This is a genomic window from Stenotrophomonas rhizophila, from assembly GCF_000661955.1.
Taxonomy (GTDB): Bacteria; Pseudomonadota; Gammaproteobacteria; order Xanthomonadales; family Xanthomonadaceae; genus Stenotrophomonas; species Stenotrophomonas rhizophila.
This window is the reverse complement of the sequence record NZ_CP007597.1, coordinates 518,255-575,010: the sequence shown is the minus strand read 5'-3', so window position 1 is coordinate 575,010 and position 56,756 is coordinate 518,255. Positions and strand designations below refer to the sequence as shown.

Here is a 56,756-nt window from a genome sequence, read left to right as displayed (position 1 = left end):
CAACACCCCGGCGCTGGCCGGCCGCATCCACGACGCCCAGCGCAACTGGAATGGCGAACTGCGCTTCAGCTCGCTCGATGACCAGCCGTTGACCTGGATCGGCGGCGTGTCCACCTACCGGGTGAACAAGGATTCGGTGCTGGGCACGCGGGTCGGGCCCCCGCCGCGCGGGCTGGAAAGCTACGTGCTGGCGCCGCTGCAGGGGTCGGACGGGCAGGACTACAGCGTGTTCGGCACGCTCAGCTATACCCCGCCGGCCCTGCCAAAACTTACCGCCAGTCTTGGCCTGCGCTACGAACAAGCCAGACGTTCCACCCGCCAAAGCGCGGGCGAACTGGACCTGGGCCCGGGCGGATTGGTGTTCTACCGCGACGCCGAACTGTCGCATACCTTCACCGCCACCCTGCCCCGCGTGTCGCTGCGCTATGACGCCTCGGACACGCTGTCGTTCTACGCGGCCTCGGCCAAGGGCTACATCCCCGGCGGCTTCAACCTGGCCGCCGCGCAGAACGACGTGGTCAACGACAAGGTGCTGCGCTACGAATCGGAAATGATGTGGAGCCATGAGGCAGGCTTCAAGATGAACGTGCTGGGCGGGCGCGGGCACATCGGCGGTGCGGTGTTCCAGATCGCGTCCAACAACTGGCAGGAAATCCAGTTGGCCACCGATGCCAACGGTCGCCCGATCTCGTCGGACTACGTGGGCTCGGATGCGTCCATCCGCTCGCGCGGGGTGGAACTGGAAGGCGTGCTGCAGCCCCTGCGCGGGCTGACGCTGACCGCCAACGCCGGCTACGTGGATGCGCAGTACCGCAAACTGCTGGTGGGCGACAACCAGAGCCTGGCCGGCAACAAGGTCAAGCTCACCCCGCAGTACACCGCTTACCTCGCCGCGCGTTACCAGCACCGCTCCGGCGTGTTCGCGCGGGTGGAATCGGCGTTCAACGGGCGCATGGCGCTGGACGAGCGCAACCGCGCGTTCCAACCGGCCGTGGCCATCATCGGGGTGCAACTGGGCTACGAGACCGGACCGTGGACCACGCGCGTGTACGTCGACAACCTCACCAACAAGCGCCGCATCAACGGACTCATCTTCGACAACCTGGCCTTCGGCCGCGACGGCAATGTCTACGGACCGGTGGACCGGCCGCGGATCATCGGTGCAGAGGTGGGCTATCGGTTCTGAATGCACCACGCGGAGAAGCGGCGGCCCGCGTGGCAGCAGCGCGGGAATTCACCGCACCTTGATCGGCTCCGGCAGTACCCTCAAGGTGCATCGTCGAGGAACCAAGTGGATGCCCAACACAGGCCTGTTCTACCTGCTGGACGTGATCGGTGATGCCAGCCAGGAGGATCCGCAGGCGCTGAACCGATTGGCGTTCGTGCGTGCGCAATGTCTGCACTGCCACGCCATCCTCAGCCTGTCCGGCCCGCCGGGCCTGGTCAACGTGGCCCATGGTGCGGCCGTGCTCACCTGCGACCGGTGCACCAACCGCCAAGCCATTTCCGGCGCGCGCTTCGCCGACTTTGTGCGGCGCGTGCAACATGGCCTGATACCCGCCGCAGCGGAGATCGCCCAGGCGTTGGACACGGGCGTGGATGCCGCGCACCTGCAGCGCCCCACCTAGGCGCCTACGTACCGCTGGCACCATGCACACCACGGGGCGCTCACGGCGGCCCGGATCTCACGCGCGCAGCGCCCGCGGGAACCCCAGGGTGAAGCGGGCACCCTCGCCCGGTACCGAGTCGATCTCGACGAATCCGTCGGCCTGGCGCACCGCGCCGCGAATCTGGGCCAACCCCAGGCCGGTGCCCGTGCCGGCCGGCTTGGTCGTGAAGTAGGCTTCGAACAGGCGCTTGCGCACCTCCGGCGCGATGCCCGGCCCGTCGTCCTGCACGCTCAACACGATGTACGCGCCCGGCGCATGCGGCTCGTCCACGGGCACCTCATCCACCTGCCGCTCGCCCAGTATCAGGGTGACCTCGCCGCGCTCGCCACAGGCATCGCGCGCGTTGATGACCAGGTTCATCACCGCCCGTTCCAGGCTGTGCGGGTCTGCCTGGACCAGTGCATGTGAGACCTGCGGGTGGTAGGCCAGCGCAATGTGGGCGCCGGCGGCCTGCTGCAGCAGCGGCAACAGCTCCTCCATCATCCGCGCCACGTCCACCAATTGCGGCCGATAAGGGTGGTGGCGGGCGAACCCCAGCAACCGCTGCGACATCGCCGCGCCCTGCTGCACCGCCCGGTCGGCCATCTGCAGCAGGCTGGCATCACGCTCCACCAGCTCCCCGTGCGTGCGCACCATCTCGATAGCCGTACCGGCCACGTGCAGCACGTTGTTGAGGTCGTGCACCGTGCCGGCCAGCAACTGCCCGACCGCGTCGCCCTTCTGTGCCTGCGCGGCCACGGTCTCGGCCACGCGCTGGGCAACCCGTGCGATGTCCAGCTCCCCCTGCAGCTCACTGCTGCGCTGCTGGGCGGTGGCCAACTGTTCGTTGAGCTCCTCGGTGAACACCGTCCCCACCATCGACGGGGCGTGGTCGCGCAACGCGGCGGTGAGGGTGCGCAGCGCGGCCTCGGCGCGATGCCGGGCGGTGACATCGCGGTTGACCGCGAGCAGCCCGCGCACCGCGCCCTGCGCGTCGCGCAGCGGGCTGGTGGACACCAGCCAGAACCGGTGCTCGCCGGCGGGCGTCAGGCATTGGGCCTCGAACTGGCGGCGCTCGCCGCGCGCGGCAGCGGCCAGGGCATCGGCCACCTTGTGACCCTCCTCGGGCGGCCACAGCGACGCCCACGGCGCGCCGATCACATGCTCGGCATTCTCCGCCGCCACCCGGGCCAGCCCGTGGGCGTTGACGAACCTGACCGTGCCGTCCAGTGAGACTTCCTTGATGGAGTCCAGGGACAGTTCGACGATCTGGTGAAAAACATCATCCATCTGGGGGATGGTCATGGACGCGGCGCTCGACGATAGGGGGCCATTCTGCACCCATCCGGGGCGCGCCGCGCTGGGCCGTCGGTGGCCGGGGCACGGGTGCCGCCCCACCGGGCCCCAACGGCCCGCCACGGGAACGCACGTGGGCGCCACCAGATGTGCCATGCTCCGCCCCACAACCACCGGAGAACACTGCAATGGCCAAGGGTATGGACAAGCAGAAAGAGCAGAAGAAGAAGCCTGCCAAGACTGCCAAGGAAAAGAAGGCAGAGAAGAATGAAAAGAAGAGCGCACGCGGTTTCGCGCCGACCTGATTCTTTGGGAAAACAGCGGGCGCCATGGGTGGGGCAGTGCGTCTGCAACGTGCACTGACCGGCCCTGGCGCCCGCTTCCGTCTGGTCGCCTGGACGGGCGCAGTGCCCCCGGCAGGCGGTGCTTACGGCAACAGCGCAACGATCAGCTTCGGCAGGTAGAGCATCGCGGCTACCACGGCCGCCAGGATCAGGAACGTCTTCAGGGTCAATGGCCGGCGCCGCGGGTTCGCGAAATGCAGCTGCAGGTCAAGCAGCTCCGCGTCCAGCGTGCGTTGCTCGTCTGCAGTCCGCGCAGATGTATCTCCGGCCTGCTTTTCAAGCAAGCGGTAGCGCGCCATCAATGCACGGGCCGGTGTTCTGCGCAGGATCTGCGCCCGTATCGCGACCAGACGCTCCGCCTGGGGCATCAGTGCCGGCGCGAACTGCTCGGCCGGTGCCTGCCGGGCCGCAAGGCGTGCAGCATGGGCCGCCATCTCCGCCTGAAGGACGTCGTGCTCGATGCGAAGCTCGGCCAGGGATTTCCTGCGCAGGTTCATTGCCTGTTCCCGTTATCGGCGCTGCAGCCCACTTGCCTCACCACTGACGTGCGTCGCCTGATCTTCTATTGAAGAAGCATCGCCATGGCAGGGACCGCGACAAATTCATGCGCGCGCCCCACCCGGTGCCGCTCCAGAAGACCTGCTTCCACGAGTGCAGTCAGATCGGACAGGGCCGTCGGATAGGAGATCTGATGCGCGCCTTGATGCGTTGCCACGGTATAGGCCCTGTCGGGGTCCCGGATTGCATTGGCAAGAAGCGCCCGTTGGCGATGGTTGAGCTCGATGCCCGCAACCTGTGCCTCACGCAGCACACGCCTTGCCCGACGATCCTGTTCGTTCTTTCGAATGATGTAGGCGTGCAGCGCCGCGATCGACTCCAGAATCACATCCAGCTGTTGAGCAATGAAGTACGTCATATCCGCATCATCGTGCTCGGCGTAGAGGTAGGCGCGCATGTACTTGCCGGGTGATTTCTTGAGAACGCTCGAGATCGACAGGTACTCGGTCAGCCAGTACCCGGCATTCATCATTGCCCAGTAGAACAGCACGCGCGCAGTTCGTCCGTTGCCGTCGCAGAACGGATGGTCGTACCCGAGCTGAAAGTGGATGGCGATTGCCTTGATCACCGGGTGAACGAAGGACTCTTCATCTTTGCCGTTGGCAAAATCACACAGCGCCTGGAGCCTGTCGCGCACCTCGATTGCCGGCGGCGGCGTATGTAGAACCCTGTCTGTACTCCGATCAAAGATCAGCACGTTGTCTTCGGCAGTTCTGAGCTTCCCACAATCATCTTCCGACTCCAGCGTCCCTGCGGTAAGCATGGCGTGCAGCTCAAGAATCTCGTCAACGGTGAACGCCCGCTTTCCTCGCTCCCGAATGACCTTCATCGTGACGTGGTTGTTGTAGATCATCCTCTCGCTTTGATCGCGAGGCTGCCTGCCCGTGCTCAGCATCTCTTTAGCAACCACGCGTGTGGTCGCCGCACCTTCCAGCTGGGAGGACGTCATCGACTCTTCGATCAACGAGCGGATCAGGAAGCGGCCCTGCCCCCCTGAACGCTCCATTCCCTGGATCGCGCCGGCGGCCTCTCGATCGATGTAGTGCAGGCTCTTCTGCAGACTGTCGGTGACTGAAACACTGAACGGCACGCCGTACTTGTCCCGCAAGGGCAACGGCCGCCTCAGGCCAAGGCGAGCGAACTTGATGGAGGCCCACCACGTCCGGGAAGTGAGACCCTCTGGAGGCGTTTTGTGCCGGAGTGTGTCCCAGTGGATGTACTCACCCTTCAAATCTGGCTGGGAGGCACCCGTGGCCAACCACTGCAGAAGGCTGGGCGCATCCTGCTCCATGATTTCATTCAGCTTGGGTGGATCGACAGGGATCTTCATGGCAAGGAACTATAAAGTCTAGTGAAGTTTTATAGCAAATTTGGTCGTGGACCGGGTGCACTGGGCGCCTGAGCAGATCCGAAGCTTGCACCTGCGGTCCGCGCGGGCGGCCCCTTCCGGTGAGGAGCATAAATTTACCCGGGTGTTATTGACGGCAGCGTTTTACCCGGGCAATATTCCGGCATGGACCACGCCACGCCCACCACCTATACCGCCTTCGTAGAGACGCGCCGCCTCATCTGCGGCCCTTTGCACGAGGTAGCTGCGGCCGTACTGCGCGCGCAGCAGACGCAGCCCGACACGCACCCGCTGGTCTTGAACGATGCCACCGGCCAGACGGTGGATCTGGATCTGCGCGGCGGCGAGGATGGGGTTGCAGCACGCTACACCGTGGTGGTGCCGCCCCAACCTCCCAAAGGACGTGGCCGGCCCAAACTCGGTGTCGTAGCGCGGGAAGTGACGCTTCTGCCGGAGCACTGGGACTGGCTCGCTTCGCAACCGGGCGGCGCGTCGGTGGCCTTGCGCAAACTCGTGCACGACGCGCGGCGCCAGGGCGGTTCTCACGACCGCGCGCGCCAGGCGCGCGACCGTGCCTACAACGCAATGTCCACGCTGGCCGGCGACCTGGCCGGTTTCGAGGAAGCATCGCGGGCACTGTTCGCCGGCGACCACGAGCGGCTGACGGCGCAGATGCTCGGCTGGCCGCACGACGTGCGGGCGTACGTCATGCAGCTCGCTGAGCCTGCACCCGCCTAAGCCGGGCCTTTTTCCTTTTCTTTCCAACCCGCGCGCGGCCTCGGGCCGCTGCGCTGTGGGACCCCGCATGCCCCGTTTGCCAGGAAGGCCGCATGAACGTGTCTGACGCACCACCCACCACAGCACCGGCGCCCACGCTGCGTGCGCGCTATCTCGCATTGCTGGCGCCGTTGATCCTGACCCACGCGATGCAAAGCGCGGGCGGGCTGCTTGATGGCTTCTGGCTCGGACGACTGCTGGGCGTGCGCGGCATCGCGACGGCGGCATCGTTCTTTCCGGTGTTCTTCCTGCTGCTGTCGCTGATCATCGGGCTGGGTGCCGGTGCCACCGTTCTGGCGGGCCAGGCAATGGGGGCGGGCGATGCTACGCAACTGCGGCGCGTGGCAGCGACGGCCTGGGCGGCAGCGCTTGGTGTCGGGCTTGCGGTCGCACTGGCTGGCGCGTGGTGTGCGCCGTGGTTGATGCAAGCGCTGGGCACCCCGCCGGACATCCTGCCCGCCGCGATCGACTATGCGCGCGCCATGCTGTTGGTGATGCCCTGCGTGTTTGTCACGTGGGCTGGCATGTCGCTGAGTCGCGGCACCGGCGATGCGACCTCGCCGATGTGGTCTCTGTTGGCGGCTACGTTGGTGGGTGCGGTGTGCACGCCGCTGCTGGTGGCCTACTCATCGCTGGGCGCGACCGGCGTCGCCGTATCCGCACTCTTCGCACAGGGTGCTGCGCTGGCCGTGTTGATGCATCGCTGGCGGCGCAACGGCCATCCGCTTGCCCCTCGCGCGGGCTGGCAGCACTGCAGGCCCAGTGCAGCCGTTGCCAAACGCATGCTGCAGATCGGACTGCCTGCCGCCCTGCAGATGCTGGCAATGGCGCTTGCCGAAATAGTGCTGCTGAGCCTGGTGAACCGTCACGGCTCAACCGCGACCGCCGCCTACGGCGCAGCGACGCAGGTGCTGAGCTGGGTGCAGTTTCCCGCGATGAGCCTGGGCATTGCCGCCGCCATCTTCAGCGCGCATGCCGTCGGCGCGGGACGACGGGAACGTCTGCCGGCCATCGTGGCTACGGGACTGCGCGTGAACGCCACGGTCACCCCTCTGTTCGTGGTTGCCGCGCATCTGCTCGCGCCGTTGGCGCTGCGCGCATTCCTGGAACCCGGACCCGTACTGGAACTGTCGGTCACCATCGTGCGCACGTTGGCCTGGAGCGTGCTGCTGCTCGGATGGAGCAACGTCCTGGTGGGCGCGATGCGCGCGAACGGTGCGGCGCTGATCCCGGCGCTCCTGAGCATGGCCGCGATCCTTTGCGTCGAGTTGCCGGTCGCTGCGGCGCTGGAAGAGCGCTTCGGCCTGGCAGGCCTGTTCTGGGCCGTTCCTGCCGCATTCCTGACCATGCTGGTGCTGCATGGCCTCTACTACCGTCACAAGGAAAGAAGCGATGGACGCTGACAACACACCGGTATCGCGCGCGGCGCGTCGCGCGGCCGCACGCCAAGCGCGCGACGCCTTCCCGCCCATGGGCATCTATGCCATCCGTGATCGCGAAAGTGGCCACCTCCTGCTGGGCGCAAGCCGCAACGTTCACGCCTCGCTGAATCGCGCTCGCTTTGAACTGCTGATGGGCAAGCACACGGACCGTGTGCTGCAAGCCGCGTGGAATCGTGGCGGCGCGGATGGACTTCACTTCGACGTGCTGGAACTGTTGAAGGAGCGGGAGAATGCAGACGTCGACTACGAGGGCGAGTTGAAGGCGCTGGAGGAGTTCTATCGCGAACTGCATGGGCTGACGCCATGAGTCTGGGCGGTTTGCGCGTGTATGGGCATTCATTGGAGCGCACCGACCAGGTGCGCGCGCCCCTCAACGAATGCAGCCCCACCACCGTGCGCAACCGCTCGCACCAATGCGTGCAGTGGTCTGATAGAGAATCGGATACAGCGAGCCACCGGTGACCGTAACCGTGGCACCCGCATTGACCACGTCCGGCGCAATCGCATCGATACGGGGTTGCTGCGCATTCTGGTCGACGACGAAATCGGTGCTGCTGGCCACGCTTTGGCTACCGACCGTTACCGATATCGGGCCCGTGACGGCACCGGCGGGCACCAGCACCAGGAGCTCGCCGACGCTGCCGCTCACTACTGTGGCGGGGATGCCGGCAAAGCGCCAGTAACACGAAGAGTCAGATCGCAACGCGTTGCAGAATGGAAGAACGCGTGGCATCGCCGACGCTTCGACCCTGGACAGCGCCAACGCCACGCTCCACCTGTGCTTCCATCACAGCTCACTCCTATGTGTCAGGCCTCGCGACCGCTCCTTTGACCAGCAGACTCTGCATGCCGCGGCCGGACAATTGCGGACCTACGGCTCGACCTCCATTTGCCGCCTTACCTCACGAATGAGCTGCTGTGCAGCTGCATTGGCTTTACTTGCATCGGATCGCTTGGCCGCCTCCAAGGCATCAAGCAGCATTGCATGTCGCTTCGCTGCATCGCTCTCCCGCCTTGCCGCCAAGACAGTACTTGATGCGTAGAAGTACAGCTCGTTCGAATCACCAAGCTCGCGAGCGGTGGCCTTCCACTTCTCGGCAAGTTCGTCGCTTCCCGAGAGCGCCTCATAGTGCGCGATCAATCGCCTCACGGATTCGAGATCGCCCTTCTTCGCGGCCGCCTCCACCAATGCACGCTCCTTTTCCGGAATCACGGCCCTCCGTGCACGCGTTAAGCGTACGGTAGGCCGCCGTGGCGCAGCGTAACCAAGATTGCAGCGAGCTATGGTGCGCCGCTCCGGCGCGTGCGGCCCAAGCAAGCCATGAGTCAAGGCCTTCGATCGACTGCATCGCAGTCATAGTTGCGACTCGATCGGCAACCAGCCGGCCACGCGCGCCAGCGCACGGCGCCATGGTCCGGCATCAGGCTCCTGTTCCAGCATGACGGCCGGTTGTCGTGTTCCGTCGCGCCAACGTAAGTCGCCATTCCGGCTGCACGACAGCTGGTAGCTAAGGTCGGGCGTGGCCAAGCGAAGGAATTCGGTGCGAAGCGCACGACCCATGTCGGGGTCATCGAACAGTACCCCCATCTCCGTATTCAGGTTCTTCGACCGGGGGTCGATGTTGAAGGACCCAACGAAACCACGGGTCCCGTCCAAGACAAAAGCCTTTGTGTGCAGGCTGGCTCGCTTGCCGAAGTACGCCGGTGCCGCCTGCGCATGCGCCTGAGCCTCGCCACGCAGCTCGTAAAGGTGAACGCCGAGTTGCAGGAGACGTTTACGGTAGACTGCATAGCCGCTGTGCACTGCAGAGACATCGTTCGCCGCAAGTGAGTTGGTAACTACGCTGACTTGCGCGCCACGGCTACCCACGGCGGCGAGAAGCGTGGTGCCGTCCTCGCCAGGCACAAAGTAGGGCGAGATCACCATCACTTCGCTGCCAGCGCCGGAGATCATCGGCGCAAGCCGCGCCACCAGCCACTGGGCGTGGTTGTCGCCCGACAGCTTCAGCGGCGGGTCGGCGACGACTTGGATGCTGGGGCTCCAATGAGGCTGCAGGCCTCTGTCATGGAGCGCACTCATCAGATGGGAATCTGCCACGCGCGCGAGATAGCGCATTGCGCCCGCACTTCCGGCATCGCGATACACCCCTTCGAGCAGCGTACGCACGGCCTCCGGTCCACGACTGCCGAGCGTACCGACCGGAATCGCTGCGGAGCTGTTCCAGTAGTCGTCGAAGATCAAGCTCGCCTGCGATACCGCCGGTCCTAGCAGTAGCAGGTCAAGGTCCCGGAAGTTCATCTCGGAATCCGCACTAAAGTACTGCTCGCCGATGTTGCGACCACCGATGATCGCCACGCGACCGTCCGCGATCCATGCCTTGTTGTGCATTCGATGAGTCATCGTCATCGCGCGGCGCACCAGTTCCAGAGCACGCCAACCACTTTTTCGATTGCGAAGCGGGTTATACAGTCGGAGCTCTATGTTCGGGTGTGCGTCCATGGCGAGCAGGTATGGGTCCAGCCCGGAGGCATTCATGTCATCGAGCAGAATCCGCACGCGGACACCGCGCTGCGCTGCATCGTATGCCTTGCGCGCCAGCAGCCGGCCCGCGATGTCGTCGCGCCAGATGAAATACTGCAGATCGAGGCTGCGGCCGGCGTTCAGCGCGGTTATCGCGCGCGCAGCAAAGGCATCCAGTCCGTCGGCCAGAAAGATTGCGCCAGTCTCACCTGGATGGGCCGCAAGCAAGGGCGCCAGATCGCGGTCGATAGCTGTGTCGGCAGACTGCACTGGAAGCGCGTAGCCGGGCATGCCGGTCGCTGCCGGTGCGACCTCGTCAATGAGCAGAAGACCGCCGAGCATCACAGCCAGTGCTGCCGCCAAAACCACGGAAGTCCAGATCAACATGCGCTTCATCGACGGCCGCGCTCTTCGGCGGTCCCAGCTCGGAAGAGTGCGGACAGCCAAGTGTCCACCACAAACATGAAAAGTAGCGTGGTGCCTAGCGCCACCGCTACCGACGAGAACCGATACAGCGACGTTCCAATAATGTCTCCGTCGGGAGTAAGTTGGCCGGCCAATACAGCAAGCGCAGTCGCCGCGGCCAAGCCAACGGCCGGTCCGGCGCGTTCACGCGCATGCATAAGTCCGAAGTAGAGTAGGCCGGGAACGTACAGGCTCAACAGCAGCAGGAGGTTTCCAGGGTGCGCGTGCAGCAGCAGCTCCGATGCAAGGGCACAGGCAGAGCCGGCAAGCGTGCCTAGGGCGCGCTGCCACGACGCCCTGCGCCCTGCGCTGAGCGTCATGGGGAACAGTACGAGTACCGTCGCAGCTTGGGCAGACAGCGAATCGGGAAGGTCGAGCAGCTGAAACGCGATGTACGACGCAGTCGCGCAGAGTGCTCCCAGCGCGATCCGCTGCGGCCGCTCGGCAGGTGCCGGCGTCGGGGGGGCAGGTGCTGCCCTACGCTCGGGAAAAGCGGCGTGGACAAGCAGCGAAGCAATGATCGCGACGAACGTGGCCAACAACTGCGCCGTCTTAAGCATGTCGCCGTCGATCTGTGGGTAGCTTGCCAGGTGGACGAGAATCGAGGTGGAAACAAGCGACAGCGCGCCCACGAGAAACCAGGTTCCTTTGGCCATCAGCGTGAAACACCCTGCTGCAAAGAGCCCGAAGATCAGACTGGCTAGGTAGGGCGAGACGTTCCCTAGTATGGCTAGCATGCCTGACATCATGATCGCTACCGGGCTGGAGACGCCGAACTGGGCAAAGATGCGAAGGTTGCAGACGGGTACCAATCCCAACAGCAGGATTGGGTAAACCGCGAAGAACGCGGCATAGGGCCAGTCCATTACCTTGGCTAGAAAGAGGCAGGCCGCGCTGGCCGCCGTCATCCGGCAGGCTTGGCGCCATCCGGCCACATCGACGGCACCGGCTGCAGCAGGTGGCATCGCGTCAGTAGACATAGTGCAGGTAGCTGACGAACTGAATCTGGGCGTGGCCAAGCCATAGCCTCACGCCTCCAGTCCCGGTATGAAGCTGGACGGTTGCACGGGCGCCCGACATCAGCTGGACAGGGGGAGATTGGAGCAACCTGAGGTTGACACGGACCCGCTCAGCATCACGCAGCCAGCGATCACTATGGTCAGGACTGGCAAGGCGGCCATCTGCAACGATGTGGCCGTCGGCGATGCCTGGCTCCAGCGACGTAACCTCGGACTTGAATACCAAGCCCGGTAATGCGTCAAACGCAACCTCCGCCAAAGTGCCTGCGGCAACCCCTCGCAGGGACTTTTCACGGAAATCCGCATGGAGCTGTGGGGAGGTGCTGACCAATGCCAACCTGGGCACACCGGCCTGCGCGTAGGTGCCAGCCTCCAGTTGGAGGTTGCTGACGACACCCGGTTCGAGCGCGGTCACTTTTGAGCGGGTCAGGTCGATACGACTGTTGGCCAAGGCGTTGTGGGCAAGCCGCAACCGCAGGCTCTGCTCCCCGGCGCTACCGCGACGAACCTTTGCGGCCTGCAGGGCGGCCCGTGCGGCCTCCAGCTCGGCGCTTGCGGTCACGCTTTGGGCTTCGGCCTTGTCTAAGGCCGCGCGTGAGACAAAGCCCTCCTTGGACAGAAGCCGGAAGCGGCCGTGCTCACGTTCGGCGTCCTGGTACTGCGCCTGGGCCCGATTGACCTGCGAGGCCGCGCTTGCGATTGCGGCATCCAGTTCCGCATTGCTCTGGACGGCCTGCTCAAGCTGTAGCTCCGCATTCTGAACGGCATTGCGGTATACGAGCGGATCAATCTCGAAGAGCAGATCACCCCGCTGCACACGCTGGTTATTCGCGACCGCGACCCTGACCACCCGACCATTAACTTCGGGAGAAACCTGGGTGACGCGATAGATCAGGCGTGCGTCTGCCGATATAGGCATGTGGATGTCAGCGATCAAGAAGTAGGCAAAGGCGGCCACGGCGGCTGCCAGGCATGTGGACATCCACAAACGGAAACGCTTCTCGGGGTTCATCATGACATCGACTCGGCGCTGAAAGGCCGTCCTTGTAAGGTGCGTAGGCACATGTGCGTAGTCTCGCGCCACCGGCCTTCGTGGATAAGGCCACTAGAGGGACGCGCCCTGTTGAGCGGCACGCAACAATCCACACCTCCAGGCACAGTTGTGATTCCTACGATGAAACAACGTACTGAGGAATAAGCACCTAGTGGATGCGCCGGCGGATATATAGCATTCGTCGTATAGGAAGCCACGGTGATGACCCACGTGGCCCGTGCCATTCAACAGGAACTCAACCATGTACAAGCCATCTCCATCGCCGGCGGTAGCTATCTCGGGCTACCAGAAAGCTATTCTGGAACGGCTGACAGAAGCGCTGCAGACAGGTGACGCATCACTCAGCGACCCCGGCAGCGTCGCCGAAGCGGTCGGGATCTCACGAAAAGAGATATCTGCTGCTTTTGGATGCGAGGGCGGGATGGTGCTTGCCCTTGCCGGGCACTACGCATCTTTCCTCGTTGCACCGCTGCGCGCTTGTGCGACAGCGGCTGACATGAAGGTTGTGCTGCGAGAATTCGCAAGTCGCTTTGTCGCGGCTAACACGGGAGGGGCATTGGCGCAGCTTTATCGCCTGGGTCTCGGCGAGAGCGCGCGCAGCCGCGAATCGGGAAATCTGTTCTTCCAGGCAGGACCAGCGGCGGTCAACGAGGCGCTTGGACGCTTCCTTCGGTTGGCGCAAGATGCAGGTGTGGTGGAGCCGACGGATGAGCGGGAGATGGCCAGCCACCTGCTTGCACTGCTGCGCGGCGGGTGGCACGTGGCTGACATGCTGGGCTGGCCCTGCCCGGAGCGAAGCGACGATGACCGGGTCGACATTCGCAGGATTGTCGATCTGTTCTGTGCAGGAGTCTGTCAGGAGGCGCCGCATGCATATGCTGCCGCCTAGGCCGCAGCGCCGCAGTGCATTGGCAACGCGGGGCGGCCAATACTCCGCGCCGGCGTTGGGAATCAACGTAGACCAGGACGGTGCCCCGATTTCTTCCCCTGCAGTGGAGTGGTTCGTGTGCTTCGTGCCTGGGTTGCGCAAGCAATGGTGGCATAGCTTTGCGCATGCAAGGTACAAGCATGTATATGCAATGCGCCCGCTCGGGGGCGGTGAATGGTTGATCGTTGAGCCATGGTGGACGCGGATGATGATCCGGGTCCTCACCCTCGATCAGGCGATGAGGTACCTGCGCTGGGGTGCGGCCGGCGCCATCATGTGCGCTACCGAGCACGTTCCCGGGAATGCAAGCCAGATGCGTGGCTGGGCCAATTGCAGCGTACTGGTCGCCTTCCTGCTCGGGCGGGGCTACCGGACCTGGACACCGAATGGCCTTCGGGTTCGTCTGGCCGCGGAGCCCGGAACTTCGCGGGTGGAGTTGCCCGAGTTCCTGGCGGGATACACCCGCCAGCTCGCCCAGGAGGAGATGCGCGCGGCCTTAACCGGCATGCATAGGATGCAGGGCGAATCGCTCGAAGAGTCCCTGAAGCGTGCAGGCAGGGATCTAATGGGCTACCTAGTGCATCCTTCCATGATCAGTCTGTGCAGGGCGTTCATCGTGGAGGCGCCACACTTCCCTGCGGCCGCGCATGTGTTCTGGCGGCAGGGTCCAGGGCGCGTCACGGCGGCGTTTGCGGGGATTTTCTTAGGCGCAATCAATGCAGGGGGGCTGGCCGATGGCTCTGCAAGCCAGGCAGCGCGTTCATTTGTTTCGATGCTTTGCGGCGACCTGTACCTCGAGGCATTGTTCGGGGATTCTTCGGCAGTCTCTCCTGAGCGGATTGCTACGCACGTAGATTCGGTCGTTAGGGTATTCATGAATGGGTGGGGCCCTGGGGCCATGGATCTGCCTGGGTAGGCAGGCCGATCGATCAGCTGCAGCATCGACAGCACACCCAAAGGCCAACCTCCCTACGGGTGTACTCTTGCCAGGTCTAGCCCAATCGCGATGGGAGGGTGCGTGGAGACCAACATGGCAGGCCAGCCTTGCGATCACCCGCCGCAGGCTGGTGGTGATGCTTGGCAGTTTGGTTCGCTTGTGATCTCTGAATTGCAGCGTCGGATAGAAGTGCGCGGAAGCCCGGTAAGGATCGGTCCGCGATCCTTTGAACTGCTCATGCTGCTGGTGAAGCACGCCGGGGAGTTCGTGGGCAACCGCCACCTGCTCTCAGCCGTCTGGGCGGGCGTCGTGGTCGAGGACGCAAGCGTCCGCGTCCATATCTCGCTGATACGCAAGGCGCTCGGCGCGCCACTGCCGAGCGACGGATGCCTAGAGTGGATAAGCAACGTACCGCTGCGCGGCTACCGTTTCAACGGCCAGCTGACCAGCAGGAGAAGCAGTACGAGTGTCACCAGTCAAACCGCCAACCACCCAGCACTTACCTTACTGCCGTCAAGGCTGACTACACTGGTGGGCCGGCAGGCTACAGTGGATGAGGTCGCCTCACTGATGCAGGTAAACCGTCTGGTGACCATCGTCGGCCCGGGCGGAATAGGCAAAACCAGCATTGCGGTGTGTGTGGCCGTCCGGCTGCAGGCCGAGTTGGGAATTCCAGCTGCGTTCGCGGACTTTTCTCCACTGGTGTCACCAGAACACGTTCCGGACGCAGTTGCACGGGCACTTGGAGTGCCTGCGGGTGCGTCCGATGCCATTGATGCAATCCACAGCAACCTCGTGGGCCGGCCGGTGCTGTTGGTGGCGGATAACTGTGAGCATGTCCTGGGCCCGCTGGCGGCAACGGTTGATCGGTTGCTGTCCAGGCTTCCCGGATTGCGCGTGCTGGCTACCAGCCGCGAATCCCTGCAGTTGCCCGGTGAACGGCTCATCAGACTTCTGGGGCTAGATCTGCCGGCTGGCAGGTCGACCTCGTTGGAGCAGCTTTCCCGGTCGCCAGCTGCTGAACTTTTGTTGGCCCGTGCCAAGGCTGCAGGTGCAGCAGACTTCAACGAAGGCGATACCGAAGCGCTGGCTGCCATCACACGTCAACTGCAGGGCGTACCACTGGCCATAGAGCTGGTTGCGGCACAATTGGGGAAGCAGCCTGCGCGGGATCTGGCATTGCGCCTCCAGGACCACGCTCGGTTGCTCTCGATAGGGCGTCGCGGTGCGTTTGATCGCCAGCGGAGTCTTGCTGCTGCACTGGACTGGAGCATGGCGCTACTTGATGAAAAGGAGGCGCAGCTGCTGCGCGCCTTGTCGGCGTTCCGGGGGCGCTTCGATATGGAGGCGGCGCTAGCGATCTGCATGGGAAAGATCGAACCTGACGACGCACTGGATGCGCTCTCATCGCTCGTCGACAAATCGCTGGTGATGTTCGATCCCAGCTCTCAGGTGGCGCCGTATCGGCTGCTGGACACTACTCGGGCCTATGCGGCGTCCCATGCTACCCGCGTCGGCGAAGAGCCCATGCTCCTGCAACGTCATGCCGCCCATATGCTTGATGCCATGCGTGCAGCGACGGCTGAACTTCCGCTGATCGAGGAGGCGCAGTGGGGCGAACGTCACGTGCACAGGCTCGACGATGTCCGATTCGCCTTGCGCAACAGCCTAGCCGATTCAGGCGACCTGCAAGTGGCGGCCGCACTGGTGGCTGCGTCTTCGCCCCTCTGGTTTCATGCTTCGCTGCTCGCTGAATACCGCGATGGCGTCGCCGCGACCCTGGCCGCCATGGAGTCACGGCGCGCTGATGACGCCATGGCCACCGCCTCCCTCTCGACCGCGCTGCTGGTCGCAATGCTCCATACCGATGCACTCAGCCCATCGCTGGATGGGCTTTGGCTCAAGGCGATTTCGGCGGCACGCCAGGCCGAGGCCCCTGTGTTCCAGTTGCAGGCGCTGTGGGGCCGGTGTACCTACGAAATGTTCCGCGGCGAATACCCACTCGCGCTCCGGCATGCGGATGAACTGATGCAAGTAATTATGCCTTGGGGGGATGCTGCGGCATTGAACCTTGCGCATCGCACGTGCGCGATGGCCAATCACTTCTCTGGGCGGCTGGCGATTTCTTCGGCACATTCCCACGCCTCATTGCTAATAGGCGAGCACGCGCCGCGCACACCGACGAACATGGTGGGCGTGGATCCGATTGTCGCCGCGAATGCAATGCTGTCGCGGACCCAATGGTTGCAGGGAGACCTCGCTCAAGCCCTAGAAACTGCAATCGGCATGGTGGAACGTGCGCGACAGAGTAAGCATTCCCTTTCATTGTGCGCGGCACTATTTGGAGCATGTCCGGTCGCATTATGGTCCGGCCAGAAGGAATTAGCCGGTGAATGGATCGAGCTGATGCGCAAGGAAGCAACGCGACGCGGACTAGGGGGCTGGCTGCGCTTCCCTGAGTGGTACCACGATGGGTGGCGACTGTTGTTCGAGGATGCTGCAGAGCATAGACGCAAGGTGCGCGAGCTGCTGCCCGGCTTCGAGGTGCCAAGGCAGGAAATGCTTGCCACCTTCAGTGTCGACTGGGTGGCACCGTCGCTGATGGCCAGGGTGCTGGCGGGGGAGTCCGCGTGGTGCGCCGCAGAGGTCTGGCGCGGCGAGGCCAGGCGACACGCACGCGAGGGGAACCTGGGAGAGGCCGAAGCATGTCTGAATCAGGCCATGGCGGTCGCATTGGAACAGGGTGCTGCGGCATGGCACTGGCGCGCTTCCTACGATTTGGCCCGTCTGCTCATCAGGCGGGGCGAGCATCGGCAGGCGTCCAGCGTGGTCCGCAAGGTACTCGCCAACTGGCCCCGGACCGATAGCGCGCCCCTGTTGAAGCGTATTGAAAGACTCGCCAGTGCGCTGTTCCGGCGTATCGAGAGCTAGCGACGAAAGTGCGCTCGGGGTTGTCTGCAGCGTGCCTTTACACACTTTTACACGTCGTGACTGGCGTCACCCACGCAGGTGCCATCAATCTAGCACCCACGCCTGGCGCAGCAGCGTTAGCGGCAGCGCGTCCTGTCCCTAACCAGGCCCCCTTCCATGGAAAACTCTCGTCACCAACAGATGCTAGGCGATCCGCTGGCGGGCTCCTTCGCCACCACCTATTCAGGCATCGTGGCATTCATTGCGGTCGTCACAGATGGCAGCTTTTCGAAGGCAGCCAACCGGCTGGGCATCGGTCGGTCTGCGGTAAGCCGCAGCGTCCAGAAACTGGAGAGCCAGCTCGACGTACGCCTGTTCCATAGAACGACGCGATCAACTACGTTGACGTCCGACGGGAACACCTTCTACGCAAGCTGCCATGAAGGCGTCGAACGTATCGTGCAGGCGCTGGAGGAGATGCGCGACCTCAAAGCGGGCCCTCCTCGTGGGCGCATCCGGATTCAATCGACAGTCGGCTTCGGCCGGCGCATCGTTGCGCCCCTACTCGGGGCTTTCCAGCACGAATATCCTGAAGTGTCGGTCGATCTAATATTGAACGACCAACCGGTCGACTTCACCGTCGACCGGGTCGACGTTGCATTCCTTGAAGGAAGGTTGCTCGATTCGCAGGTGATTGCGCGCAGGATGGTGCCCATGTGCGTTCAGACCTACGCCTCGCCGGGCTACCTCGCACGTCGTGGGACGCCGATGCAGCTGGAAGACCTTGCCCGACATGACTGCGTCACGCTGCGATTGGCCACGGGCAGGATTGACGAATGGGAATTCAACCTTGACGACCGGATCCAGCGCATGCTGCCCAACGCACAGGTAACCTTCAACGACCCTGAGCTGGCACTGCAGGCGGTACTCGACGATCATGGTGTCGCGCAGCTTCCTGCGTACCTGGCGGCGAGGCCACTGGCGTCAGGGTTACTGGTCCCGCTTCTTGATCGGTACGCAGTTCATGACCAAGGCCATTACATCTGTTATCAGAGCAGGCAGCACATGCCATCTAGGACACGGGCGTTCGTAGACTTCATGGCTGATCGAATTGCAGACGGTTGGCTGCTGCCATCGCAGATCGCAACTGGCGCAGGCGTCGCGTTTATGCGACAGGAATGCGATGCAGCCGTGCCTCAATGCGATAAGGCCGCTGTTGCCCTTCCGCCCCGGGCCTGCGCGGATCCGCTGGGCCAGGCCTTCAATTCGCTTTCGAGCGATTGAAAGGCGTTGGCAGCGGATGTGACGTGGTCCGCATCGCCTGGCAAGGCCTTGCATGACCCGAGGCTGTGCAGGGCCAAGAACATTCCTTGGAGCAGCGCCGCGAGTGGAACCACGACCCAGCACGCAACTGTGGCAGTAAATGTATCGTCAAACAGTATCAGCGGACTCATCGCATCGAGCAGGCCGAAGGGCAGAAGCAGGCCGAAGGACCACAGCAGTACGGTGTCGACGATTGAATGCCGTCCGGTAGCCGGATCCTCTCTGAATCGCATCGCATCGACCCGCTGACTTTGCATCTGCTGCAGCAGGCTGTGCAGTGCATTGAAAGACGCTGGATCCAGCGTCTCTTCCACTCTCAGCGACTTGAGCGCCGCACTCTGCAATCGCAACACTCCCTCCGCGCCTTGCTGACCACTGCGAACGTCCACGCCCCGAGTGAGTTCGACCGGCTCCCCTGTATCGTTCCATCGCAGCTCCCGACGCAATGCTGCAAGCCATACCAGATGGCGCTCAACCAGGGTTTGTGCGTTCCCTTGGTCGCCCAGTGCGGCGTGGGCCAGCAGCGCCCAGTTCCGGCTGGTGGCATGGATGGATGCCCAGGTCGCCTCTCCAGAGGCAAGATGGTTGCGACGATGGAAGGCCTTGAACCCAGTGGATACGGCCAGGCTCAGCCCAGGAAACGCCAGCAGGCCCCATGGAAAGCTGATCCACTGTCCATCCGTCCACCGATACAGTGCAACCACCGCCGTGGAATAGAGGGCAACCAGCACTAGGCCCCCGCTTGTCCTGCGTGCGAGACGCAGCAATCGTTGAGTGTTGGATACATGCATGTCTGCGTTCTCCGGAGGGGCGCGGACACGGAGATGGCCATGTCCGCGCTGCATCACGCCTGCGGGCGCTTGCGGTAATTCAGTGTTGCAGCAGGAACGCCAGCAGGTCCTGGTTGACCCTGTCTTGGTGGGTGGCGGTGAGACCGTGCGGTGCACCAGGGTAGACGATCAGCTTGGCACCCTTGATCAGTTGGGCCGACATGCGGCCGCCGACGTTGATGGGTACAACTTGGTCGTCGTCGCCGTGGATGACCAGCGTGGGCACGTCAATTTTCTTCAGGTCCCCGCGAAAATCGGTAGCCGAGAAGGCTGCAACCGAGTCGTAGGTACTCTTGCTTCCACCTAGCATGCCCTGCGCCCACCAAGAATCAATCAATGCCTGATTGGGCTTGGCACCGGGGCGGTTGTAGCCGTAGAACGGGCCGCTAGGGACGTCTTTGAACAACTGCGATCGATTCTCCAGCTGCCCGTTACGCATGCCGTCGAACACTTCAATCGGCACGCCGCCTTCGTTGTCCGCCGTCTTGAGCATGAAGGGCGTTACCGAACTGATCAACACGATCTTCCGCACCCGACCGGTACCATGGCGACCCACGTAGCGCGCTACTTCGCCTCCACCGGTGGAGAATCCCACCATGGTCACATCCTTGAGGTCCAGTGTATTGACGACCGTGGCCAGGTCGTCGGCATAGTGATCCATGTCGTTGCCGTCCCATGGCTGGCTGGAACGGCCATGGCCACGTCGGTCGTGCGCGACCACACGGTATCCGTGGCTGGCCAGGAACATCATTTGCGCATCCCAGCTGTCCGAGTCCAGTGGCCAGCCGTGGCTGAAGGTCACCACGGGGCCGTTCTTTGGGCCCCAATCCTTGTAGTAGAGCTGTACCCCGTCGGAGGTAGTAATGGTGCTGGCGGTGCGGGCCGGGCTGATCGCGGCCACATGCGGCGGCTCGGCTGCCTGGGCTGACGTGCCCGCCTGGACGGCCAGTGCCAGAGTGGTGGCCGCCAGGGTACGGGTAATCATGTTCATGGGTAGACCTCTGCTAACGTCGAGTGGGGGAAAGGTCGCACGCGCTACACTGGACCTCTCGGCCGGACGTTGGATGACCAGACGCCGATGAAAATTGACCGAGGGTCCAAGCGCGCAGCTGGCTCAGAAGTCCCAGAACGCGGGCACCCAACGGAAGGCGCCGCCTTCCGCGGAGACCCGTCCGATCGACGGGAATGGCAAATGCGTTGCCACAAGCATTTCACCGGTCCCTGCCAGGTCGTTGAGCAGGTCCAGACGTACGCGCGCCGCCTCCTCCGGGTCATGCTCGAAGCCGTTGTACCAGTTGGGTTGGTCGAAGCTGACCGCAAACACTGCATCGCCGGCAAAGGTCAGAGCGCTGCCATTGGAGTCCAGTCGCACAATGCTGTGACCAGGGGTATGGCCACCGGTGCGGCGGACGGTCACGCCCGGCGCGACCTCATGATGCTCCTCAAACAACCGCATCGAGCTGCCGTACTCGGCCCAGAAGTGCTTTGCGGTTGCCCGCAGCGCGTCCGGGAAGCCCGGTGGCATGCTGGTGCGGGTGAAATCCGGCGACTTCCAGAACTCTACTTCCGATGCTGCAACGTGGATGCGAAGGTCAGGACGCAGCTGCTCTTTGACACCGTCGACGAGCAGACCGCCGATATGGTCCATGTGCATGTGTGTAATTACTACGTCGGTGATCTCCTCCAAGTTGATCCCGGCAGCGCCCAGGCGGCGGATCAGCTGGCCCGCACGCGGCAACTGCAGATCGGGGTCCATGCCGAGGCCGGCATCGATGAGGATGACCCGGTCCGCACTACGGACCACCATTACGTTCAATGACCAGTCGAACGCATCTTGTGGCAGATACATGTCGTCAAACCAGACGGCGCGTTCGGCTTGGCTGACGTTGTGACCAAGCATCTGGGTAGGAAGAGGAAGCACACCGTCGCTTACAACCAGCACGTCGATGTCACCGACCTTGAGTGCGTAGCGTGATGGCACCAGCTCGTCGAGCGCGGTGGCGGATGGGTTTTCAGTAGTGTCTAGGCTGAACATGAGAGGATTTCCAGGGAAGAGGCTGGCTGGCGGAAATGCGAAGCTGGCGCTGCACGGCCGGGCCGGAGGCCGGCCTGAGCGGACAGGGGGATTGGTCTTCGCGGCAATCACGGCAAGGCGCCGTGCAGATTCAATGTAGGAGATCGAGCGCATGGCCGGTAGACATGCGCGCGGGCTCACAATGTTGTCCATCAGGCAGCAATGGCTTGTTCACTTCTCCGAAGCAGGGCATCGCCGGGTAGGCGTTTTGCAGCATTTACGTTGCGACGAAGCTACTGGCTTGGACCGCGCTACCACGGAATCCGGAGTTTCAGGGCCTTGTATCTACTGCTTGGTCACACGAAGCTGAAGCCACCTAAGTCGCCCAGGGTGCCGATTACAATCGACACCCTGCTTGGCCTCTCTTTATCGTTCACATGCGGATGTCCGTCAGCTAAGCAGAGAGATGGGTGTCGGCGATGGTCCATAATGATTGCCTGACTAGCGGCTGTGAGGCACGGCCGTTGGAGCGTCGACTCTGCGCGCGGCAACTGTCCTAACGTTCTTCATTTGCGTCGAGGGCGGGCCGCGCATCTGGGCTGATCAACGCAACTGCCCGCGACGATTCCGCGCGCTATCGCCGCCCACCGCCAAGAGCTACCTCGCGCAATCGGACCGCGCGAGGTGAAAGCCCTGAAGCAGATTGCCCGACGTTAGATAGCGCCACCCCGCGCACTTCTCTTCAGCCGCTACGGTGGCGAGTGCTGTACAAGGGATGGACGCTGCGCTTCTGTTTAGAGAATGTCGAAGGCGAGCGACGATTTGCCGGAGACAGATATGGCGGAGAACTTCACCAACGCGTCGCGCGGGATTCCACATCGGCGTTCGTGAGGTTTATTTCGCGGCCACTGCAAGCGCGGACGAATGCGCCGCCGATGGTGGGAAAATGACTCTGCTTTCGAGTGCTTCTGCTAGCAGAATCGCGATCCGCGTGCGGTCGCCCAGAGAACCGAGCGAAACGAGCCCGACATTACGGCGCGGGCAGGTGCACGTAGGGGAAGGCGCGGCGCGTGTGCCGGGCCAGCCAATCTGCGAAGCGTGTGCCGCCTAGCAGCGCGCCAGGTTCGGGGGTGAGCGTCGTGTCTTTCAGCAGCGCGCCGTAGTAGCGCGCGTCGGGATCTGCCACCACCGGGCGGTCGTCCTGGTTGAAGTACATTACCCACTCCACCAGCTCGAACAGGCGGTGGCACTCGGGGCCTGCGATCTGCACCATGCGCTGACCCGGCGCTGCGGCCGCAACCTGCGCAACCAGGGCGCCAAGGTCGTCGGCCGCCACAGGCTGCACCTTTGCTGGCGACAGGTGCAGCGCCTGTCGGCCGCCCAGTGGCGCCACCAGCTGGGACATGAACTCATAGCACTGGGTGGCGCGGATGAGCGTGGAGCGCAGTCCCGATTGGTGGACCAGGTCCTCCTGTACCGCTTTAGCGCGGAAGTAGGCGCTGTCCTGCAGGTAAGGCGTGCCCACGATCGACAGGCCCACTAGGTGCTGCACGGAGGCACGCTCACACGCAGCCAGCAACTGCGTGGTGGCGCTCCGGAAGAAATCGCCGACCTGGGGGTCTTCGAAGATCGGCGCGTTGCAGGCGTCCACCACCGCTTGGGCACCTTCAAGCACTCTTGCCAGCCCTTCGCCGGTCAGTACGTCCACGCCACTGCGGCGCGACGCGGCCACCGCATCGTGTCCCAATCTAGCCAGGCCCTCCACGACCCGGCTGCCGATCAGCCCGTGCCCCCCGATGACGACGATCTTCATGCTCAGTGTACTCCCGGGTTACAGCACGATGGGGCTGGCCGGTGCGTGCTGCACCGGAACATCACGCTCGTCCAGCAACTCACGCAGATTGCGCTCGACCGTGTTGCACAGCTGCGAGATTGGAATGTCGTTGGCACCGCCCTCAAACGGATTGGCGCTGCTCTCGCCCACCTGGTCCAGCGCAGAGTAAATCCAGGACACGAGCACGCTGAGTGGAATGGCCAGCCATACCATTTGGCCCCCCATCGCCCCGCCCACCGTGTCGTTCATCGGTGCCAGCAGGTCGATCATGCCCAAGGGCAGCAGCAGGCAGAGAATGCGCACGAAGATCGCGTTGATGACGGCATACTGCCGGGGATACGGATAATCCTTGATCCGTTCGCTGCGCGCCTGTTGTTCGTGCAGTTCACGCAGCACGCGCTGCAGTTCGGCGAAGGTGGCTTGGACTATCACCCCATCGTCGAGAAGCTGGCGCAGTGCGGCACCCTGCAGCGACAATACCTCGGTGGCCTTGCTGGTAGCACCAAGAATGCGCGAACGCTCCTCGGGGCTGACGTACTTGATCAGCTCTGCATCCAGCGTACGCACCTTCTCCGGCACGTCGTAGTGCTTTCGATACTCCACGTTAGGCATCAGCTTCTGGGTTTCCCACGGCTTGCTTTCGCGCATCTGGTAACGCAGCGCGGTCAGCCAGGCAAGGTGCCGGTAAACCAGTCGCCGGTTGTGCTCGGGACGGTTGACGTAGTCGCGGGTCATAGTGCCCCACAGCCGGCTTGCCGCAGTGATCGACGCCCACACCTGCTGCGCCTCCCACAACCGGTTATAGGTCTGGGTGTTCTTGAACCCGGCAATCAACGCCACGCTGGTGCCGAGCATGAGGATCACATTCCACGGCACGGCCAGCCAGTGCAGGCCACCCAGCTGGTACAGCGCCACCAGTGCCACGTCGAGCAGGATCAGCAGGTACAGCGGGCGCCGGGTCCACAGCAGGAATTCGGTGAAGGTATAGGAGCGACCAGCATGCATGGTGTTGTCTCCAGGGGGGCACCGCTCAGGGCGCTGCGGTGGGCACCACGCAGACCACGTGTGTGATGCCGTTGCGGAACATCTTTGCGAAGGGACAAACGCGCTCGGTATTGCGCACCAGCTCGGCGGCAATCCCGCTGTCCAGCCCTGGCAGGTAGGCTTCAACTTCTGCCGAGAGCAGGTAGAGCCCGTCAATCGGATCACGCGAGAAGGTCACCGCTACTTCGATGCACGAATCCACCAGCACCAGCCCGGCACGGCTGGCAAGGAGATTCATCGCGCCGTGGAAGCAGGCCGCGTAACCTGCCGCCAACAATTGCTCAGGGTTGCTGCCACCGCCTGGGCCACCGAGCGACGGTGGCAGCCGCAAGTCCAGCTGCAATGCGCCATCGTCTGACGCCACCTCGCCGGATGCGCGACCGTGTCCCGTCTGCCCTCCCCTTACCCTCACCCGCCCGGTATAAAGGGGACGCACCTCATCACCACGGTACTTATCGAGAACGGCAGGCGATGGCGGCTTCAAATCAGACATGGTGGATCCGCGCAGTGCTGGCGGTCAGTGGGAGTGTTCAAGTCCGGACTGCTGCAGCCATCCGTCAAAACTCTGTCGGCCAAGCCACGCCTGGCCCACCGGCACCAGCGTGTCGTCCTGCAGCTGCGCACCGAAGTACGGCGCCTGCGCATCGCCAACCACCCGCCGTGGATCGCCGGTGCGATCTAGGAAGCGCTGGGCCAATGCGTCCATCGGCGCGCGCTCGGGACCTGCGATCTCCACCACGCCGTTGACCGCCGGCTGCAGTGCCACCTGCACCACTGCATCGGCAACATCCTCCGCGGAAATCGGCTGCACCAGCGCGGTAGGCAGCCGCATCGCATCACCGGCGGACTGGATGATGCCCGGCAGGAACTCGAAGAACTGGGTGGAATGGATGATGGTGTAGGCAACGCCCGCGTTGCGGATCAGTTTTTCCTGTGCGATCTTGCCGCGGAAGTAGCCGCTGGCTGCCAGCTTGTCGGTACCCACCACCGACAGCGCGACATGGTGGGCGACACCAGCTTTCGCCTCGGCGGCCAGGATGTTGTGCCCGGCGGTCTGGAAGAAAGCCAGCACCGCAGCGTCTTCGAACGAGGGCGAATTGGCCAGGTCGATCACCACTTGCGTGTCGGCCATGGCCATATCCAGGCCCTCTCCGCTGATGATGTCGATACCGGTAGACGGGGCAGCGATGACGATGTCATGACCGGCTGCACGCAGGCGGTCGACCACTTTGCTGCCAATGCGGCCGGTGCCGCCGATGACCAGGATCTTCATGGAAATGCTCCAGTGCTGGAAGGGGACAGCCCGTGTTGGCTTGGGCATGCAGCGATGCTATGCGGGGCGCCACAGCGGCGGTAGACCCGCGCGTGGACGCGCACTGTTGCCTGTTGGGCACCAATGCAGCTCATCGCCACGCCCCGGCGTCGATGTCCCGTGCCGGCGCACCCGCCTGCTGCACGCTTTCCCAGTGCGTCACCACGTCTAGGTCGAGCGCGCGGACCTCGCTGGTGATGAAATCGATGAATGCGCGGATTCGTTTTGGCAGCTGGCGTCGGCTCAGGTAGCACAGGTAATGGCCGCGGTCGTCGGCAGCGTATTGGCCCAGGCAGCTCACGGCCAGGCCCGCGTCCAGTGCCGCGCGCACCTGGTAGTTGGACAGCTGGGCCAGCCCCTGGCCCTGCAGCACCGCCTGCAGCGCCAAGTCGGCGTCGTTGAATACCAGTGCCGACACCGGCTCCACGCTCAACGGCCGGCCATCCACGCGGAATTCCCACGGCTGCAAGCGCCCGTTGGACTGGCGCTGACTGATACAGGCGTGCGCGGCCAGGTCCGCCACGCTGGTGGGAAGGCCATGTTGCTCCACGTACTCCGGTGCGGCGCACACCAGTAGCTGCATCGGGATAAGGTGTTTTGCGATCACCTCGCTGTCTTCCAGCACGCCATCGCGGAACGCTACGTCGATGCGGTCGGCAGCCAGGTCCAGCGTGCGTTCCTCCAGCTGCAGCTCCAACGTAACTTCGGGAAACAGTACGCGGAACTGTGAAAGCAGCGGCGCTATCACCTTACGGCCAAAGCCGTGGTTCGCGCTGACCCGCAGGTGCCCGCGCGGTGGACCATCGCGCAGGTCGCGCATTTCCTCCAGCGCCTGCAGGATGCGGTCCACGCCCGGCCGGCAACCGTCGTGGAACAGCTCGCCTTCGCGGGTAAGCGATGTTGACCGCGTGGTGCGCAGGAACAGGCGGACGCCCAGTTGTCCTTCCAGCTTCTGCACGCTGCGGCTCACCGCCGAGCGGCCAATGCCAAGCCGGTCCGCCGCGCGCGAGAAGCTGCCCTCGTGGGCCACCGCGATGAAGGCCATTACCCCGGCATAGCTAGCCGAAAAGCCTGTGGTAAGCGGATCGGCAACGTCCTCGACGGTACCTAGTTCGGTCAGGGACATGTGGGTGGCACTCCAAGTCGGCGCGCGTGGGCGCGCAGACAGGCATGGGCAGCGTCCAGACGCTGGCAGCAATCGGCTGCAGACAGTCCGAACAGGGGCATGAGCGCTTCGATGGGTTTTCCGGCCACGTCATGCAGCAACAGCAGCAGGCGCGCGTCGGCCGGCAGGGCTTCCAGCGCCGACAGGAACGTCGTCCACACCTGTTCTACGGGTCGCGGCGGGCCTGCGGCATCGGTGGAATTCAGGGTTCTCATACCTGGCAGACGGACCAGCGCGATGCGCTGTGACAGCCCGACCCCCATCTGGATTGGTGCATTGCGCTCAACACCGTGGGTCCGCCGCGCCGGCTACCGTGCCTGCGGCGCGGCGCTTAGCCTGCAGCCTCGTATTTCCCCCTCCGCTGCCAGGATCACGACCATGACCGAACGCCTCGACTACCAGAAGCAAGCTCCCGCCCTGTTCAAGAAGTTGCTGGACTACAGCATGGCCGCGCACGCCGGCGCGATTGAAGAGCCGATCCAGGACCTGATAGCCATCCGCGCGTCGCAGCTCAATGGCTGTGGCTTCTGCGTGGACATGCATGTCAAGCAGGCCACGCTGCACGGCGAGCGCCCGCTGCGCCTGCACCACCTAACGGTGTGGCGCGAATCCCCCCTGTTCAGTCCGCGCGAGCGCGCAGCGCTGGCCTGGACCGAAGTGCTGACCCAGTTGCCGCCGCAGGGCGTACCGGACGAACTGTACGAGCGGGTGCGGGGCCAGCTGTCCGAGCAGGATGTGCTGGACCTCACCCATGCGGTGATGGGCATCAACGCCTGGAACCGCATCAACATCGCCTTCCGCAGCGAGCCGGGCTCGCGCGACAAGGCCTGGGGCTTGGACAAGGCCGACCTTAACTGACGGAGACACCCATGCGCACTCTGCTCTGCTTCCTGCTGCTGGCCGTGGCCAGCCCTGCCGTCCATGCCGCCACGCCTCCCCTTGCAGCACCCGAACCGGTGGTGACTGCTGTGATGAGCAAGCCCCTGCCCGAGTACCCGGGCAAGGAGGCCTTGATCCTCACCGTGGAGTATCCGCCTGGCGGCGCCGACCCGGTGCACCGGCACGACGCGCATGGGTTTGTCTACGTATTGGAAGGCCATATCGTGATGGGTGTGGCCGGTGGACGCGAAGTTTCCCTTGGCCCTGGCGAAGCTTTCCACGAAGGTCCAAAGGATCTGCATACCGTAGGCCGCAACGCCAGCAGTACCGAACCGGCGCGATTCGTGGTGTTCCTGATCAAGGACGCCGGCAAACCCGCCGTACTTGCCCCGCACTGAGCGCAGTGCGGGACGCCACCGCAGCCGTGCCACTCTCCCGGCACTGTTGCGGTGGCCCCTGCTCGTGTTGAATGCCGCAATGGACACCTTCCCCGACCTGTTCACATCATTACGTCCGCGCGTGCTCGGCGTGGCCTACCGCATGCTCGGCTCCATGGCCGAGGCCGAAGATGTCGCGCAGGAGGTGTGGCTGCGCTGGAACGGGACCGACCGCGCCGCAATCGAGAATGCCGAGGCCTGGCTGGTGGCCACCGCCACCCGCATCGCGATCGACGAACTGCGCATGGCACGGCGCAGCCGCGAGCACTACGTCGGCATCTGGCTTCCCGAGCCGGTACCCACCGAACATTCGGACACGCCCGAACGCTTGCATGAGGCCGCGAGTGATCTTTCGGTTGCATTCCTAGCGGTGCTGGAACGGCTGGCACCGGAAGCGCGTGCCGCCTTCCTACTGCACGATGTTTTTGACTGCGGCTACCCTGAAATCGCCCGGATCCTGGAAAAGAGCGAAGCGGCCTGCCGTCAGACCGTGCATCGCGCGCGTATCCGCCTGCGCGATGCACGCCCGTTGTATGTGGTGCCACACCATACCCACCAGCAACTGCTGCGGGCTTTCGCCGACGCGCTGGACAAAGCCGACCTGAAGTCGATGATGGCGCTGATGCACAGCTCAGCCGAGCTGATCGGTGACGGGGGCGGCATTGTCAGCAGTTTCCCCAAGCCGATGGTGGGCGGTGCCCGCATCGCCCAGCTGTTGCTCGCACCCACCCTCCGGCGGCGCGCCGAGCTACGCATGGTGCCGGCGCTATTCAACGGCCGCTTGGGGCTGCTGCGCTTTTTCGACGAACACCTGGAATCGGCGATGTCATTCGACACCGACGGCGAGCGCATCACCCAGATCCTGGTGCAGCGCAACCCGGAAAAGCTTGCGCGGATGGCGGCGAATCAGCCGCTGGCGCTGCGTTGAGCAGCGCCAGCTCGGGTCGATGCAGCGACGATTTTCGCGGTCATGCGCACGTGTCCGGGTCTGCAAGCAAGGGGGTAGCGCAAGCTGGACCGCGTGCTCGATCTGCGCGAAGGGAGGCCGCACGCGCTGGCTCACGACCCGGTCTGAACTGTTCGCTGAACTGGTTGGCAGGGCGTGGCGGTGGCCACGTCCCTGCGGAAACCGGACCCACACACGGTGGGGCACCTACCGTGGCGCAGTAGCCCAGCACACTGCCTTCGCTGACCGCCTCGCCCTCGGCCAGGCCTTCGCGCCAGTCTTCAAGATGCGCGTAGTAGTAGCGTTCGTGCGCTGGGCCCACCACGCCGAACCTGCCGGCCACCCAGCCCCCTGTCACGAGCGGCAGCGACCGCGCGCGGACCAATGCTGCGTACCGGCGTGTCGCGCTTGGCACAGATATCGATCCGGCCTGGAAACGGTCGCGGCCACGCGGAGCACTGAACGCGTCGGCAATGCCGCGCGCCGCCACGCCTTCCACCGGAAGCAGCGCACCCTGTACACGTCATCGGCGATTTCCGCGTGCGGCCATGAGCCGCCTCTTCATAAGGGGCGCGTCAGGTGAATCGCCCAGGGTTTTGCAGACCATCGTCAGCCGTGTAGTGCGTACTGCCTATCGAACTCTACCGGGGACAGCCCGTCGTTTGGTGCACATTGTTAGGCCTGTCATCGTAGGCCGGCCAACAGGCAGCACCATCATCACTTGGATCCCCTTGAACCCAACTCTCGCATAGCCGGTACTCGGGCACTCCAGCATAAGTTGGCCGCACCTGGAAAAATCATCACTTGCGGCACATAAGCCCTTGAATCGCTTAGGTGGGCCTGCTTAGAGAGGCCTCAAACCGGCCAAGTTGTGCTTTACGCTCCAGTAAAAGTTGGCCAAAACGGCCAACTTATGCTTTCGCCCACACATGTGGCAACACGGGATGTTGAAGTGGTGGGCCCACCAGGATTCGAACCTGGAACCAAAGGATTATGAGTCCTCTGCTCTAACCGTTGAGCTATAGGCCCCCGCGGCTGCACAGTGTAGTGGAGCCCCCTGCACGCTTTCCACTACACACCCAAGCGTCATCCGAAACGCAGCCCCATCGCCTGCACCCGGCGGGCATTCTCCGCCGCCAGCTCGCGCAGTTCGGCCGAACGCAGCAGCGCCGAGCCCGCCACGCGCTGCCAGTAGTCCACCGCCAGCGGTGCCGCCCAGTGCAGGTGCGCAAGCTGGCCACTGCGCTCCGGGGCGACGGATGCCAGCGGCGTGGGCGCGCGCACGACCCCGGTGCGCGAAGGCGCCAGTGACATCGGCAGCATGTCGTAGACCGGTGCCAGCGCCAGCGGGCCGCGATCCACCAGGTGGAAACCCAGATTGCCCTGGTGCATGTCGCTGTTGCCGATGAGCCGGCCGAACGCGTGCAGCCTGCCCATGGTGGCCTGCGCGTCGCGATCGACCCAGCCCTGCGCCCGCAACGCGTCGCCGGCCGCTCCCCAGTCCAGGGTCACATCGCCGACGAAAGCCGATGACAACGCCAGCAACGAGACGAAACCGCGCCGACCGAGCACGTCAATGGTGCGGTCGAAGCGCTGCACCTCCAGGAAGGTGTGCGTGTCGGTCTGGAGGACCTCTGAAGCGGCTGCCTGCATACCGGCGTCGCGCAGGCACTGCAGGGCCAGGTGTTCGCAGACCAGCAGATCGGCCCAGCGCTCTGCGGCTTGTCCTGCGGTGGGCTGCGCGAACTTGACCAGCGCTGCGTAGCGGCCGCCGTCATGCTCGACCGTGGCGGTGAACTTCGGTTGCTCGCCACCGGGCGACGAGCCGACGTCTTCGCCTTCCAGTGCTGCCGCGGCACGCTCGGGATAGCGGCGTGCACGCTCCCCTGCTGGAACCCGGTCACCGGGCGCGTCCAGCCCGCGCAGCGCCATCTGCACCGCATCGCCGCCGAGCAGGAGATCACCGATTTCAGTTCCGCCTGCACGGACGAGTGCCTGCAGGGTATCGGCCAGCTGCCATCGATTGAGGTCGTCGGGAACGCCCAGATCCCGGCCGCGACGATGCGCGAAGGTGCGACCGAGGAAGCCCTGCGGGCGCAGGTCGTCCAGGTACCACGGCAGCCCCGGGAAGTGGCCGTCGACGGTCTCGTCTGGCGAACGGGTCAGATTGGGGCGTGCGGCGGTGGTCGCCACGTGGAAGGTCTCGCCCGTGAGTGCCACGACCGTGCCCAGTTCTTCCAGGGTGGCGTCCGGCCCCAGCCGGAACAGCGGCCACTCGCTGCCCGCGGCGGTCTGCTGGCGGACGGCATAGGCCGTGGTGCGGGTGCGGCCAAGTCGCACCATGCGGTCCCCGGCCTCGGCGACAAGACGACTCAACGTTGTCCGGGTAACCCCCAGGCGATCGACGAGATCGGCAGCTGGTACGACCTCGCCGGCAGGCAGGTTGTCGAACAGCGTCTGGAGCTGGACGGTACGGGGACGGGCCATGGCCTGAGTTTCGGGACGAATTAAGTTACGAATCTATACGCCAATCTTCGGCGAATCGCAACCTCACGCCACCCATAATCCATTGATTAAAATAGCATCGCGCCGAATAGCATTGAGAGAACACCCGCAATTAAGTTACGAAACGCGCAACGAAATCACGCGTTCCGTCTAGCGATTCCCCAGGCCCTCGAACATTCGCTCCATCCGCTGCGCCGCCGCCCGGCTCGAGTACACACCCCCCGGGCTGGCGCTGCCGATCGCGCACTGTCCGTTGTCGGTGACCACCAGCTTCGCCCCCTGCAGCGAGGCCCGCGTTGCGCATGGTTCCTCGCCCAGGAACAGCTCATCGCCCGTCGGCTCGGCGCTGCCGATCAGCGTGCCCTCGCCTTTGCCGCTCGATGGCAGCATGCGCAGATGCAGCGTGTCGCCCTTGGCTAGGATCTCCAGCACGCGCCCGGCGCTGCCGTCCCACTGACCCAGCCAGCTGCTGAAGTCGGTGTCGGCCATGTGGCCGGTCTTCATGACGCGCTGTTCCGGCGCCCAGCCCACCACCGCTTTGCCAGGTGGCAGGACCTGCACGCAGTAGTAGTTGTTCCAGCGGCTGCCGATCACCAGGCTGCTGCCCGGTTCGACCTCATCACCGCTGTGGCATCCGTCCTGCGGCGTGTCCAGGCAGCCGGCGCGCTCACCCATCAGCTCAACGTTGCCGGCATCCACGACGCGGCCGACCGTGAGGTCGGGCTGGGTCTGGAAGAAATCAGCTGCGTTGCAGGCAGGCTGCTGCGGCTCCGTAGCCAGCGCGGCGAAGGGGCACAGAGCAAGGACAAGCAAGGCTTTTTTCATCGTCATTCCATTGATCCACAGGTGTAAAGCGACGCGCATCCTACCGTATCTGCATTCGCGCCCGCTGCACACGCAGGGACACCTGCCGCCCCAAAAAACAAACCCCGCTTGCGCGGGGTCTGTTGGTGCTTCAACGCGGACTGCCGGACTCGATCAATCGATATCCAGGAAGCTGCGCAGCTGCTCGGACCGGCTCGGGTGACGCAGCTTGCGCAGCGCCTTGGCTTCGATCTGGCGGATACGCTCGCGAGTGACGTCGAACTGCTTGCCCACTTCCTCAAGGGTGTGGTCGGTGTTCATGTCGATGCCGAAGCGCATGCGCAGCACCTTGGCTTCCCTCGGGGTGAGGCCGGCCAGCACGTCGCGCACGGTTTCAGACAAGTTGATGTTGGTGGTGTTCTCGATCGGGGACTCCACGTTGGTGTCCTCGATGAAGTCGCCCAGATGGGAATCCTCGTCGTCGCCGATCGGGGTTTCCATCGAGATCGGCTCCTTGGCGATCTTCATCACCTTGCGGATCTTGTCTTCCGGCATGTCCATTTCCTTGGCCAGCTCCTCCGGCGTGGCCTCGCGGCCGTACTGCTGGAGCATCTGGCGGGAAATGCGGTTCAACTTGTTGATCGTTTCGATCATGTGCACCGGGATACGGATGGTGCGCGCCTGATCGGCGATCGAACGGGTGATGGCCTGGCGGATCCACCAGGTGGCATACGTGGAGAACTTGTAACCACGGCGGTATTCGAACTTGTCCACGGCCTTCATCAGGCCGATGTTGCCTTCCTGGATGAGGTCGAGGAACTGCAGGCCGCGGTTGGTGTACTTCTTGGCGATGGAGATCACCAGGCGCAGGTTGGCTTCGACCATTTCCTTCTTGGCCTTGCGCGCGCGCGCCTCACCGTAGGCCATGGCACGGCTGATTTCCTTCAGCTCGTCCAGTTCCAGCCAGGTGGTCTTTTCGATGTCGAGCGTGGCCTGCTGCTCGGCGATGATCTGGTCCTTCACGTCACGCAGCGCCGAGGACCACTTCTGCTTGCGCTTCAGTGCGTCTTCCACCCACTCCAGGTTGGTCTGGTTGCCTTCCCAGGAACGGATGAAGTCCTTGCGCGGCATGCGCGCGGTCACGGTGGCCAGGTTCAGCACGCGGCGCTCGTGGGACTTGATCTCGGCCATGACGTCGCGCAGCTGCTTGACCAGCACGTCGGTCAGTGGCAGCGGCAGCTTCAGGGTCACGAACACGGCGGCCATGTCGTCGCGCAGCTTGGCCAGCGGCTTGCGGTCGCCCTTGGCGGCAGCCTTCTTGAACGCGCTGTACGCATCGCTCAGGGCCTGCATGCGGCGGGCAACTTCTTCCGGGTCCGGACCGGTCGGGCCGGCTTCTTCTTCAACGTCGTCGCCGTCGTCTTCGTCGTCGGCGTCGTCTTCAGCGTCGTCGCTGGTGTCTTCGGCCACGGCCGGGGCCGGCACTTCTTCGACCAGGTCGTTGAAGCCGACGATCACTTCGGCCAGGCGCTTCTTGCCTTCCTTGTGCGCGTCGTAGTCGGCCAGCAGCGATTCCACCGACACCGGGAAGGTGCCGAGTGCGGCCTGGACCTGGCCCAGGCCTTCTTCGATGCGCTTGGCGATGGCGATTTCGCCTTCGCGGGTCAGCAGCTCGACGGTACCCATTTCGCGCATGTACATGCGCACCGGGTCGGTGGTGCGACCACCTTCGGTGTCGAGCGCGCTCAGCGCGGCGGCAGCTTCTTCGGCCGCGGTGTCATCGACTTCGCGGTTGCCGGTGTTGCCATCGTTGAGCAACAGGGTTTCTGCATCGGGAGCAACTTCATGGACATCGATGCCCATGCCGTTGATCATGCCGATGATGTCTTCAATCTGCTCCGGGTCGACGATGTCGTCGGGCAGGTGATCATTGACTTCGGCGTAGGTCAGGTAGCCCTGTTCCAGGCCCTTGCTGATCAGAAGCTTGATGTCGTTTTGCTGGGCAGGACGTTCGTTGGCCATGTAGTGCTCGCGCCACCGGCAGGGAGAGGAATAGGACCTAGCATTATACCAGCCTGGCGCCCCACCGCCCGGGCGGTGGTCCCAGGGGTCAGGGTCTGAGCAGGAAGGTCACCGGACCATCGTTGACCAGGCTGACAACCATATGGGCACCAAACTGGCCTGTTTCCACCCCTGGGGCGTGTTTTTGCCTGCAGATGTCCACCAACCGGTTGAATCCACGTTCAGCCTCGGCCGGCGCGGCGGCCGTGCTGAAGCCCGGGCGCATGCCACTGCCGGTGTCGGCAGCCAGGGTGAACTGGCTCACCAGCAGCAGCCCGCCGCCGGTGTCGGCCAGCGACCGGTTCATCTTTCCCCCTTCATCGGCAAACACACGGTAACCGAGCAGGCGATCGGCCATCCGCACGATCTGCGCCTCGCTGTCGCCGGGTTCCATGCCCACCAGCGCCAGCAATCCCGGGCCGATCCGGCCCACCGCCACGTCATCGACATGCACGCTGGCCTGGGTGACGCGCTGGATGAGAACAAGCATGGGCGGGGCTTCCGGGGTGGGGGCCGCCTACCTTAACGCGCCCGCCGGTCCACGCCGATTGTCCCAGCGGCTAGACTTCCCCGTGATGAAACCGCATACCACCGCCCGCCTGGCCTACCGCGCCGCCGCCCTGTTCACCCGCCTGCCCTGGTCCTGGCTGCGCGGCTTCGCCAACCTGCTGGCGTGGCTGTGGATCCGTCTCAATGCGCGCGAGAGCCGGGTGACCCGGCGCAACCTGGAACTGGCCTTCCCCGAACTGACCGACGCCCAGCGGGTGCAGATGCACCGCCAGGTGCTGCGCTCCACCGCGCTGCAGGCGCTGGAAACCCTGCGCCTGTGGACCCGCCCGCGCGAGCAGAACCTGGCCTGCCTGGTCGAGCGCCATGGCGAGGCGCTGTATGACGCGGCGCTGGCCGCAGGCAAGGGTGTGATCGTGGCCGCCCCCCACCATGGCAACTGGGAGCTGCTGAACCAGTGGCTGGCCTCGCGTGGTCCGATCGCCATCGTCTACAAGGCCCCCGACGAAGCCGTCGGCGATGCCTTCCTGCAGCTGGTGCGTGGCGGCGACAACGTGCAGCAGGTGCGGGCCGAGGGCCCGGCGGTGCGCCAGCTGTTCAAGGTGCTCAAGGACGGCGGCGCCACCGGCATCCTGCCCGACCAGCAGCCCAAGGCCGGCGACGGCGTGTTCGCCCCGTTCTTCGGGGTGGAGGCGCTGACCATGACCCTGGTCAACCGGCTGGCTGAACGGACCGGGGCCACCGTGCTGTACGGCTGGTGCGAGCGCGTGGGCCCGGGCATGCAGTTCGCCCTGCATGTCGAGCCGGCCGACCCGGCCGTGGCCGACCCGGATCCGCGCACGGCGGCAACCGCGCTCAACGCCGGGCTGGAGCGGATCGCCCGGCGCGACCCCACCCAGTACCAGTGGACTTACAAGCGTTATACGTTGCGCCCACCGGGCAGCGACGAGGTGGACCCCTATGCCACCGAAGAACACCCCCACTGACTGCGACGCAGCGTCGCGCCCCCGGCGCGATTGGAAATGGCGCCTTCCGTCCCCACTGTGGAATCCACGATGTCCCCCACGGCCCCTGCCATGTCTGATGCTGCTTCTTCTCTGTTCGGCGACCCGGCCGCGATCCGCTGCGAACGGGCGGTGGCCGAACTGCGCGCGGGCCGCCCGGTGGTGATCGACGACGGCCACGGCCAGCGGCTGGCCTTCATCGCCCTGGACAGCAGCACCCGCAGCAGCTTCAGCGCGTTCGCCCAGGCCGCCGCCGACCGCCACTATCTGTTCCTCACCGCCACCCGTGCGCGGGTGCTGGGGGTGGCCGCCGAGCACGGCGCCCGCGTGCCGCTGGCCGGCATCGACTTCGACGCCCTGCCCTCGCTGAGCTACCGCCGCGAACCGGAAGTGATGCCGGCGGGCTGGTCGGCCGGACAGGCGCTGGACGATGGCGCGGTGGAAATCGCCCGCCTGGGCCTGCTGCTGCCGGCCATGGTGGGCGTGCTGCTGGAGCCGGCGGACCACCGCTTCGATGATTGCGCGCAGGTGTCGCTGTGCGACCTGCACCAGGGCGCCGAGCAGGCCGCCCACGCCTACGAACTGGTCACCCGCTCGCCGGTGCCGCTGCGCGAGGTGGGCATGACCGAATTTGCCGTGTTCCGCGGTGGCGTGGCCCAGCGTGACCAGGTGGCCATCATCGTCGGCAGCCCGGACCTGTCCGGGGTGGTGCCGGTGCGCGTGCATTCGTCCTGCCTCACCGGCGACCTGTTCGGCTCGCTCAAGTGCGACTGCGGCGACCAGCTGCGGCGCGGCCTGCGCAAGCTCAAGGAACTGGGCGGTGGCGTGCTGCTGTACCTGGACCAGGAAGGCCGCGGCACCGGCATCGCCGCCAAGATGCGCGCCTACGGCTACCAGCACGACGGCCTGGACACCATCGACGCCGATGCGCAGCTGGGCTTCGGCGCCGATGAGCGCCGCTACGGCAGCGCAGTGGCGATGCTGCAGGGGCTGGGCGTGCACCGCGTGCAGCTGCTCAGCAACAATCCCACCAAGGCACAGCGGCTGCGCAACGCCGGCATCGACGTGGTGGACTGCGTGCCGGTCACCGGCGATATCACCGCCGAGAACGAACAGTACCTGCGCACCAAGGCCGAACGGGCCGGCCACCTGCTCGACGTCGACGCGCTGATCCAGGCCGCGCAATAGCGCGCGGCAACCTGCTACCGTCTGCGCGACGGGCGCACCGCCAGCAGCAGCACGCCCGGCATCTCCCTTGCCGAGCGCCCTGCCTTGTCCGACGCCATCGACACCCCTGCCATTCCCTCTCCGCCGCCGCTGCCGCCGCTGCCGTCCAGCCCTGACTGGCAGGCGTTGCCCCGGCGTGCCGCCGCCATCGCGGCGGTGGCCGGGGCCATCACCGGCACCGTCCTGATTGGCGGCGGGCTCGGCACGGCCTGGGTGCTGCTGGACCTGCCGCTGCGCTGGCTGGGCGTGGCCGGCATGCTGGTGCTGGGTGCGGCCATCGGCGCGGCCATTGGTTACCGCCGCCAGCGCCGCACGTTCTGGCGGCTCGACGCGCAAGGCCTGGGCGTGCGCCGCGACCTGATGTGGCAGCAGGAGACCCGCGTGCCGATCTCGCGCGTGCAGCACCTGGACCTGCGCCGGGGGCCGATCGAACGCAGCGCACGGCTGGCCACGCTGGTGGTGCACACCGCCGGCAGCCGCTTCAGCGCGGTGAGCCTGAGCGGGCTGGATGGCGAGGATGCCGAACGCCTGCGCGACACCCTGGCCCACCAGCTCGACCGCGACGACGACGCCCTGTGAGCCGCCCGTCCCCGACAGAGGCCGCGTTGAACGAGGCGCCGCCAGAGCAGCGCCTGCATCGGTGGTCATGGCTGTTCGTGCTGCTGATGCAGCTGCGCCAGTTCCTGCTGCCGCTGGTGGCGCTGCTGGTGTTCGGCAACCGCGGCGATCGCGATCAGATGTGGTCCTACCTGGCCGCATTGGTGGTGATCGTGGTGCTGGTGGGCACCTCGGTGCTGCAGTACCTGACCTACCGTTACCGGATCGGCCGCGACGCCATCAGCGTGCGCAGCGGGGTGGTGTCGCGCAACCGGCGCGAGATTCCGTTCGCGCGCATCCACAACGTGGTGGTGCACCAGAACCCGCTGCATCGCCTGTTCGGGGTGGCCGAACTGCGCCTGGAATCGGCCGGCGGCGCCCGGCCCGAGGCGGAAATGCGCGTGCTCAAGCTGTCCCAGGCATTGGCGCTGGAACAGCTGGTGCGGCACCGCGGCCAGGCGGTCGTGGCGCCCCCGGCGACCACGGATGCCGATCTGGATGCAGACGAGGTCACGCCGCCGGTGGACGATGGCGTGCTGCTGCAGCTGAGCACGCCGGAGGTGGTGCGCATCGGCCTGCTGTCCAACCGCGGCTGGGTGGTGGTGCTCGCCGCCGTGGGCGCCTCGTTCCAGCTGTTCCCCGATGGCACCGTGACCGACGCGATTGAAGAAGGCGGGCGTCAGGCGCTGGGCTACGCCAATGGTCTGCATCCGGCCACCTGGGTGTGGGCGGTGGCGGCGCTGGTCGCCGCGGCCGCGTTCTGGGTGCTGCTGCGCGTATTTTCGGTGGTGCTGGCGCTGTTGCGTTATCACGGCTTCCAGTTGAGCGAACAGGAACGTCGGCTCACCGTGGTCAGCGGCCTGCTCACGCGCCTGCGCAGCAGCGTGGCGCGGCGTCGCATCCAGGCCTGGACGCTGCGCGAAAGCCCCTTGCAGCGCTGGGCCGGGCGTCGCCATCTACGCATCGACATTGCCGCCGGGGTGTCCGAAGAGAACCAGCGCCGCGACCTGCGCGAACTGGCCCCACTGGCCACCCCAGAGGCGGCCGACGCCCTGGTGCAGCACCTGCTGCCGCAGGTGCAGTGGCCGCCCGCACACTGGCAACCGGTGCAGCAGCGCGGCTGGTGGCGGCTGAGCCTGGGTACCGCGGTGTGGGTACCGCTGGTGGCCGCGGCAGGCATGTGGAACGAGGTGCCGTGGGCGGCCGTGATCCTGCTGTGGCTGCCGTGGTCGGCCTTCCGCGCGCATCGCCAGATGGCACGCATGGGCTATCACCTGGACGACCAGTACGTGGCCGTGCGCGGGGGCTGGTGGCAGCGTTGGTGGCGGTTCGCCGAGCTGGACAAACTGCAGGTGCTGCGCCTGAGCCGTTCGCCGCTGGACCGCCTGCTGGGGACCGCCAGCGTGTGGCTGGATACCGCCGGTGCCAGCGGCAGCGTGGCCTTGTGCCTGCGCTACCTGCCCGACGCCGAGGCGCGCGCGGTGCATGCGCGGTTGAGCGCGGCGTTGGCGCAGCGCCGCCTGCGCTGGTAATCGACGCAGCCGACCAACGGTCGGCTCTACCGCTTCGACGGCCCCCAATACCCCAGGTCACGCCGGATCTGCAGGCCGCGCGTCCACGCGCCGAACGGTTTGCGCTTGAGCGTCCCGAGTTCCCCGGCCAGGAAATCCTCCGTGGCCGCGATCACCCGCTCGCTGGAATACCCGTCGCGGTACGGGTGGATGCTGTCGGCATACTGCTGGATCTGCGCCACCAGTGCCGGCTCGGGCGACAGCGCGCGGTCCAGCATCGCCGGTAGCTGGGTGGCGTCGTCGAAGTCGATCATGTGCGGCTGCGGCACGCGGTTGCGGAAGGTCACCACCGGTTTGTACTGCACCACGAACTCGGACACGATCGAGGAGGTGTCCGACACCAGCACGTCGGCGGCACGCTGCGCGGCCATCACCTGCTCGGGCTCGATGAAGGCGGCGTTGTCGCCGGCCAGCGCGCGGTAGCGTGCAAACATTTCTTCGCTGCACTTGGGATGCAGGGTCAGCAGCCAGTAGCGCTCACCGCGCGCGATGTCGGCGGCGATGTGCTCGTACAGATGCGGCGCCGCACTCAGGCGTTCGGTGAAGGTGGAGCCGAACAGGATCACCGGGCGGCCAGCGGCAGGCGCCCGCAGCGCCGCGCTGGCGCCCCCGTCGTCGCGGAACAGCGGGTCCAGCTTCGGCCAGCCGGTCTGCGCCACGGCGAAATGGCCCTGGCGTTCGGCCAGGTCACGGAACGGCTCCGTCGTCGCCGGCCCCTGCGTGCAGTACAGGTCGAACAGGCCCCGCACGCGGAAATGGCCGCGCGCGCTGTCGCGCTTCTGCACATTGAAGCCATGGAAGACCTGCACCTTGGCCCCGGCGATGAACGGCGGCACCCAGTTGGCGGCGCTGAACACCGCACGCGGGCGCAGCGCCAGCGCCTGCGTGAGGTCCACGTTGGGCACCCCCGGCAGGCTGCCCCCGGCGGCGCCATCGGCGAACCAGGCCGACACCGATTGCCCGGACGCGTGCAACGCCTGGGCCAGAGGGGCGAGAATGGGCAGCGCATAACGCTCCGTCGCAAACAGCAGGTACTCGGCCATCATGTCCTCCACGACCGCTCCCACTGAACGGCCTCGCATCTCGGCCTGCATTATCGCGTTCAATGAAGCCGACCGCATCGGCGACTGCCTGGCCTCGCTGGCCTTCTGCGACGAGATCATCGTCGTGGACTCCCATTCCACCGATGCCACGGTGGCCATCGCCCGCGCCGCCGGAGCCACCGTGCTGCAGCGCGCGTTCGACGGCTTCCGCAGCCAGAAGGCGTTCTGCGTTGAACAGGCCAGCCACGACTGGGTGCTGTGCCTGGATGCCGACGAACGCATCAGCGACGACCTGCGCGCGGCCATCCTGGCTGCCCAGGCGAGCGGCTTTGCCGGCCACCATGGCTACCGTTTCGCGCGTCTGTCCGAGTACTTCGGCAAGTTCCTGCGCCACGGCAACGCCTATCCGGACCGCGTGCTGCGCCTGTTCGACCGCCGCCACGGCGGCTGGCGCGGCAAGCGCGAGATCCACGAAGCGGCCAGCGTCGACGGCAGCGTGGGCGTGCTGCGCGGCGACCTGATCCACTACCCGTACCGCTCGCTGGAACAGCAGTTGAGCAAGACCCAGCGCTACGCGCGGATGATGGCCGAGCACGAGTTCGCACGCGGCAAGCGCGCCACCCTGGCCAAGCTGGTCCTGGCCCCCGCGTGGCGGTTCTGGCGCGGGCTGCTGTTGCGCGGCGGCTTCCGCGATGGCTGGCACGGGCTGGTGTATGCCTACGTGCGCGCCAACTACGTGCGCCAGAAGACGATCATGTTGTGGATGCTGCAGCACGGACAGCCGGTAAGCGACCCGCCGCGCCACAGCGACGCCGCATGAGCGCTGCTGTGGCAGACTTCATGCGCGTTTGATCGAAGACCTCCATGAAGATCCTCTACACCAACTTCCATTCCGGCGACGGCGGCGGCCACACCACCTACCTGGTGTCGCTGGCACGCGCGCTGTCGGCGCGCCACCAGCTGTTCATGGCCGCCCCGGACAACAGCCGCGTGCTGCGCGTGGTCCGCGACGAAGGCATCGCCGAACCGCTGGACATCGCCTTCAGCAGTGGCCTGCCCACGCTGCCCCAGCAATGGGCCGACATGCGCCGCCTGCGCCACCTGGTCCAGCAGCACCGGATCGACATCGTGCATGCCAACGGCGCGCGCGACCATCGGGTGATGATGGAAGCGGTGGCTGGCCTGGCCCATCGGCCCAAGCTGGTGTTCACCAAGCACAACAGCAAGCCCAGCAACACGTTCGGCAACACCCTGCGTGCACGCTGGGGTACGGACCGGGTGATCGCGGTGTCCGCCCATACCCGCCAGATGCTGCTGGACAGCCCCTACCGGCGCTGCCCGATCGACGTGGTGCGCAATGGCGTGGACCTGGCGCGCTTCGCGCCGGTCGATGCGTCCGCCGGCGCGGTCCTGCGTGCCCGCTGGACCACCGATCCCGATGCGTTGGTGATGGTGAGCAATGCCGGCACCGACGGTCACAAGGGCTGGATCGATCTGGTCGAGGCCGTGGCCACGCTGCCCGAGCCGATCCGCAGCCACATCCACGTGGCCGTGGCCGGCCGCGACGCGGAGCCGCGGCTGCTGGCACGGGTGGCCGCGCTGGGCCTGGGCGCGCAGGTCCACCTGCCCGGCCTGCTGGAGGACATCCGGCCGTTCGTGGCCAGCGGTGATGCGGGCTTCGTGCTGTCCCACGACGTGGAGACCATCTCCTTCGCCTGCCGCGAAATGATGGCGATGGGCAAGCCGGTGATGGTCAGCGACTACGCCGGCCTGCCGGAGAACATCGACCACGACCAGGATGGCTGGATCGTGCCGGTGCGCAACATTCCCGCGATCGCCGCCCAGGTGGCCCGGCTGTATGCACAGCGCCACGACCTGGCCCGGATCGGCGTGGCCGCGCGCCAGCGTGCCGTGCGCGAGTTCGGCCTGGACACGTTCACTGGCCTGACCGAAGCCAGCTACGACGCCGCCCTGCAGGGCGGTTGAACCGGGGTCAGTCCGCCTGGCGCCTGCGCGCCGGGTCGGACAGGGCCAGGAACACCGCCACCCAGGTGGCGTAGAACGACGCCGAGCGCATGTCGCGGAACATCATCTCGGTGATGCCGAACACCAGGTAGCTGGCGCAGATCATCACCCCGGCACCGGCGAACAGGCGGCCGGCGTCGTCCTCGCGCCACAGCCGGCGCAGCAGCACCCAGCCCGGCGCGGCGTACAGCAGCACCAGCCCCAACCCGCCCAGCACGCCGTAGGTGGCCAGGAAATACAGCAGGTCGTTGTGGGTTTCGCCATAGTCACGTGCCACGGTGGGCGACACCTGGCGGGCTTCGGCCAGGCTGCGCAGTTCTTCGCGGAAGCGGTCACCCCCGCCGATGCCGAACACCGGCTCGCTCTGGATCATGTGCCCCGCCGCACTCCACAGCTGCAGCCGGATGCACACCGACGTATCGGCCAGGTGGGTCACCTGGCACTCTTCGAATTCGTTCACGCCCAGGTGGATGCGCTCGCGCAGGGTGCTGTCGCTGAGCACGATCAGGCCCACCGCGCCGAGCAGCAACGCACCGGCCCAGGCCTTGTAACGGTTGAGCCGGCGCCCCTGCACCAGCAGTGCGATGAACACCAGCACCGGCACCGCCAACAGGCCGCCGCGGGTCTGGGTGGCCAGGAACGCGCCCAGCCCGGCCACACCGGTGATCAGTTTCAGCGCGAACTCGGTGCGCTTGAAACGGGTAATGCGGTAGCCCAGCAGCAGCAGCGCCAGCATCGAAAACAGCAGCGTCAGGTTGCCGTAGGTCACCGTGTTGAACTGGCGGGTGGCCGGGCGTCCGCCGGTGCTCAACACCAGCCAGCCGACGTTGATCACCGCATACCAGATGCCCAGCAACAGGCCGAACAGACCATGGGCCAGAATCGGGCGCGGAATCCGCAGCGCGGCGGCCAGGATCAGCAGCACGGTCAGGAAACGCGAGGCCTTTTCCACCTCCGAGCCCTTCCACAGGCCGTGCACCAGCAGGCTGGTCAGCACGCCGATCAGCATCACCGCCACGCCCACGCCCATCCACACATATTCGCGGCGGTTGTCGCACCAGACCTGCCCGGGCGCGGCCGGGCGCACCACGAACAGCACGATGATGCTCAGCAGGACCAGCAGGTAATAGCCCGCGCTGCCACCGTCCAGGGTCGACATCAGCAGCACCGGGGACAACCCGACCGCGATCGTGAAGGCCCATGCCAAGGCAAGGTTGGCGCGGGCAGGACGGAGTGGAGACATGGTCACGATCTGGGCAATGCGGCGTAATGACGGAAGAGGAACGGGTTCACCGGCCTCCATTCCAGGATCGGGCGAGCAGGCGGCATTGTCGCTGATCGTCCCGTAATGATCCATGAGAGTCCCATCACTCCTCCGGCGCCTCCCGGCCTTGTTCCAGGGTGATCCGTGCCAGTTCACGGGCACTGGGCCGGCACGGGCCGACCACGGCGTCGGCCGGTACCAGCCACCAGCCACGGCGATTGGCCACGCCCACCCGTTCGGCACGGTTGCGATCGATGCAGTCCAGCACGGCCGCTTCCTGTACCAGCAGCCAGCGCTGCTGTGGCGCCTGCGCCTGCCAGGCCACGCCGTCCTGCAACTGACTGTACCAACGGCGTTTGAAGCCAAAGGTGGTCGCGGGGCGGTCGGCCATGAGCAGGTTCTGTTCCTTCCACCCCACCAGCCCCAGCTGCGCGTCGGCGCCGATGCGCTGCCCGGCCTGCTGCATCAACCCACGGGCCGAGCTGGAGTCGTTGAACAGCGGGTAGCCCACCAGCCCGTACGCCACCCAGACCATCGCCAGGGTGGACAGCACGGCCACATGGCGTCGCCGCGGGCCGCTGAAGCACAGGCTGGCCATGCCCCAGGCGCCCAGCGCCACGCCGATCCAGCCCAGCGCTGCGGTCACCGACGTGTCGATGCCGCGCTGCAGGATCAACCGGCTTTCAAAGCCGGGCTGGCCGACGAGCATGGCAATGCCTGCGCCCAGCAGGGCCAGCACCAGCACGGCGTTGAACGCGCCCAGCAGCCACTGCACGTCACGCCGCCGCAGCAAGCCCGGCAGCAGCGGGGCCAGCGCCAGGCAGAACATCGGCAGCGCCGGCAGGATGTACACATCGCGCTTGCCGTGCGGGATCGAGAAGAACAGCACGATCAGCAGCCACCAGCCCAGCAGCACCAGGTAGCGCGGATCGCGGCGGCGCAGCCGGCGCCACCAGGCCGGGATCGCCCAGGGCACCACCAGGATCGCGGGGAGCCACATCGACGGCATGGTGGCCAGAAAATACCACCACGGCTGGTGGTGGTCCCACGACTGCGCGTACCGCTTGGCGGTCTGCCGGAACAGGATGTCGTTCATGTAGGCCCGGTATTCCACCGAGCCGCTGGACGTGGCGGCCAGCACCATCGGCACCAGCCACAGCGCCACCGCCAGCACGAAGGCCAGCGGGGCCAGCCAGAAGCGCCAGTCGCGCACGTGCAGGCGAACCCGCGGCCAGCCCAGCAGCGAGGCCACGGCCGCCGGCAGCACCATCAGCAGCGCCAGCACGCCCACGCCCTTGGTGATCACGCCCAGCCCGGCGGCGAACCAGCCCAGCCACCACCACCGCCACGCCTGCCCGCACAGCAGGTGCCGCAGCAGGCCGTAGTTGGCCAGGGTGATGAAGAACACCACCAGCGGATCGATCTGCGCCTTCTTGGCCTGGAAGGTGAAATGCACCGCAAACAACAGTGCCCAGGCCGCGTACAGGCCCACCCGGCGGGTCCACAGCCGGCGGCCCAGGTCGTACACGCAGGCCAGCGTGCCCAGTGCGGCCAGCAGCGACGGCAGCAGGAACGCCACCCGCCAGTTGCCGAACACGCTGTAGAGCGCGGCCTGCGCCCACATCAGCATCGGCGGCTTGTCCGAGTACAACTCGGTGCCACGGTGCGGGAACAGCCAATCGCCGCTGAGCACCATCTGCTTGGCCACCAGCGCAAAGCGCGGCTCGTCCGACGGCCAGGGGTCGCGCAGGCCCAGGCCGGCGCCGAGCACCAGCAGGGCCATCGTGGCAAGCAGCCAGAACTCGCGTCTGGCAGGGTTTTTCAACATATGACGCGGGTCCAGCGGCGGGGTATCAGCCCTTTTTTAGCAGACGCGCATAGAAGAATCCGTCTGCACCCTCTTCACCGGGCAGGCGCTGGCGGCCGGCCCAGGAGTCGTGGCCGAAGGCCTCACCCAACGGCAGGAAGCCTGCGCGGGGGGTGCGCTGCAGGAAGGACTCGATCTGGAACTGGTTCTCTTCCCGCAGGATCGAGCATGTCGCATACAGCAGGGTCCCGCCCGGGGCCAGCATGCGGAAGCACGCATCCAGCAGGCGGGCCTGCAGCGCCACCAGGGCCTCGATATCGGCCGGGCGGCGGTGCACCAGCACGTCCGGCTGGCGGCGGATGATGCCGGTGGCCGAGCACGGCGCATCCAGCAGGATGCAGTCGAACGGCTGCCCGTCCCACCAGCTGTCCGGCGCGGCGGCGTCGGCCGCCAGCACCCGCGCCTGCGCGCCCACGCCAGTACGGGCAAAGGTCTCGCTGATGCGCTTGAGCCGCCGCGGGTCGATGTCCAGTGCCAGCAGCTGCAGGCTGGGATCACGTTCCAGCAGGTGCGCGGCCTTGCCGCCCGGTGCGGCGCAGGCGTCCAGCACGCGTGCACCGGGGCGCGGGGCCAGGGCATCGGCCACCTGCTGCGCCGACAGGTCCTGCACCGACAACGCGCCGGCGGCGAACCCCGGCAGCGCGGCCACCGGCACGGGCACCGGCAGGCGGATCGCATCGCTGCACAGCGGCGACGCCTCGGCCTCGATGGCGGCCGCAGCCAGCTGTTCCAGCACCGCCTCGCGGCTGCCGTGCTGACGGTTCACCCGCAGCCACAGCGGCGCGGGCTGCAGGCTGGCGGCGAACACGTCCTCGGCCTGCTCCGGCCAGTCCTGCTCGATCATGCCGGCCAGCCAGTCCGGGAACGCAGCGCGCGCCGGCTGGGCCGGAATGCCGTCGCGCTGGGCACGGCGCAGCAGCGCGTTGACCATGCCGGCCTGGCGGTCGCGGCCCATGGCGCGGGCGGCGTCCACGGTGGCCGACAGCGCCGCATGGGCGGGCAGCTCAAGCGCGTCCAGCTGGGCAAAGCCCACCAGCAACAGCGCGCGCAGCTCGTCTTCGCGCACGCCGAGCGGGCGTTGCATCCACTGCGCCAACGCAGCGTCGTAGGCACCGCGGCGGCGCAGCACCGCAAAGCACAGCGCCTCCAGCAGGGCGCGGTCGCGGCTGTCGTCCAGGGTGGGCAGTGCCTTGGCCAGTTCGGCCTTGAGCGAGCGCCCGCGGCCGATTACCTGGGCCAGCACCTTGGCCGCCAGTACACGGGTGGGCACGCCGGGGGCGCTGGCGGCACGCTGCGGGGCCTGCTTGTCCTGCTGGAGCTGGGTCATCTCAGGCACCCACGCTCAGGTCGCGGCGCGCGTTGAGGTAGTCGGCGGCCGTGATCGCCTTGCCGCCTTCGCGCTGCAGTACCCGCAGGCGCAGTGCGCCCTGCCCGCAGGCGATGTCGATGCCTTCGCGGGCGGCCGCCAGCAGGGTGCCCGGGGCCTTGCCCTGGTTGTCCGGCAGCGCCACCGCGCCGTGGATGCGCACGCGCTCGCCGGCCAGCAGGGCCTCGGCGATCGGCCACGGGTTGAAGGCGCGCACGGTGCGCTCCAGTGCCTGCGCGTCCTGCGCCCAGTCCAGCCGGGCTTCGGCCTTGTCCAGCTTGTGTGCGTAGGTCACCCCCGCCTCCGGCTGCGGCTGGGCAATCGGCTTGATCCCGGCGCGCAACAGGCCCAGCCCGTCCGACAGCACCTGCGCGCCCAGCTCGGCCAGGCGGTCATGCAGCTGGCCGCCGGTGTCGTTGGCACCGATGGCCAGGTGCTGCTTGAGCAGTACCGGACCGGTGTCCAGGCCCGCTTCCATCTGCATCAGGCACACGCCGCTTTCGCTGTCGCCGGCCTGGATCGCACGCTGGATCGGCGCGGCGCCGCGCCAGCGCGGCAGCAGCGAGGCATGCACGTTCCAGCAGCCGTGGGTGGGGATGGACAGCACGGCCTTGGGCAGGATCAGCCCGTAGGCCACCACCACCATCAGGTCCGGCTGCAGGTCGCGCAGCTGCTGCTGGGCTTCGGGGGTTTTCAGGTGTTCGGGCTGGAACACCGGGATGCCACGCGCGATCGCCTCCAGCTTCACCGGCGACGGCATCAGCCCGCGCCCACGCCCGGCCGGGCGGTCCGGCTGGGTGTACACGGCCACCACTTCATGGTGGCGCGCGGCGACGCGCAGCGAGGACACGGCGAACTCCGGCGTACCGGCAAAGACAATCTTCATGGCTACCCCACTTGCAGAAAGAAAAACGGCGCCGGTGGCCGGCGCCGCACAACCAGGCCCGGCCCGCGGTCAGCCCGCGCGGCCCGGCCCTTGGGCATCTCAGGCAACGTGCTTGCGCGCCTTGGCCAGCTTCTTGCGCACCATCTCGCGCTTCAGCGGGGACAGGTAATCGATGAACAGCTTGCCGTCCAGGTGGTCCATCTCATGCTGGATGCACACCGCCAGCACGCCGTCGGTGGTCAGTTCCTGCGGCTGGCCCTGGCGATCCAGGAAGCGCACGGTGATCTGGTTGGCACGGGTGACGTCGGCAAAGATGCCCGGTACCGACAGGCAGCCTTCCTGGTAGACCTGGCCGCCCTCGTTGGCGACGATCTCCGGGTTGATGAACACCCGCGGGGTGTCCTTCTCTTCACTGACGTCGATGACCATGAAGCGCTTGTGCACGTCCACCTGGCTGGCGGCCAGGCCGATGCCCGGGGCGTCGTACATGGTGTGGAACATGTCGTCGAGCAGTTGCTGGAACGCCGGCGTGGTCACTTCGGCGGCGTCGATCAACGCGGCCTTGGTGCGCAGGCGCGGATCGGGAAACTCAAGAATGGGCAGGATAGCCATGGCAAATACCGGTAGGGGGCGCCGGTCAAAGCGGCGTACGTCGCAATTCTATCGCCAACGCTTGCCCTGCGCCCCGGTTTCTGGACTATAGTGCGGCAACCTGTTGGGGAATCAGGCACCACCTATGTTTGAACGTACTCGTACGGTCGTCGCCGTGGCGATGTTGACCGTTGCCACCTATGCTACCGCCGTTGAAGTGAATGGCGGGCACCCGGATACCTACGTCGTCCGCAAGGGCGATACTTTGTGGGACATTTCCGCGCGCTTCCTCAAGAAGCCGTGGCTGTGGCCGGAAATCTGGCAGGCCAATCCGCAGGTCAAGAACCCGCACCTGATCTACCCGGGTGACGTGCTGAGCCTGGCCTACCTGGATCGCGTCGTGGCCCAGCCCGGCCCGCGCCAGGAAGCGCCGGTCACCGGCATTCCACTGGACCAGGTCGAACCCTTCCTGAAGCAGCTGAGCGTGGTCGACGAGGTCAAGTCGCTGCCGTTCGTGGTGGGCCTGGAAGACAACCGCCTGCGTGCCACCAGTGGCCAGACCGCCTATGTGCGCGGGCTTGAGGGCGCCGAAGTGGGCCAGCGCTGGGCCGTGGTCCGCCCGACCGTGCGCTACGCCCTGCCCAAGCCGACCGAGGACCTCACCGCCAGCGGGGATGTGACCCCGGGCAGCGGCAACCTCTGGAAGAACTTCTTCGTTCCCAGCAAGCGCAACCAGACGCTGGGCTACGAGTTGGCGCAGATCAACGTCGGCACGGTCACCAAGGTGGCCGCCGGCAACGTGGATGTGACCACCATTGCCCTGCAGACCGGGGTGGGCGGCGTGGAAGTGCGCAACGGCGACCGCCTGGTGCCGGTGCAGGCCAACCCGTACGACCTGCAGTTCTTCCCGCACGTTCCGGCTGCCCAGACCGAAGGCCTGGATATCCGCGTGCTGGCCGTGACCGACATGTTCCTGTCCGGTGGCCCGCGCGATGTGATCGCCATTTCCGCCGGCAGCACCGACGGCATCGACAACGGCACCGTGGTGTCGCTGTGGCGCCAGGGCCGGCACGTGGCCAACAAGATGAAGTACCCCGGTTCGTCGCGGATGGACGACTCGCTCACCGACGGCGCCGGGCGCTTCTCCCTGCCCGACGAGTACGCTGCCCATGCGATGGTGTTCCGCACCTACGACAAGGTCAGCTATGCGCTGGTGATGCAGGGGGTCAAGCCGGTGCTGGTGGGGTACGCGGCAAAGCACCCTGACGCTCAGTAAACGCAAACCCCTACGCACTACTCCGACGGCGCCCCAGGGCGCCGTCGCTGTATGCGGCCTAGCCTTGGCGGATGTGCGAAACCCTCCCGCTTGACACCCGCGACGCCCTGCTCCGCCTGGTCCTGGCCGGCGGCCCGCTGCGACCGCGGCGGCGCCTGCTGCAGGCCCACGCCGATCCCGCCCTCGCCCTGCGTGCCGGACCATCCAGCTGGCGCGCCAATGGCTGCACCCCCGAGCAATGCGCGCGGCTGGCCTGCCCCGACCCGGTGGCCCTGGCGCTGGCCCACCACTGGGCGGCCCACCCCGGCCATCACCTGGTGCCGATCCACAGCGACGACTACCCGATGCTGCTGCGCCGCCATCCCCAGGCGCCACTGGTGCTGTTCGTGCAGGGCGACCCGGCCACGCTGTGGCACCCTGGGGTTGCCGTGGTGGGCAGCCGCACGCCGTCGCCCAGCGGCGCGGAGCTGGCCGCCGAATTCGCCGCCGCGTTCGCGCGCAGCGGGCTGGCGGTGGTCAGCGGGCTGGCCGCGGGGGTGGACGCGCGCGCCCACGAGGCGGCGTTGCGGGTGCCGGGCGGCCTGACGGTGGCGGTGGTGGCCACCGGCCTGGACCGCACCTACCCGCCGCGCCATGCGGCCCTGCAGGCGCGGATCGCCGAGGGCGGCGCCGTAGTCAGCGAGTACCCGCCCGGCACCGCCGCCAGGGCCGGCCAGTTCCCCGCGCGCAACCGGCTGATCGCCGGGCTCAGCCTGGGCACGGTGGTGATCGAGGCGGCGCTGCGGTCCGGGGCGCTGATCACCGCCCGGCTGGCGGCCGAGGCCGGGCGCGAGGTCTTTGCCCTGCCCGGCTCGGTGCGCAACCCGCGGGCGCGCGGCTGCCACCGGTTGATCCGCGACGGCGTGATGCTGGTGGAGCACCCCGACGAAGTGATCGCGGGGCTGACCGCCCTGGCCGGCACCCTGGGCCAGGCCTTGCGAAGCCGGCTGGACGCCCCCACTGAACAGGCACGACCGGCGCCTCGGCGCGCCCCCTCCTTCCCCGACCCGGACTACCAGCGCTTGTGGCAGGCACTGGATGACAACCCAACGGGTATGGATTCACTGATCCAGCGCAGCGGATTGACGACGGCCCAGCTGTCGGCCATGCTGCTGGTCATGGAACTGGAAGGAAAGGTGGTTGCCGCCTATGGCCGCTACTGTCGAAAACCCTAGTTTCTTCACCTCCACAGCGTCGTTGACGCAGGCCGAGGGGCAATGAAAGAGAGCATTCTGGATGTCCTGCTGTACCTGTTCGAACATTATTTCAGCGAGGACCCGGACCTCGTCCGTGACCGCGACACCCTCCAGAACAGCCTGATACAGGCCGGCTTCAGCCCCACCGAAATCAAGAAAGCGTTCGACTGGCTCGATGCCCTGGCCGACCAGCGCCCGGCCGTGAACGTGGCCCGGGTCGATGGCCCGGTGCGCATCTACCACGGTCCGGAACTGGACAAGCTGGACGTTGAAGGCCGCGGCTTCCTGATGTTCCTGGAGCAGCACGGCATCCTGGACGCCAACCAGCGCGAGCTGGTGCTGGACCGCGCCATGGCCCTGGACCAGGACGAGCTGGACCTGGACGACCTCAAATGGGTGGTGCTGATGGTGCTGTTCAACCAGCCCGGGTCCGAGGCCGCCTACGCCTGGATGGAAACGCAGATGTTCATTGACGAACCGGAACCGCTTCACTGACCGTACACTGGGTGCCTTGCGCATTCAGGAGCGTGCCGTGGGCCAGTGGTTCTATGCAGAAGGAAATCGCCAGCAGCGCGGGCCGCTGGCGTCCGATGAACTGATCGCGCTGTACCAGTCCAGCCGCATTGCGGCCGATACGCTGGTCTGGCGCGACGGCATGGCGCAGTGGCAACCGCTGCGCGAGGTGGCCGACGAGATCGGCCTGGTACTGGCCGCGCCACCGGCGCCCGTGACCGACCCACCCGCCGAAACCGACACGCCCGCCGTTGCGCTGCCACCGCAGATTCCCCTGGACAGCCCCGCATCCGGCCCGGTGCCGCCCGTGACGGCCCCACCGGTGACGGCCGCTGCCGCGCCCGCGATGGCCGCCGCGCCGGTACCGCCGCGCCAGGGTCTGTCCGGCTGCGCCATCGCCGGCATCGTGGCCGGCATCGTCGGCGTGCTGCTGGTGGTGCTCATCGGCATTCTTGCCGCCATCGCCCTGCCCGCCTACCAGGAGTATGTGCTGCGCTCCAAGACCGCGCAGGCCATCACCGAACTGGACCCGATCAAGGTGCAGGTGAGCGAGTTCGTGCAGACCCACGGACGCTGCCCGGTCAATGACGACGACGGGTTCCAGCCGGCCGAAAGCTATGCCAGCGGCGACCTGTCGGCGGTGCGGATCGGCCGCTTCGACAACAGCCACTGCGGCATCGAAGCCGAGCTGTCGGTGCCCGCCAAGGCGGCCCTGGACGGCAAACTGCTGTGGCTGGATTTCGACCCGGAGCTGCACCAGTGGGAATGCACCGGCGAGCCGGATGACAAGTACCTGCCGCAGCACTGCCGCGGCTGACAACGGACGCATGTCCATGGATGAACCCAAAGGGGATTGAAGCAATGACTGAGTGGTATTTCGCCGATGGCCAGGAACGCCAGGGCCCGTTGACCGCCGACGAGATGCGCCTGCGTTTCCAGCGCGCGCAGATCAGCCTGACCACGCTGGTCTGGCGTGAGGGCTTTGCGCAGTGGAAACCGCTGTCCGAGGCGGTCGACGAACTGCAGCTGCAGAACCTGAGCAGCGCTGCGGAGAACCTGGGCAGCGGTTTCGACCTGCGCGGCGATTACACGGCCATCGACAACGGCACCGCGCCGCTGCCGGGCACCGGTGGCGGCACCCATTCGCCGTACACCGCGCCGGCCGCCGGTGGCTATGCCAACGCGGCAGTGGTCGGTGGCGGCAACGTGGTCTACGCCGGGTTCTGGAAGCGCTATGCCAGCTACTTCCTCGACTCGGTGGTGGTGAGCGTGGTCAACATTCCGATCAGCCTGATCTTCAACGGCATCGGCGCGGTGTCGGGCAACGAGTCGGTGGCGCTGGTGATGAGCCTGCTGGCGATGGTGGCCGGCCTGGCGCTGGGCGTGGCCTACTACGCCGGCTTCCATGCCTCGGCCGGTGGCGCCACCCTGGGCAAGATGGCCGTGGGCATCAAGGTGGTGCGCGGCAATGGCGAACGGCTCACCCTGGGTCGCGGCATCGGGCGCTACTTCGGCTTCCTGCTGAGCAGCCTGACCCTGATGATCGGTTTCATCATGGCCGCCTTCACCGAGCGCAAGCAGGCCCTGCACGACATGATCTGCGACACCGTGGTGGTCGACAAATGGGCCTACACCGAAAACGAGCACCTGCAGCAGCCGACCCTGGGCACCGTCACCATCGTGATTCTGGTGGTTTCCGGCCTGCTCACCGTGGCCGCCATCGGCGTCGGCATTGCCATGATCGGGGTCATCGCCTCGTCCATGTCCTGACCCCACCCTCACACCGGGCCGCTTGACACGGGCGGCTCGGTCGTGATTCCTCTAATAAGAGGAAAAGCTGAACGCCCGGCGCATACCCGGGCGTTCAGTTTATGGAAATCGCCCGCTGCCCTTCACTAATGCGGCCATTTGCTCCACCCTAGCGCCCTCTCCCGGGCTGCTGCCCACAGAAATAATCTGACATGCCCAAGCACCTGCTCATCGTCGAATCGCCCGCCAAGGCCAAGACGATCAACAAATACCTCGGCAAGGACTACACCGTCCTGGCCTCGTATGGGCATGTGCGCGACCTGGTGCCGAAGGAAGGCGCGGTCGATCCCGACAACAACTTCGCGATGCGGTACGACCTCATCGAGAAGAACGAAAAGCACGTCGATGCCATCGTCAAGGCTGCCAAGGGCGCCGACGACATCTTCCTGGCCACCGATCCGGATCGCGAGGGTGAGGCGATCAGCTGGCACATCGCCGAAATCCTGAAGGAACGCGGGCTGGTCAAGGACAAGCCGATGCAGCGCGTGGTCTTCACCGAGATCACCCCGCGCGCCATCAAGGAAGCCATGGGCCACCCGCGCGAGATCGCCGGCGACCTGGTCGATGCGCAGCAGGCACGCCGCGCGCTGGACTACCTGGTGGGCTTCAACCTCTCCCCGGTGCTGTGGCGCAAGGTGCAGCGCGGCCTGTCCGCTGGCCGCGTGCAGAGCCCGGCGCTGCGCATGATCGTCGAGCGCGAGGAAGAGATCGAAGCGTTCATCGCCCGCGAGTACTGGAGCATCGATGCCGCCTGCGCGCATCCCTCGCAGCCGTTCACCGCGCGCCTGACCAAGCTGGACGGCAAGAAGTTCGAACAGTTCACCGTGACTGACGGCGATACCGCCGAAGCCGCACGCCTGCGCATCCAGCAGGCCGCGCAGGGCGCGCTGCATGTCACCGACGTGGCCAGCAAGGAGCGCAAGCGCCGCCCGGCCCCGCCGTTCACCACCTCCACGCTGCAGCAGGAGGCCTCGCGCAAGCTGGGCTTCACCACCCGCAAGACCATGCAGGTGGCGCAGAAGCTGTACGAAGGTGTGGCCATCGGCGAGGAAGAAGGCACCGTCGGCCTGATCTCGTACATGCGTACCGACTCGGTCAACCTGTCCCAGGATGCGCTGGCCGAGATCCGCGACGTGATTGCCCGCGATTACGGCATCGCCTCGCTGCCCGACCAGCCCAACACCTACCAGACCAAGTCCAAGAACGCCCAGGAAGCGCATGAAGCGGTGCGCCCGACCTCGGCCCTGCGGACCCCGGCGCAGGTGTCGCGCTTCCTGACCGACGACGAGCGCAAGCTCTACGAACTGATCTGGAAGCGGGCCGTGGCCTGCCAGATGATCCCGGCCACGCTCAACACCGTGAGCGTGGACCTGTCGGCCGGCAGCGAACACGTGTTCCGCGCCAGCGGCACCACCGTGGTGGTGCCCGGCTTCCTGGCCGTGTACGAAGAAGGCAAGGACACCAAGAGCGCCGAGGATGACGACGAAGGCCGCAAGCTGCCGGCGATGAAGCCCGGCGACCGCGTGCCGCTCGACCGCATCGTGGCCGACCAGCACTTCACCCAGCCGCCGCCGCGCTTCACCGAAGCGGCGCTGGTCAAGGCGTTGGAAGAATATGGCATCGGCCGCCCGTCGACCTACGCCTCGATCATCCAGACCCTGTTGTTCCGCAAGTACGTGGAAATGGAAGGCCGCAGCTTCCGCCCGTCCGACGTCGGCCGTGCGGTGTCCAAGTTTCTGTCCAGCCACTTCACCCAGTACGTGGACTACGACTTCACCGCCAAGCTGGAAGACGAGCTCGATGCGGTGTCGCGTGGCGAGGAAGACTGGATTCCGCTGATGGCCCGCTTCTGGGATCCCTTCAGCAAGCTGGTTGAAGAGAAGAACGAGTCGGTCGATCGCGCCGAAGCCAGTGGCGCGCGCGAGCTCGGCACCGACCCCAAGACCGGCAAGCCGGTCAGCGTGCGGCTGGGCCGCTTCGGGCCGTACGCGGCCATCGGCAGCACCGCCGAAGATGCCGAAGACAAGCCCAAGTTCGCCTCGCTGCGCCCGGGCCAGTCGATGCACACCATTTCCCTGGAAGACGCGCTGGAGCTGTTCCTGATGCCGCGTGCGCTCGGCCAGGACAAGGACGAGGACGTCAGCGTCGGCATCGGCCGGTTCGGTCCGTTCGCCAAGCGCGGCAGCACCTATGCCTCGCTGAAGAAGGAAGACGACCCCTATACGATCGACCTGGCCCGTGCGGTGTTCCTGATCGAAGAGAAGGAAGAGATCGCGCGCAACCGGATCATCAAGGAGTTCGAGGGCAGCGACATCCAGGTGTTGAACGGCCGCTTCGGCCCGTACATCAGCGATGGCAGGATGAACGGCAAGATCCCCAAGGATCGTGAGCCGGCGTCGCTGACCCTGGCTGAAGTACAGCAGTTGATGGAAGAAACCGGCAAGCCGGTGCGCAAGGGCTTCGGCAAGAAGGCGGCCAAGAAAGTGGTCGCCAAGAAGGCCGCGGTGAAGAAGGAGGCCGCGCCGAAGAAGGCCGCCGCCAAGAAGGCACCGGCGAAGAAAGCGGCCACCAAGAAGGCGGCAACGAAGAAGACCGCGACCAAGAAAGCGGCCACCAAGAAGGTTGCCAAGAAGGTTGCCAAGAAGACGGTCGCCAAGAAGGCCTGAGGGCCTCTACCGGCGCAGGCCCACGCCATGCGTGGATCTGCGCGGGGATCACCCGGTTGCCACGCCGCGGGCGGATAATGCGGGCCTATGCCCACGCCCGCTGTTGCCGCCATGAACGAACTCACCCTGGATACCGCCCTGCCCGTGCTCCGCGCTGGCGGGGTTGTGGCGTACCCCACCGAAGCGGTCTGGGGCCTGGGCTGTGATCCGGCCCATGAGGCGGCGGTGATGAAGCTGCTGCAGCTCAAGCAGCGCCCGGTCGAGAAAGGCATGATCCTGGTAGCGGCCGACCTGGCCCAGCTGGACGACTGGGTGCGCCTGCAGGCCTTGCCGGCACAACGCCAGGCCGTGGTGCTGGCCAGCTGGCCCGGCGCGAACACCTGGATCCTGCCGGCCGGCCCGCGCGCACCGCGCTGGATCACCGGCGCGCACAGCGGTATTGCCGTGCGCATCAGCGCGCACCCGTTGGTGGCCGCGTTGTGCCGCGCCTGGGGCGGTCCGCTGGTATCCACCAGTGCCAACCTGGCCGGCAAGCCACCGGCCCGGACCCGGACCGAACTGGACCACGCGCTGCTGCCACTGCTGGATGGCCTGATCGACGGCGACACCGGCGGCCTGGCCCAGCCCACCCCGATCCGCGACGCGCTCAGCGGGCAGATCCTGCGCAGCTGAGCAGCCCCCATGCCCGCTGTTTTGCGCCGCTGCCGGTAAAGCCGCACACTGGCCCCATGCACCGAACAACCGCCCTGCGCCTGACCCTGCTGTTGTGCTGCGCCAGCGCGCCACTGGCCGCGCAGGACGCCGGCAATGTGCGCGTGTACCGGTGCGTGGGCAGCAACGGCGCGGTGTCGCTGCAGGATGCGCCCTGCCGCGACGGGCGCCAGGAAGTGCGCGACATGCAACGTCC

53 protein-coding genes and 1 tRNA gene (2 of these 54 running past the window's edge) are annotated in these 56,756 nt (G+C 66.0%); 27 read left to right on the top strand and 27 right to left on the bottom strand.

Features of this window, described 5'->3' with window-relative positions; translation table 11 throughout:
* Positions 1–1,186 carry the 3' portion of a TonB-dependent receptor gene (locus DX03_RS02420; protein WP_038691777.1) on the top strand. The gene continues 1,019 nt to the left of window position 1, outside the view, so the window shows 1,186 of its 2,205 coding nt (coding positions 1,020–2,205); its start codon lies beyond the left edge, outside the window; its stop codon occupies positions 1,184–1,186.
* A 109-nt stretch (positions 1,187–1,295) separates the two neighbouring features.
* Positions 1,296–1,628, top strand: coding sequence for a hypothetical protein (locus DX03_RS02415; protein WP_038686048.1), 333 nt, complete (start codon positions 1,296–1,298; stop codon positions 1,626–1,628).
* Between the two features lie 57 nt (positions 1,629–1,685).
* Here DX03_RS02415 and DX03_RS02410 read toward each other — a convergent pair whose 3' ends face one another.
* From DX03_RS02410 to DX03_RS02400, 3 genes are all read right to left on the bottom strand, one after another.
* On the bottom strand, positions 1,686–2,954 hold the full coding sequence (locus tag DX03_RS02410) for a two-component system sensor histidine kinase NtrB (protein WP_185753448.1): 1,269 nt from the start codon (positions 2,952–2,954) through the stop codon (positions 1,686–1,688).
* 418 nt (positions 2,955–3,372) lie between these two features.
* On the bottom strand, positions 3,373–3,786 hold the full coding sequence (locus DX03_RS02405; RefSeq protein WP_038686046.1) for a hypothetical protein: 414 nt from the start codon (positions 3,784–3,786) through the stop codon (positions 3,373–3,375).
* A 65-nt stretch (positions 3,787–3,851) separates the two neighbouring features.
* Complete coding sequence (locus tag DX03_RS02400; protein ID WP_038686043.1) at positions 3,852–5,177, bottom strand: Fic family protein; 1,326 nt, start codon at positions 5,175–5,177, stop codon at positions 3,852–3,854.
* Positions 5,178–5,360: 183 nt separating this feature from the next.
* Here DX03_RS02400 and DX03_RS02395 point away from each other — a divergent pair, with 183 nt between their 5' ends.
* The 3 genes from DX03_RS02395 to DX03_RS02385 all read left to right on the top strand — a co-directional run bounded on the left by DX03_RS02395 (position 5,361) and on the right by DX03_RS02385 (position 7,721).
* Complete coding sequence (locus DX03_RS02395) at positions 5,361–5,933, top strand: DUF2239 family protein (RefSeq protein ID WP_038686041.1); 573 nt, start codon at positions 5,361–5,363, stop codon at positions 5,931–5,933.
* Positions 5,934–6,025: 92 nt separating this feature from the next.
* Entirely contained in the window at positions 6,026–7,375 is a 1,350-nt protein-coding gene (locus DX03_RS02390; RefSeq protein WP_038686038.1) for an MATE family efflux transporter, read from the top strand.
* Positions 7,365–7,721, top strand: coding sequence for a GIY-YIG nuclease family protein (locus DX03_RS02385; protein ID WP_038686036.1), 357 nt, complete (start codon positions 7,365–7,367; stop codon positions 7,719–7,721). The genes DX03_RS02390 and DX03_RS02385 overlap by 11 nt, the downstream gene beginning before the upstream one ends.
* A 63-nt stretch (positions 7,722–7,784) precedes the next feature.
* On the opposite strand, the gene DX03_RS02380 is transcribed toward DX03_RS02385, so the two are convergent.
* The 5 genes from DX03_RS02380 to DX03_RS02360 form a co-directional block, all read right to left on the bottom strand.
* Entirely contained in the window at positions 7,785–8,183 is a 399-nt protein-coding gene (locus DX03_RS02380) for a hypothetical protein (protein WP_185753447.1), read from the bottom strand.
* A 102-nt stretch (positions 8,184–8,285) separates the two neighbouring features.
* Positions 8,286–8,627 (bottom strand): hypothetical protein, encoded by a 342-nt coding sequence (locus DX03_RS02375; RefSeq protein WP_185753446.1) that lies wholly within the window; start codon positions 8,625–8,627, stop codon positions 8,286–8,288.
* Positions 8,628–8,768: 141 nt separating this feature from the next.
* Positions 8,769–10,322, bottom strand: a complete 1,554-nt coding sequence (locus DX03_RS02370) for a phospholipase D family protein (RefSeq protein ID WP_038691773.1) — start codon at positions 10,320–10,322, stop codon at positions 8,769–8,771.
* Positions 10,323–10,327: 5 nt separating this feature from the next.
* Positions 10,328–11,380 carry a DUF2955 domain-containing protein gene (locus DX03_RS02365; protein ID WP_081797128.1) on the bottom strand — a complete coding sequence of 351 codons (1,053 nt, stop codon included), beginning with the start codon at positions 11,378–11,380 and terminating at the stop codon, positions 10,328–10,330.
* A complete protein-coding gene (locus DX03_RS02360) occupies positions 11,370–12,431 on the bottom strand; it encodes an HlyD family secretion protein (protein ID WP_038691770.1) in 1,062 nt (353 codons plus the stop codon). The genes DX03_RS02365 and DX03_RS02360 overlap by 11 nt, the downstream gene beginning before the upstream one ends.
* Before the next feature lie 283 nt (positions 12,432–12,714).
* Between DX03_RS02360 and DX03_RS21045 the strand changes: the two genes are divergently transcribed.
* From DX03_RS21045 to DX03_RS02340, 4 genes are all read left to right on the top strand, one after another.
* Positions 12,715–13,362 (top strand): TetR/AcrR family transcriptional regulator C-terminal domain-containing protein, encoded by a 648-nt coding sequence (locus tag DX03_RS21045; RefSeq protein ID WP_185753445.1) that lies wholly within the window; start codon positions 12,715–12,717, stop codon positions 13,360–13,362.
* Positions 13,343–14,317: a TetR/AcrR family transcriptional regulator C-terminal domain-containing protein gene (locus DX03_RS02350; RefSeq protein ID WP_185753444.1), complete on the top strand. Its 975-nt coding sequence runs from the start codon at positions 13,343–13,345 to the stop codon at positions 14,315–14,317. Before DX03_RS21045 ends, DX03_RS02350 begins: the two co-directional genes overlap by 20 nt.
* A 114-nt stretch (positions 14,318–14,431) precedes the next feature.
* Positions 14,432–17,269 carry an ATP-binding protein gene (locus DX03_RS02345; protein WP_081797305.1) on the top strand — a complete coding sequence of 946 codons (2,838 nt, stop codon included), beginning with the start codon at positions 14,432–14,434 and terminating at the stop codon, positions 17,267–17,269.
* A 156-nt stretch (positions 17,270–17,425) separates the two neighbouring features.
* Positions 17,426–18,532 carry a LysR family transcriptional regulator gene (locus DX03_RS02340; protein ID WP_081797126.1) on the top strand — a complete coding sequence of 369 codons (1,107 nt, stop codon included), beginning with the start codon at positions 17,426–17,428 and terminating at the stop codon, positions 18,530–18,532.
* On the opposite strand, the gene DX03_RS02335 is transcribed toward DX03_RS02340, so the two are convergent.
* The 8 genes from DX03_RS02335 to DX03_RS02300 all read right to left on the bottom strand — a co-directional run bounded on the left by DX03_RS02335 (position 18,445) and on the right by DX03_RS02300 (position 26,731).
* Positions 18,445–19,362 carry a bestrophin family protein gene (locus DX03_RS02335; protein ID WP_185753443.1) on the bottom strand — a complete coding sequence of 306 codons (918 nt, stop codon included), beginning with the start codon at positions 19,360–19,362 and terminating at the stop codon, positions 18,445–18,447. The two genes, DX03_RS02340 and DX03_RS02335, sit on opposite strands and share 88 nt — an antisense overlap.
* Positions 19,363–19,441: 79 nt before the next feature.
* A complete protein-coding gene (locus DX03_RS02330; protein ID WP_038686024.1) occupies positions 19,442–20,392 on the bottom strand; it encodes an alpha/beta fold hydrolase in 951 nt (316 codons plus the stop codon).
* Between the two features lie 123 nt (positions 20,393–20,515).
* Positions 20,516–21,436: an MBL fold metallo-hydrolase gene (locus tag DX03_RS02325; protein ID WP_038686023.1), complete on the bottom strand. Its 921-nt coding sequence runs from the start codon at positions 21,434–21,436 to the stop codon at positions 20,516–20,518.
* A gap of 1,009 nt (positions 21,437–22,445) precedes the next feature.
* On the bottom strand, positions 22,446–23,228 hold the full coding sequence (locus tag DX03_RS02320) for an SDR family oxidoreductase (RefSeq protein WP_038686022.1): 783 nt from the start codon (positions 23,226–23,228) through the stop codon (positions 22,446–22,448).
* Between the two features lie 18 nt (positions 23,229–23,246).
* On the bottom strand, positions 23,247–24,254 hold the full coding sequence (locus DX03_RS02315) for a bestrophin family protein (RefSeq protein ID WP_038686020.1): 1,008 nt from the start codon (positions 24,252–24,254) through the stop codon (positions 23,247–23,249).
* A 25-nt stretch (positions 24,255–24,279) separates the two neighbouring features.
* A complete protein-coding gene (locus DX03_RS02310; protein ID WP_038686018.1) occupies positions 24,280–24,786 on the bottom strand; it encodes an Ohr family peroxiredoxin in 507 nt (168 codons plus the stop codon).
* A 24-nt stretch (positions 24,787–24,810) separates the two neighbouring features.
* Positions 24,811–25,566 carry an SDR family oxidoreductase gene (locus DX03_RS02305; RefSeq protein ID WP_038686016.1) on the bottom strand — a complete coding sequence of 252 codons (756 nt, stop codon included), beginning with the start codon at positions 25,564–25,566 and terminating at the stop codon, positions 24,811–24,813.
* 130 nt (positions 25,567–25,696) lie between these two features.
* On the bottom strand, positions 25,697–26,731 hold the full coding sequence (locus tag DX03_RS02300; RefSeq protein WP_038686014.1) for a LysR family transcriptional regulator: 1,035 nt from the start codon (positions 26,729–26,731) through the stop codon (positions 25,697–25,699).
* A gap of 44 nt (positions 26,732–26,775) precedes the next feature.
* Between DX03_RS02300 and DX03_RS21040 the strand changes: the two genes are divergently transcribed.
* From DX03_RS21040 to DX03_RS02280, 4 genes are all read left to right on the top strand, one after another.
* Entirely contained in the window at positions 26,776–27,018 is a 243-nt protein-coding gene (locus DX03_RS21040; protein ID WP_038686012.1) for a hypothetical protein, read from the top strand.
* 130 nt (positions 27,019–27,148) lie between these two features.
* Positions 27,149–27,628 (top strand): carboxymuconolactone decarboxylase family protein, encoded by a 480-nt coding sequence (locus tag DX03_RS02290; RefSeq protein WP_038686010.1) that lies wholly within the window; start codon positions 27,149–27,151, stop codon positions 27,626–27,628.
* Positions 27,629–27,639: 11 nt separating this feature from the next.
* Positions 27,640–28,047, top strand: coding sequence for a cupin domain-containing protein (locus DX03_RS02285; protein ID WP_038686008.1), 408 nt, complete (start codon positions 27,640–27,642; stop codon positions 28,045–28,047).
* 79 nt (positions 28,048–28,126) lie between these two features.
* Positions 28,127–29,014, top strand: a complete 888-nt coding sequence (locus DX03_RS02280; protein WP_038686005.1) for an RNA polymerase sigma-70 factor — start codon at positions 28,127–28,129, stop codon at positions 29,012–29,014.
* Between the two features lie 971 nt (positions 29,015–29,985).
* On the opposite strand, the gene DX03_RS02275 is transcribed toward DX03_RS02280, so the two are convergent.
* The 5 genes from DX03_RS02275 to dtd form a co-directional block, all read right to left on the bottom strand.
* Positions 29,986–30,061, bottom strand: a tRNA-Ile gene (locus tag DX03_RS02275).
* A 57-nt stretch (positions 30,062–30,118) separates the two neighbouring features.
* A complete protein-coding gene (gene yjjJ / locus DX03_RS02270) occupies positions 30,119–31,519 on the bottom strand; it encodes a type II toxin-antitoxin system HipA family toxin YjjJ (protein WP_081797124.1) in 1,401 nt (466 codons plus the stop codon).
* Between the two features lie 168 nt (positions 31,520–31,687).
* Positions 31,688–32,362, bottom strand: a complete 675-nt coding sequence (locus DX03_RS02265) for a hypothetical protein (RefSeq protein WP_185753442.1) — start codon at positions 32,360–32,362, stop codon at positions 31,688–31,690.
* A gap of 153 nt (positions 32,363–32,515) precedes the next feature.
* A complete protein-coding gene (rpoD, locus tag DX03_RS02260) occupies positions 32,516–34,363 on the bottom strand; it encodes an RNA polymerase sigma factor RpoD (protein ID WP_038686002.1) in 1,848 nt (615 codons plus the stop codon).
* 88 nt (positions 34,364–34,451) lie between these two features.
* Positions 34,452–34,892, bottom strand: a complete 441-nt coding sequence (gene dtd, locus DX03_RS02255; protein WP_038686000.1) for a D-aminoacyl-tRNA deacylase — start codon at positions 34,890–34,892, stop codon at positions 34,452–34,454.
* A gap of 85 nt (positions 34,893–34,977) precedes the next feature.
* Between dtd and DX03_RS02250 the strand changes: the two genes are divergently transcribed.
* From DX03_RS02250 to DX03_RS02235, 4 genes are all read left to right on the top strand, one after another.
* Positions 34,978–35,895 carry a lauroyl acyltransferase gene (locus DX03_RS02250; protein ID WP_038685998.1) on the top strand — a complete coding sequence of 306 codons (918 nt, stop codon included), beginning with the start codon at positions 34,978–34,980 and terminating at the stop codon, positions 35,893–35,895.
* Between the two features lie 69 nt (positions 35,896–35,964).
* The gene (gene ribA, locus DX03_RS02245; protein WP_038685995.1) at positions 35,965–37,101 is read left to right on the top strand and encodes a GTP cyclohydrolase II RibA; all 1,137 of its coding nucleotides are present in this window, start codon (positions 35,965–35,967) and stop codon (positions 37,099–37,101) included.
* Positions 37,102–37,185: 84 nt separating this feature from the next.
* Positions 37,186–37,719 (top strand): PH domain-containing protein, encoded by a 534-nt coding sequence (locus DX03_RS02240; RefSeq protein WP_081797123.1) that lies wholly within the window; start codon positions 37,186–37,188, stop codon positions 37,717–37,719.
* Entirely contained in the window at positions 37,716–39,269 is a 1,554-nt protein-coding gene (locus tag DX03_RS02235; protein ID WP_038685994.1) for a PH domain-containing protein, read from the top strand. Before DX03_RS02240 ends, DX03_RS02235 begins: the two co-directional genes overlap by 4 nt.
* A gap of 26 nt (positions 39,270–39,295) precedes the next feature.
* On the opposite strand, the gene DX03_RS02230 is transcribed toward DX03_RS02235, so the two are convergent.
* Complete coding sequence (locus DX03_RS02230; protein WP_038685992.1) at positions 39,296–40,354, bottom strand: CDP-glycerol glycerophosphotransferase family protein; 1,059 nt, start codon at positions 40,352–40,354, stop codon at positions 39,296–39,298.
* Here DX03_RS02230 and DX03_RS02225 point away from each other — a divergent pair.
* Together DX03_RS02225 and DX03_RS02220 are read left to right on the top strand one after the other, a co-directional pair.
* Entirely contained in the window at positions 40,353–41,171 is an 819-nt protein-coding gene (locus DX03_RS02225) for a glycosyltransferase family 2 protein (protein WP_038685990.1), read from the top strand. The genes DX03_RS02230 and DX03_RS02225 overlap by 2 nt on opposite strands.
* Positions 41,172–41,215: 44 nt before the next feature.
* The gene (locus DX03_RS02220; RefSeq protein ID WP_038685988.1) at positions 41,216–42,337 is read left to right on the top strand and encodes a glycosyltransferase; all 1,122 of its coding nucleotides are present in this window, start codon (positions 41,216–41,218) and stop codon (positions 42,335–42,337) included.
* A 7-nt stretch (positions 42,338–42,344) separates the two neighbouring features.
* On the opposite strand, the gene DX03_RS02215 is transcribed toward DX03_RS02220, so the two are convergent.
* The 5 genes from DX03_RS02215 to def form a co-directional block, all read right to left on the bottom strand.
* A complete protein-coding gene (locus DX03_RS02215) occupies positions 42,345–43,619 on the bottom strand; it encodes an O-antigen ligase family protein (protein ID WP_038685987.1) in 1,275 nt (424 codons plus the stop codon).
* Between the two features lie 124 nt (positions 43,620–43,743).
* Positions 43,744–45,468, bottom strand: coding sequence for an ArnT family glycosyltransferase (locus tag DX03_RS02210; protein ID WP_038685986.1), 1,725 nt, complete (start codon positions 45,466–45,468; stop codon positions 43,744–43,746).
* 25 nt (positions 45,469–45,493) lie between these two features.
* The gene (gene rsmB, locus DX03_RS02205) at positions 45,494–46,834 is read right to left on the bottom strand and encodes a 16S rRNA (cytosine(967)-C(5))-methyltransferase RsmB (protein WP_038685984.1); all 1,341 of its coding nucleotides are present in this window, start codon (positions 46,832–46,834) and stop codon (positions 45,494–45,496) included.
* Position 46,835: 1 nt separating this feature from the next.
* Positions 46,836–47,759: a methionyl-tRNA formyltransferase gene (gene fmt, locus DX03_RS02200; protein ID WP_038685982.1), complete on the bottom strand. Its 924-nt coding sequence runs from the start codon at positions 47,757–47,759 to the stop codon at positions 46,836–46,838.
* Between the two features lie 99 nt (positions 47,760–47,858).
* The gene (def, locus tag DX03_RS02195) at positions 47,859–48,371 is read right to left on the bottom strand and encodes a peptide deformylase (RefSeq protein ID WP_038685981.1); all 513 of its coding nucleotides are present in this window, start codon (positions 48,369–48,371) and stop codon (positions 47,859–47,861) included.
* Positions 48,372–48,495: 124 nt separating this feature from the next.
* On the opposite strand from def, the gene DX03_RS02190 reads away from it, so the two are divergent.
* The 8 genes from DX03_RS02190 to DX03_RS02155 all read left to right on the top strand — a co-directional run.
* Positions 48,496–49,626: a LysM peptidoglycan-binding domain-containing protein gene (locus DX03_RS02190; protein WP_038685979.1), complete on the top strand. Its 1,131-nt coding sequence runs from the start codon at positions 48,496–48,498 to the stop codon at positions 49,624–49,626.
* Positions 49,627–49,697: 71 nt separating this feature from the next.
* Complete coding sequence (gene dprA, locus DX03_RS02185; protein WP_038685977.1) at positions 49,698–50,840, top strand: DNA-processing protein DprA; 1,143 nt, start codon at positions 49,698–49,700, stop codon at positions 50,838–50,840.
* A 42-nt stretch (positions 50,841–50,882) separates the two neighbouring features.
* Complete coding sequence (locus DX03_RS02180) at positions 50,883–51,356, top strand: DUF494 family protein (RefSeq protein ID WP_038685975.1); 474 nt, start codon at positions 50,883–50,885, stop codon at positions 51,354–51,356.
* A gap of 37 nt (positions 51,357–51,393) precedes the next feature.
* Positions 51,394–52,191 (top strand): GYF domain-containing protein, encoded by a 798-nt coding sequence (locus DX03_RS02175; protein WP_038691761.1) that lies wholly within the window; start codon positions 51,394–51,396, stop codon positions 52,189–52,191.
* Positions 52,192–52,235: 44 nt separating this feature from the next.
* Positions 52,236–53,144, top strand: a complete 909-nt coding sequence (locus DX03_RS02170; RefSeq protein WP_038685973.1) for an RDD family protein — start codon at positions 52,236–52,238, stop codon at positions 53,142–53,144.
* A gap of 191 nt (positions 53,145–53,335) precedes the next feature.
* Entirely contained in the window at positions 53,336–55,849 is a 2,514-nt protein-coding gene (locus DX03_RS02165) for a DNA topoisomerase I (protein WP_038685971.1), read from the top strand.
* Between the two features lie 111 nt (positions 55,850–55,960).
* Positions 55,961–56,521 carry an L-threonylcarbamoyladenylate synthase type 1 TsaC gene (gene tsaC / locus DX03_RS02160; RefSeq protein WP_038685970.1) on the top strand — a complete coding sequence of 187 codons (561 nt, stop codon included), beginning with the start codon at positions 55,961–55,963 and terminating at the stop codon, positions 56,519–56,521.
* Between the two features lie 56 nt (positions 56,522–56,577).
* A protein-coding gene (locus tag DX03_RS02155; protein WP_244880167.1) for a DUF4124 domain-containing protein crosses the window boundary here: on the top strand, positions 56,578–56,756 show its 5' portion. It continues 628 nt past the right edge of the window; only the first 179 of its 807 coding nucleotides appear in the window; its start codon is at positions 56,578–56,580; its stop codon lies beyond the right edge, outside the window.

Bases quoted from the DNA above. Each gene is read 5' to 3' on its own strand.
- DX03_RS02315 (WP_038686020.1), bottom strand. From the start codon at position 24,254: ATGCATGCTGGTCGCTCCTATACCTTCACCGAATTCCTGCTGTGGACC.
- DX03_RS02405 (WP_038686046.1), bottom strand. From the start codon at position 3,786: ATGAACCTGCGCAGGAAATCCCTGGCCGAGCTTCGCATCGAGCACGAC.
- DX03_RS02310 (WP_038686018.1), bottom strand. From the start codon at position 24,786: ATGTCTGATTTGAAGCCGCCATCGCCTGCCGTTCTCGATAAGTACCGT.
- DX03_RS02340 (WP_081797126.1), top strand. From the start codon at position 17,426: ATGGAAAACTCTCGTCACCAACAGATGCTAGGCGATCCGCTGGCGGGC.
- ribA (WP_038685995.1), top strand. From the start codon at position 35,965: ATGTCCCCCACGGCCCCTGCCATGTCTGATGCTGCTTCTTCTCTGTTC.
- DX03_RS02345 (WP_081797305.1), top strand. From the start codon at position 14,432: ATGGCAGGCCAGCCTTGCGATCACCCGCCGCAGGCTGGTGGTGATGCT.
- DX03_RS02320 (WP_038686022.1), bottom strand. From the start codon at position 23,228: ATGAAGATCGTCGTCATCGGGGGGCACGGGCTGATCGGCAGCCGGGTC.
- DX03_RS02265 (WP_185753442.1), bottom strand. From the start codon at position 32,362: ATGAAAAAAGCCTTGCTTGTCCTTGCTCTGTGCCCCTTCGCCGCGCTG.
- DX03_RS02180 (WP_038685975.1), top strand. From the start codon at position 50,883: ATGAAAGAGAGCATTCTGGATGTCCTGCTGTACCTGTTCGAACATTAT.
- DX03_RS02190 (WP_038685979.1), top strand. From the start codon at position 48,496: ATGTTTGAACGTACTCGTACGGTCGTCGCCGTGGCGATGTTGACCGTT.
- fmt (WP_038685982.1), bottom strand. From the start codon at position 47,759: ATGAAGATTGTCTTTGCCGGTACGCCGGAGTTCGCCGTGTCCTCGCTG.
- DX03_RS02360 (WP_038691770.1), bottom strand. From the start codon at position 12,431: ATGAACCCCGAGAAGCGTTTCCGTTTGTGGATGTCCACATGCCTGGCA.
- DX03_RS02170 (WP_038685973.1), top strand. From the start codon at position 52,236: ATGACTGAGTGGTATTTCGCCGATGGCCAGGAACGCCAGGGCCCGTTG.
- DX03_RS02370 (WP_038691773.1), bottom strand. From the start codon at position 10,322: ATGTTGATCTGGACTTCCGTGGTTTTGGCGGCAGCACTGGCTGTGATG.
- DX03_RS02215 (WP_038685987.1), bottom strand. From the start codon at position 43,619: ATGTCTCCACTCCGTCCTGCCCGCGCCAACCTTGCCTTGGCATGGGCC.
- DX03_RS21045 (WP_185753445.1), top strand. From the start codon at position 12,715: ATGTACAAGCCATCTCCATCGCCGGCGGTAGCTATCTCGGGCTACCAG.
- DX03_RS02410 (WP_185753448.1), bottom strand. From the start codon at position 2,954: ATGACCATCCCCCAGATGGATGATGTTTTTCACCAGATCGTCGAACTG.
- DX03_RS02250 (WP_038685998.1), top strand. From the start codon at position 34,978: ATGAAACCGCATACCACCGCCCGCCTGGCCTACCGCGCCGCCGCCCTG.
- rpoD (WP_038686002.1), bottom strand. From the start codon at position 34,363: ATGGCCAACGAACGTCCTGCCCAGCAAAACGACATCAAGCTTCTGATC.
- DX03_RS21040 (WP_038686012.1), top strand. From the start codon at position 26,776: ATGGGCAGCGTCCAGACGCTGGCAGCAATCGGCTGCAGACAGTCCGAA.
- def (WP_038685981.1), bottom strand. From the start codon at position 48,371: ATGGCTATCCTGCCCATTCTTGAGTTTCCCGATCCGCGCCTGCGCACC.
- DX03_RS02395 (WP_038686041.1), top strand. From the start codon at position 5,361: ATGGACCACGCCACGCCCACCACCTATACCGCCTTCGTAGAGACGCGC.
- DX03_RS02305 (WP_038686016.1), bottom strand. From the start codon at position 25,566: ATGAAGATCCTGGTCATCGGCGGCACCGGCCGCATTGGCAGCAAAGTG.
- DX03_RS02300 (WP_038686014.1), bottom strand. From the start codon at position 26,731: ATGTCCCTGACCGAACTAGGTACCGTCGAGGACGTTGCCGATCCGCTT.
- DX03_RS02325 (WP_038686023.1), bottom strand. From the start codon at position 21,436: ATGTTCAGCCTAGACACTACTGAAAACCCATCCGCCACCGCGCTCGAC.
- DX03_RS02350 (WP_185753444.1), top strand. From the start codon at position 13,343: ATGCATATGCTGCCGCCTAGGCCGCAGCGCCGCAGTGCATTGGCAACG.
- DX03_RS02385 (WP_038686036.1), top strand. From the start codon at position 7,365: ATGGACGCTGACAACACACCGGTATCGCGCGCGGCGCGTCGCGCGGCC.
- DX03_RS02400 (WP_038686043.1), bottom strand. From the start codon at position 5,177: ATGAAGATCCCTGTCGATCCACCCAAGCTGAATGAAATCATGGAGCAG.
- DX03_RS02365 (WP_081797128.1), bottom strand. From the start codon at position 11,380: ATGTCTACTGACGCGATGCCACCTGCTGCAGCCGGTGCCGTCGATGTG.
- dprA (WP_038685977.1), top strand. From the start codon at position 49,698: ATGTGCGAAACCCTCCCGCTTGACACCCGCGACGCCCTGCTCCGCCTG.
- DX03_RS02335 (WP_185753443.1), bottom strand. From the start codon at position 19,362: ATGCATGTATCCAACACTCAACGATTGCTGCGTCTCGCACGCAGGACA.
- yjjJ (WP_081797124.1), bottom strand. From the start codon at position 31,519: ATGGCCCGTCCCCGTACCGTCCAGCTCCAGACGCTGTTCGACAACCTG.
- DX03_RS02290 (WP_038686010.1), top strand. From the start codon at position 27,149: ATGACCGAACGCCTCGACTACCAGAAGCAAGCTCCCGCCCTGTTCAAG.
- rsmB (WP_038685984.1), bottom strand. From the start codon at position 46,834: ATGACCCAGCTCCAGCAGGACAAGCAGGCCCCGCAGCGTGCCGCCAGC.
- DX03_RS02280 (WP_038686005.1), top strand. From the start codon at position 28,127: ATGGACACCTTCCCCGACCTGTTCACATCATTACGTCCGCGCGTGCTC.
- DX03_RS02230 (WP_038685992.1), bottom strand. From the start codon at position 40,354: ATGATGGCCGAGTACCTGCTGTTTGCGACGGAGCGTTATGCGCTGCCC.
- DX03_RS02210 (WP_038685986.1), bottom strand. From the start codon at position 45,468: ATGTTGAAAAACCCTGCCAGACGCGAGTTCTGGCTGCTTGCCACGATG.
- tsaC (WP_038685970.1), top strand. From the start codon at position 55,961: ATGAACGAACTCACCCTGGATACCGCCCTGCCCGTGCTCCGCGCTGGC.
- DX03_RS02220 (WP_038685988.1), top strand. From the start codon at position 41,216: ATGAAGATCCTCTACACCAACTTCCATTCCGGCGACGGCGGCGGCCAC.
- DX03_RS02330 (WP_038686024.1), bottom strand. From the start codon at position 20,392: ATGAACATGATTACCCGTACCCTGGCGGCCACCACTCTGGCACTGGCC.
- DX03_RS02415 (WP_038686048.1), top strand. From the start codon at position 1,296: ATGCCCAACACAGGCCTGTTCTACCTGCTGGACGTGATCGGTGATGCC.
- DX03_RS02225 (WP_038685990.1), top strand. From the start codon at position 40,353: ATGTCCTCCACGACCGCTCCCACTGAACGGCCTCGCATCTCGGCCTGC.
- dtd (WP_038686000.1), bottom strand. From the start codon at position 34,892: ATGCTTGTTCTCATCCAGCGCGTCACCCAGGCCAGCGTGCATGTCGAT.
- DX03_RS02390 (WP_038686038.1), top strand. From the start codon at position 6,026: ATGAACGTGTCTGACGCACCACCCACCACAGCACCGGCGCCCACGCTG.
- DX03_RS02285 (WP_038686008.1), top strand. From the start codon at position 27,640: ATGCGCACTCTGCTCTGCTTCCTGCTGCTGGCCGTGGCCAGCCCTGCC.
- DX03_RS02165 (WP_038685971.1), top strand. From the start codon at position 53,336: ATGCCCAAGCACCTGCTCATCGTCGAATCGCCCGCCAAGGCCAAGACG.